General features: G+C 58.3%; 45 protein-coding genes. 35 read left to right on the top strand and 10 right to left on the bottom strand.

The features are described from left to right. Positions 1 to 30 precede the first annotated feature (30 nt). The gene (locus AACR77_RS21950; RefSeq protein ID WP_029313773.1) at positions 31 to 621 is read left to right on the top strand and encodes a tetratricopeptide repeat protein; all 591 of its coding nucleotides are present in this window, start codon (positions 31 to 33) and stop codon (positions 619 to 621) included. A gap of 82 nt (positions 622 to 703) precedes the next feature. Here the strand turns inward: AACR77_RS21950 and hmpA are convergent, their stop codons facing one another. Beyond that, entirely contained in the window at positions 704 to 1,897 is a 1,194-nt protein-coding gene (gene hmpA, locus AACR77_RS21945) for an NO-inducible flavohemoprotein (RefSeq protein ID WP_042878859.1), read from the bottom strand. Between the two features lie 111 nt (positions 1,898 to 2,008). On the opposite strand from hmpA, the gene AACR77_RS21940 reads away from it, so the two are divergent. After that, positions 2,009 to 2,476 carry an Rrf2 family transcriptional regulator gene (locus AACR77_RS21940; RefSeq protein WP_039039978.1) on the top strand — a complete coding sequence of 156 codons (468 nt, stop codon included), beginning with the start codon at positions 2,009 to 2,011 and terminating at the stop codon, positions 2,474 to 2,476. A 30-nt stretch (positions 2,477 to 2,506) separates the two neighbouring features. On the opposite strand, the gene AACR77_RS21935 is transcribed toward AACR77_RS21940, so the two are convergent. Together AACR77_RS21935 and AACR77_RS21930 are read right to left on the bottom strand one after the other, a co-directional pair. Beyond that, positions 2,507 to 3,787, bottom strand: a complete 1,281-nt coding sequence (locus AACR77_RS21935) for an HlyC/CorC family transporter (RefSeq protein WP_010673081.1) — start codon at positions 3,785 to 3,787, stop codon at positions 2,507 to 2,509. Positions 3,788 to 3,826: 39 nt separating this feature from the next. Beyond that, the gene (locus tag AACR77_RS21930; RefSeq protein WP_039040017.1) at positions 3,827 to 4,618 is read right to left on the bottom strand and encodes a cytochrome C assembly family protein; all 792 of its coding nucleotides are present in this window, start codon (positions 4,616 to 4,618) and stop codon (positions 3,827 to 3,829) included. Positions 4,619 to 4,903: 285 nt separating this feature from the next. Here AACR77_RS21930 and ffh point away from each other — a divergent pair, with 285 nt between their 5' ends. From ffh to rplS, 5 genes are all read left to right on the top strand, one after another. Continuing rightward, positions 4,904 to 6,283, top strand: a complete 1,380-nt coding sequence (gene ffh / locus AACR77_RS21925; protein ID WP_010673083.1) for a signal recognition particle protein — start codon at positions 4,904 to 4,906, stop codon at positions 6,281 to 6,283. A 179-nt stretch (positions 6,284 to 6,462) separates the two neighbouring features. After that, positions 6,463 to 6,711: a 30S ribosomal protein S16 gene (gene rpsP / locus AACR77_RS21920; protein ID WP_010673084.1), complete on the top strand. Its 249-nt coding sequence runs from the start codon at positions 6,463 to 6,465 to the stop codon at positions 6,709 to 6,711. A 24-nt stretch (positions 6,712 to 6,735) separates the two neighbouring features. Beyond that, entirely contained in the window at positions 6,736 to 7,257 is a 522-nt protein-coding gene (gene rimM, locus AACR77_RS21915; RefSeq protein WP_039039979.1) for a ribosome maturation factor RimM, read from the top strand. A 34-nt stretch (positions 7,258 to 7,291) separates the two neighbouring features. Further along, positions 7,292 to 8,041 (top strand): tRNA (guanosine(37)-N1)-methyltransferase TrmD, encoded by a 750-nt coding sequence (trmD, locus tag AACR77_RS21910; RefSeq protein WP_010673086.1) that lies wholly within the window; start codon positions 7,292 to 7,294, stop codon positions 8,039 to 8,041. 32 nt (positions 8,042 to 8,073) lie between these two features. Continuing rightward, positions 8,074 to 8,421 (top strand): 50S ribosomal protein L19, encoded by a 348-nt coding sequence (gene rplS, locus AACR77_RS21905; RefSeq protein WP_005313505.1) that lies wholly within the window; start codon positions 8,074 to 8,076, stop codon positions 8,419 to 8,421. 102 nt (positions 8,422 to 8,523) lie between these two features. Here the strand turns inward: rplS and AACR77_RS21900 are convergent, their stop codons facing one another. Then, the gene (locus tag AACR77_RS21900; protein WP_010673087.1) at positions 8,524 to 8,853 is read right to left on the bottom strand and encodes an isoamylase early set domain-containing protein; all 330 of its coding nucleotides are present in this window, start codon (positions 8,851 to 8,853) and stop codon (positions 8,524 to 8,526) included. Between the two features lie 83 nt (positions 8,854 to 8,936). Beyond that, the gene (mutH, locus tag AACR77_RS21895) at positions 8,937 to 9,611 is read right to left on the bottom strand and encodes a DNA mismatch repair endonuclease MutH (RefSeq protein ID WP_042878856.1); all 675 of its coding nucleotides are present in this window, start codon (positions 9,609 to 9,611) and stop codon (positions 8,937 to 8,939) included. A gap of 731 nt (positions 9,612 to 10,342) precedes the next feature. On the opposite strand from mutH, the gene rppH reads away from it, so the two are divergent. The 8 genes from rppH to AACR77_RS21855 all read left to right on the top strand — a co-directional run bounded on the left by rppH (position 10,343) and on the right by AACR77_RS21855 (position 17,987). After that, a complete protein-coding gene (gene rppH, locus AACR77_RS21890) occupies positions 10,343 to 10,870 on the top strand; it encodes an RNA pyrophosphohydrolase (RefSeq protein WP_041210952.1) in 528 nt (175 codons plus the stop codon). A 13-nt stretch (positions 10,871 to 10,883) separates the two neighbouring features. Further along, the gene (gene ptsP, locus AACR77_RS21885; protein ID WP_042878854.1) at positions 10,884 to 13,163 is read left to right on the top strand and encodes a phosphoenolpyruvate--protein phosphotransferase; all 2,280 of its coding nucleotides are present in this window, start codon (positions 10,884 to 10,886) and stop codon (positions 13,161 to 13,163) included. Positions 13,164 to 13,229: 66 nt separating this feature from the next. Beyond that, positions 13,230 to 14,054 (top strand): prolipoprotein diacylglyceryl transferase, encoded by an 825-nt coding sequence (gene lgt, locus AACR77_RS21880; RefSeq protein ID WP_039039982.1) that lies wholly within the window; start codon positions 13,230 to 13,232, stop codon positions 14,052 to 14,054. Then, complete coding sequence (gene thyA / locus AACR77_RS21875; protein WP_042878852.1) at positions 14,054 to 14,848, top strand: thymidylate synthase; 795 nt, start codon at positions 14,054 to 14,056, stop codon at positions 14,846 to 14,848. Before lgt ends, thyA begins: the two co-directional genes overlap by 1 nt. Positions 14,849 to 15,125: 277 nt before the next feature. Then, positions 15,126 to 16,316, top strand: a complete 1,191-nt coding sequence (nhaA, locus tag AACR77_RS21870) for a Na+/H+ antiporter NhaA (RefSeq protein WP_042878850.1) — start codon at positions 15,126 to 15,128, stop codon at positions 16,314 to 16,316. Between the two features lie 20 nt (positions 16,317 to 16,336). After that, positions 16,337 to 16,717 carry a hypothetical protein gene (locus AACR77_RS21865; protein ID WP_193557382.1) on the top strand — a complete coding sequence of 127 codons (381 nt, stop codon included), beginning with the start codon at positions 16,337 to 16,339 and terminating at the stop codon, positions 16,715 to 16,717. Further along, complete coding sequence (gene nhaR, locus AACR77_RS21860; RefSeq protein ID WP_010673095.1) at positions 16,704 to 17,636, top strand: transcriptional activator NhaR; 933 nt, start codon at positions 16,704 to 16,706, stop codon at positions 17,634 to 17,636. The genes AACR77_RS21865 and nhaR overlap by 14 nt, the downstream gene beginning before the upstream one ends. 48 nt (positions 17,637 to 17,684) lie before the next feature. Continuing rightward, entirely contained in the window at positions 17,685 to 17,987 is a 303-nt protein-coding gene (locus AACR77_RS21855) for an ArsR/SmtB family transcription factor (RefSeq protein WP_042878863.1), read from the top strand. Between the two features lie 48 nt (positions 17,988 to 18,035). On the opposite strand, the gene rpsT is transcribed toward AACR77_RS21855, so the two are convergent. After that, positions 18,036 to 18,299 carry a 30S ribosomal protein S20 gene (gene rpsT / locus AACR77_RS21850; protein WP_005308808.1) on the bottom strand — a complete coding sequence of 88 codons (264 nt, stop codon included), beginning with the start codon at positions 18,297 to 18,299 and terminating at the stop codon, positions 18,036 to 18,038. Between the two features lie 191 nt (positions 18,300 to 18,490). On the opposite strand from rpsT, the gene murJ reads away from it, so the two are divergent. The 12 genes from murJ (at position 18,491) to AACR77_RS21790 (ending at position 32,366) form a co-directional block, all read left to right on the top strand. Then, on the top strand, positions 18,491 to 20,053 hold the full coding sequence (murJ, locus tag AACR77_RS21845) for a murein biosynthesis integral membrane protein MurJ (RefSeq protein WP_042878846.1): 1,563 nt from the start codon (positions 18,491 to 18,493) through the stop codon (positions 20,051 to 20,053). Between the two features lie 210 nt (positions 20,054 to 20,263). After that, entirely contained in the window at positions 20,264 to 21,238 is a 975-nt protein-coding gene (ribF, locus tag AACR77_RS21840; protein WP_042878844.1) for a bifunctional riboflavin kinase/FAD synthetase, read from the top strand. Then, positions 21,238 to 24,099 (top strand): isoleucine--tRNA ligase, encoded by a 2,862-nt coding sequence (gene ileS / locus AACR77_RS21835; protein WP_042878842.1) that lies wholly within the window; start codon positions 21,238 to 21,240, stop codon positions 24,097 to 24,099. The genes ribF and ileS overlap by 1 nt, the downstream gene beginning before the upstream one ends. Beyond that, positions 24,099 to 24,602 carry a signal peptidase II gene (gene lspA, locus AACR77_RS21830; protein WP_010673100.1) on the top strand — a complete coding sequence of 168 codons (504 nt, stop codon included), beginning with the start codon at positions 24,099 to 24,101 and terminating at the stop codon, positions 24,600 to 24,602. The genes ileS and lspA overlap by 1 nt, the downstream gene beginning before the upstream one ends. Further along, positions 24,599 to 25,051 (top strand): FKBP-type peptidyl-prolyl cis-trans isomerase, encoded by a 453-nt coding sequence (gene fkpB / locus AACR77_RS21825; RefSeq protein WP_010673101.1) that lies wholly within the window; start codon positions 24,599 to 24,601, stop codon positions 25,049 to 25,051. Before lspA ends, fkpB begins: the two co-directional genes overlap by 4 nt. Beyond that, the gene (ispH, locus tag AACR77_RS21820; protein WP_042878840.1) at positions 25,051 to 25,986 is read left to right on the top strand and encodes a 4-hydroxy-3-methylbut-2-enyl diphosphate reductase; all 936 of its coding nucleotides are present in this window, start codon (positions 25,051 to 25,053) and stop codon (positions 25,984 to 25,986) included. The genes fkpB and ispH overlap by 1 nt, the downstream gene beginning before the upstream one ends. Positions 25,987 to 26,097: 111 nt before the next feature. After that, positions 26,098 to 26,505 (top strand): type IVa pilus pseudopilin TppA, encoded by a 408-nt coding sequence (gene tppA / locus AACR77_RS21815; protein ID WP_039039991.1) that lies wholly within the window; start codon positions 26,098 to 26,100, stop codon positions 26,503 to 26,505. 3 nt (positions 26,506 to 26,508) lie between these two features. Next, positions 26,509 to 27,072: a type IV pilus modification protein PilV gene (pilV, locus tag AACR77_RS21810; RefSeq protein ID WP_042878837.1), complete on the top strand. Its 564-nt coding sequence runs from the start codon at positions 26,509 to 26,511 to the stop codon at positions 27,070 to 27,072. Next, positions 27,069 to 28,061, top strand: coding sequence for a PilW family protein (locus AACR77_RS21805; protein ID WP_081999332.1), 993 nt, complete (start codon positions 27,069 to 27,071; stop codon positions 28,059 to 28,061). The genes pilV and AACR77_RS21805 overlap by 4 nt, the downstream gene beginning before the upstream one ends. Continuing rightward, the gene (gene tppD / locus AACR77_RS21800) at positions 28,058 to 28,501 is read left to right on the top strand and encodes a type IVa pilus pseudopilin TppD (RefSeq protein WP_042878835.1); all 444 of its coding nucleotides are present in this window, start codon (positions 28,058 to 28,060) and stop codon (positions 28,499 to 28,501) included. Before AACR77_RS21805 ends, tppD begins: the two co-directional genes overlap by 4 nt. Before the next feature lie 11 nt (positions 28,502 to 28,512). Beyond that, positions 28,513 to 32,085, top strand: a complete 3,573-nt coding sequence (locus AACR77_RS21795; protein WP_081999331.1) for a pilus assembly protein — start codon at positions 28,513 to 28,515, stop codon at positions 32,083 to 32,085. Then, complete coding sequence (locus AACR77_RS21790) at positions 32,082 to 32,366, top strand: TapY2 family type IVa secretion system protein (RefSeq protein WP_041210962.1); 285 nt, start codon at positions 32,082 to 32,084, stop codon at positions 32,364 to 32,366. The genes AACR77_RS21795 and AACR77_RS21790 overlap by 4 nt, the downstream gene beginning before the upstream one ends. A 13-nt stretch (positions 32,367 to 32,379) precedes the next feature. On the opposite strand, the gene AACR77_RS21785 is transcribed toward AACR77_RS21790, so the two are convergent. Continuing rightward, complete coding sequence (locus AACR77_RS21785; protein ID WP_010673109.1) at positions 32,380 to 32,883, bottom strand: GspH/FimT family pseudopilin; 504 nt, start codon at positions 32,881 to 32,883, stop codon at positions 32,380 to 32,382. 137 nt (positions 32,884 to 33,020) lie between these two features. Between AACR77_RS21785 and AACR77_RS21780 the strand changes: the two genes are divergently transcribed. The 4 genes from AACR77_RS21780 to luxS are packed head-to-tail and all read left to right on the top strand — an operon-like array spanning position 33,021 to position 36,168. Continuing rightward, positions 33,021 to 34,643, top strand: coding sequence for an NAD+ synthase (locus AACR77_RS21780; RefSeq protein ID WP_042878831.1), 1,623 nt, complete (start codon positions 33,021 to 33,023; stop codon positions 34,641 to 34,643). Between the two features lie 9 nt (positions 34,644 to 34,652). Continuing rightward, positions 34,653 to 34,991, top strand: a complete 339-nt coding sequence (gene glnB / locus AACR77_RS21775; RefSeq protein ID WP_005308848.1) for a nitrogen regulatory protein P-II — start codon at positions 34,653 to 34,655, stop codon at positions 34,989 to 34,991. Positions 34,992 to 35,037: 46 nt separating this feature from the next. Then, positions 35,038 to 35,640: a transglycosylase SLT domain-containing protein gene (locus tag AACR77_RS21770; RefSeq protein ID WP_042878830.1), complete on the top strand. Its 603-nt coding sequence runs from the start codon at positions 35,038 to 35,040 to the stop codon at positions 35,638 to 35,640. A gap of 18 nt (positions 35,641 to 35,658) precedes the next feature. Continuing rightward, complete coding sequence (gene luxS, locus AACR77_RS21765; protein ID WP_010673112.1) at positions 35,659 to 36,168, top strand: S-ribosylhomocysteine lyase; 510 nt, start codon at positions 35,659 to 35,661, stop codon at positions 36,166 to 36,168. A gap of 61 nt (positions 36,169 to 36,229) precedes the next feature. Here luxS and AACR77_RS21760 read toward each other — a convergent pair whose 3' ends face one another. Further along, entirely contained in the window at positions 36,230 to 37,252 is a 1,023-nt protein-coding gene (locus AACR77_RS21760) for a GGDEF domain-containing protein (protein ID WP_041214487.1), read from the bottom strand. 133 nt (positions 37,253 to 37,385) lie between these two features. Here AACR77_RS21760 and rnr point away from each other — a divergent pair, with 133 nt between their 5' ends. The 4 genes from rnr to AACR77_RS21740 all read left to right on the top strand — a co-directional run bounded on the left by rnr (position 37,386) and on the right by AACR77_RS21740 (position 41,709). Then, positions 37,386 to 39,779 (top strand): ribonuclease R, encoded by a 2,394-nt coding sequence (rnr, locus tag AACR77_RS21755; protein WP_010673114.1) that lies wholly within the window; start codon positions 37,386 to 37,388, stop codon positions 39,777 to 39,779. Then, a complete protein-coding gene (rlmB, locus tag AACR77_RS21750; protein ID WP_042878828.1) occupies positions 39,776 to 40,525 on the top strand; it encodes a 23S rRNA (guanosine(2251)-2'-O)-methyltransferase RlmB in 750 nt (249 codons plus the stop codon). Before rnr ends, rlmB begins: the two co-directional genes overlap by 4 nt. 7 nt (positions 40,526 to 40,532) lie before the next feature. Continuing rightward, entirely contained in the window at positions 40,533 to 41,102 is a 570-nt protein-coding gene (locus AACR77_RS21745; protein ID WP_042014880.1) for a Crp/Fnr family transcriptional regulator, read from the top strand. A gap of 151 nt (positions 41,103 to 41,253) precedes the next feature. Then, a complete protein-coding gene (locus AACR77_RS21740) occupies positions 41,254 to 41,709 on the top strand; it encodes a GNAT family N-acetyltransferase (protein WP_042878826.1) in 456 nt (151 codons plus the stop codon). A 188-nt stretch (positions 41,710 to 41,897) separates the two neighbouring features. Here the strand turns inward: AACR77_RS21740 and AACR77_RS21735 are convergent, their stop codons facing one another. Both AACR77_RS21735 and AACR77_RS21730 read right to left on the bottom strand, forming a co-directional pair. Further along, entirely contained in the window at positions 41,898 to 42,746 is an 849-nt protein-coding gene (locus tag AACR77_RS21735) for a hypothetical protein (RefSeq protein ID WP_042878824.1), read from the bottom strand. Between the two features lie 100 nt (positions 42,747 to 42,846). Continuing rightward, the coding region (locus AACR77_RS21730) for an Nramp family divalent metal transporter (protein ID WP_042878822.1) at positions 42,847 to 43,313 on the bottom strand (467 nt) is incomplete at its 5' end.

Here is a 43,313-nt window from a genome sequence, read left to right as displayed (position 1 = left end):
CCTGTACCGTCCGCACCGGCAGCTGCGCCGCTGCCCAGGGCGACGACGCAGGCATCCGCTGCTGCGGGAGAGTTGCAGGCCGTGCCGCTCTATCGCCAGGACGAACTGCTCAACTGGATAGAGCAGGGGCGCCATCTGGCCCGGGTGAAGCAGGACAGGTGCCAGCTCACCCAGGATATCGAGGCGCGGGCCTCGGTGATGAAGATCCCTGCCTATCAGTTCCTCTGGGGGGACATGCTGGCGTGGGGGGTTTGCACCAAGCCGGATGCCCAGATCGGAGTGCAGTACATGTGGGAGGCCGCCAACCAGGGGCTGGCGCCGGCGCTGGAACAGCTTGGCCGCTATTACTGGAAGGGGATCCTGGTTCAGAAGGATCTGGTGCGGGCCGAGACCCTGATGCGGGAAGCCGCGAGCCTCGGCTTCTTACGGGCACAGATGGAGTGGGTGGAGATGTTGCTGCAGGGCATGGGGAGTCCACTGGATTACGAGGAGGCGTATCACTGGCTGCACGGCGCCGTCATCGGCGACAAGGCCATGCACCAGAAGGCGGCGAGCCTGCTCAGCCGGCTCGGCAACCGGATGCCCGCCAATGCCATCGCTCGTGCCAAGGCGATGCACTGAGTCCTGATAGTCCGCTTTGATATGACAAGGCCCACGAAGCTGTGCTTGTGGGCCTTGTGCATTCTCCCGGTCAGGGGAGGGATTAGAGGCCCTGATGGGGGCCGAAGACCTCGTAGTGCATCCGCCCTGCAGGCACGCCCACATTCTCCAACTGAGCTTTGACTGCCTTCATGAACGGGACAGGGCCGCAGAAATAGTAGTGGGCGTCGGCCGGAATGAGGTCGGTGACCTGCTCCAGTGCCAGAGTGCCGCTGAAGTCGTAATCCTCTCCTTTGACATCCTGCTCCCCCGGCTCCCGATACCAGATCCGGCTCTCCAGTTTCCCGTGTTGCCTGCTCTTTGCCCGGATCTCGTCCCTGAACGCGTGGTGAGCGCCGTGTTCGCAGGCGTGAAGCCAGCGAATATCCACATCCGGGCCCTCGGCCAGCAAGTGGTTGAGCATGCTCAGCATGGGGGTGAGGCCGACCCCGGCGGAGATCAGCACCACAGGCGTGTTTGTCTCCTCTTGCAGGAAGAAGTCGCCGGCCGGCGGCATGATGTCGACCGTGTCACCGATGTGAAGATGATCATGCAACAGGTTGGAGGCCTGACCCCTGGGTTCGCGCTTGACGCTGATGCGGTAGTCGCGGCCATTGGGGGCGTCCGAGAGGGAATACTGGCGGATCTCCTGATGCTCGAGGGCGGGATGAACCAGCTTGATACTGAGATATTGCCCCGGTTTGAAACGCAACACGGGGTTGCCATCGAGGGGGGCCAGGACGAAAGAGGTGATGAGTTCACTCTCTTGACGCTTCTCCTTGATGATGAAAGGGCGGGTTCCCTGCCAACCACCGTCCTGGCTTGCCTTCTCCCGATAGAGCTCGCTCTCCCGGCCGATAAAGATGTCGGCCAGCACACCGTAAGCCTTGCCCCAGGCGGTAAGGACCTCCTCCGTGACAGCGTTGCCACCCATTTCTTTGAGCGTGGCCAAGAGATGACTACCCACAATGTGATATTGTTCCGGCTGGATCAGGAAACCCGTATGTTTGTGGGCGATGCGTTCAACGGCTCCGGCCAGGGCCCCCAGATTGTCAATGTTCCTGGCATAGGCCGCCACCGCACTGAACAGTGCCAAGGGCTGTCCCCCGCTACGCTGGTGAGCCAGGTTGAAGACATCCTTCAACTCGGGATTGTGGCTGAACATGCGCTGATAAAAGTGCCGTGTGAGGTCAGGGCCCGCCGATTCGAGCAAAGGAATGGTGCTCTTGATGACGGCGATGGTGGCTTGGTCTAACATAGGAGGTCCTTTCTAATTGAACATCTGGAATGTCACTTATTAAGTTGCATCCTAAATGTTTAATTGATCTGGATCAATCATCAATTCTTCGCGCTAGGCGCTACAGGCACTATGAGACTAACGAGCTATACCGATTTTGGATTGAGAGCCCTGCTCTATCTGGCCACCCTGCCGGAGGGGGAACTGTCGAGCGTGGCCAAGGTATCCGCCTTGTACGACGTATCCCGCAACCACATGGTGAAGGTGGTGAACCAGTTGGTAAAACTGGGCTATCTGCAGTCACAACGCGGCAAGAATGGTGGCATCCGCATGGCGCGCTCCCCCGACGAGATCAATATCGGACAAGTGATCCGGGCGTTGGAAGGCAATCTGGACGGGATCGACTGCAGCTCCCCGGTCTGCCATATCGTCTCCGTCTGTCTGCTCAAGAGTGCCTTGAAGGAGGCGATGAACGCCTTCCTCGCGGTGATGGATGGTTATACGCTGCAGGATTTGCTGGCAAACCGTGACGAGTTGCAGCAGGTGTTCGGTGAGCTCATCCCCACTCTGGTGCTGGAGCCGGATGACGAGAGCGAGTGAAACAAAAAGGCTGCCATTGGCAGCCTTTTTTCAATCCTCGTACCCTGAATCGTCCCGGTACAGGTGCGGCATGATCCTCGCCATCTTCACCATGTTGTTCTCCACTTCGAGAATCTCGATAGGGTAGCCCGCCAGCCTGACACTGATGTTGGGTTGGGGGATCTCCTCAAGGTACTCCAGGATGGCGCCATTGAGGGTCCGTGGGCCGTCCATGGGCAGGTGCCAGTCCATCTCCTTGTTCAGCTCGCGGATGCTGGCGGAGCCTTCAACCAGGAAGGAGCCGTCCGGCTGGGGATGGATCTCGTCACTCGGGGTCGGTGTCATGGAGGTGGTGAAGTCACCGACAATCTCTTCCAGGATGTCGTCCAGGGTGATCAGCCCCTGAATATCGCCATATTCGTCGACGATAAGGCCAATTCGCTCCTTGTTGCGCTGGAACTTGGCCAACTGCACGTTGAGGGGGGTCCCCTGGGGGATGAAATAGATGGGGTCGACTTCCCGCAGCAGGCTGGACTTGCTGAACTGATCCCGGGCGACCAGTCTCAGGGCATCCCGTGAGTGCAGGAAGCCGACGACGTCATCGATGTTGTCGCGATAGAGCAGGATCTTGGTGTGGGCGCAGTGGGCCAGCTGGCGCAGTATGATCTTCCAGTCGTCATTGATGTCGATGGCGGAGATCTCGCTGCGCGGGACCATGATGTTCTCCACCGTCATCTTGTCGAGATCCAGGATGCTTATCAGCATCTCCTGGTGGTGCTTGGGAATGAGATTGCCCGCCTCGTTGACGATGGTGCGCAGCTCTTCGGAATTGAGGGAGTCATCCTTGTTGTGCTCTAGACGCAAGAGTTTCAGCAGCAGGTTCGTGATGCTGTTGATGAGCCAGACAAGGGGAGCGAACGGCACCATCAGCCCCTTGAGGATCCAGGAGGCAGGGTAGGCTATCCGCTCGGGGAACATGGCCGCCAGTGTCTTGGGGGTGACTTCCCCGAATACCAGCACCACCAGGGTCAGCCCGAAGGTGGCAATGGCGACGCCGAGATCCCCGAACAGCCGGATGCAGACGATGGTCGCGATGGCGGAGGCCAGGATGTTGACCAGATTGTTGCCGATGAGAATGAGGCCAAGCAGGCGATCCGGCCTGGCCAGCAGCTTCTCGACCCGGCGGGCAGCCTTGTGCTTGGTCTGGGCCAGATGCCGCAGCTTGTAGCGGTTGAGCGACATCAGACCGGTTTCGGAACTGGAGAAGAAGGCTGACAAAAGGATCAAGATAACGAGAACAATCAGCAATGTACTCGTTGAGATACTGTCCAAGAAGGGCTCCTGTAAGGATGGTTGGGGAATGTGCGTGCGTCAGCTAAGCAGCACTTCCTTGACGAAGCGGCTGCCAAAATAGGCCAGTGTCAGGATGAAGCTGCCGATGAGGCTCAGCATGATGACCTTGCGGCCGCGCCAGCCACGGGTATGGTGGCCCCAGAGCAGCAGAGCGTAGACGCACCAGGCCAGGATAGAGAGGATGGCCTTGTGGGACTTGCCCTGGGCAAACATGTCTTCCAGGAAGAACAGGCCGGATGCGATGGAGAGAGTCAGCAGCAGCAGACCTGCGGAAATGAGCTGAAACAGGCGCTTCTCCACCGTCATCAGGGGTGGCATGGCTGGCAAGTGGCTGATTTTTCTGGATTTTAGTTGCCTGTCCAGGCAGGCAAGCTGGAGGGCAAACAAGCAGGCGATCATCAGTACCGAATAGGCCATCAGCGCGAGGCCTATGTGCAGCAGTAACTGGGGGTGCGCTTCCAGATGGGTGATGTAGCGCCCGGGAATGAGCGCGCTGGCTGCCAGCAGCAGGGCTGAAAAACTGTAGACGACGGGCAGCAGGATCCAGCCGTTGAAGCGTCGGGTGACGCAGGTCATGAAGCAACTGATGATAAGGCTGACCAGGGACGCCACGTTCAACATGCTGAGATTCTGGCCGGAATGGGTGGCCAGCACTTCGCTGCCCACCGCCATGCCATGGGCGGTCAGGGCCAGGCCGACACAGGCGAACAGCGATACTTGCCCGACGGGCTTGGCGCTGAGCAGCAGGTGCAGTGAGGCGATGATGGCCAGCAGGTAAAACGCCAGGGCCAGAACAGAGATCACGATCATAACCAGGTCGTTGTCAAACAAGCTTTATGGATAAGAGGGGCAGTATACCTTGCACAAGATATGCTCGCCAGTTGTGCCAGAGGCTAACTGCCCACATATAAGTAGGCGTTGATGGTCACCGTGCGGCGAATAATCGTCCTCCGGCGTTGACTGGGGTATACTGCCCTCCATTTGTTGACCTGCCCGTTCGATGGCAGGCCGCCGCGGCAAGCGGCGAGTAATCGTCCCTAGAGTGCTGACCGGGGTATAATGCCCCCAGTGTCACGCCAAGAACCGGAAAGCGTCATGTTTGAGAATTTGACTGAACGACTCTCGCGCACCCTGCGCAACGTCAGCGGCCGCGGCCGTCTGACCGAAGAGAATATCAAGGATACCCTGCGCGAAGTCCGCATGGCGTTGCTCGAGGCGGACGTCGCCCTGCCGGTGGTGCGCGATTTCGTGGCGCGCGTCAAGGAACGAGCCGTGGGCCAGGAAGTGGCCAAGTCCCTGAGCCCGGGCCAGGCCTTCATCAAGATAGTCCATGGCGAACTGGTCACCGTGATGGGGGAGGCCAACGAACAGCTCAACCTGGCTGCCCAGCCGCCGGCCATCATCCTGATGGCAGGTCTTCAGGGGGCCGGTAAGACCACTACGGTCGGCAAACTGGCCAAACTGCTCAAGGAGCGCAGCAAGAAAAAGGTGCTGGTGGTCAGTGCGGACGTCTACCGTCCGGCGGCGATCAAGCAGCTTGAGACCCTTGCGGGCGACATCGGTGTCGACTTCTTCCCGAGTGATGCCAGCCAGAAACCGATCGCCATTGCCACTGCCGCCATCGATCAGGCGCGCAAGAAGTTCTATGACGTGGTGATCGTCGATACTGCCGGTCGTCTGCACGTCGATGGCGAAATGATGGCGGAGATCCAGGATCTGCACGCCACCATCAAGCCGGTCGAAACCCTGTTCGTGGTGGATGCCATGACAGGCCAGGATGCTGCCAATACCGCCAAGGCCTTCAACGAAGCGCTGCCGCTCACCGGTGTGATCCTTACCAAGGCAGACGGTGATGCCCGCGGTGGTGCCGCACTGTCGGTTCGCCATATCACCGGCAAGCCGGTCAAGTTCATCGGTATGGGCGAGAAGACCGACGCGCTGGAGCCGTTCCATCCGGATCGTCTCGCCTCCCGCATCCTCGGCATGGGGGATGTGCTCTCTCTCATCGAAGAGGTGGAGCGCAACGTCGACAAGGAGAAAGCCGCCAAGCTGGCCAGCAAGGTCAAGAGCGGCAAGGGCTTTGACCTGGAAGACTTCCGTGAGCAGCTGGCCCAGATGCGCAACATGGGTGGCATGATGGGGATGCTCGACAAGCTGCCTGGCATGTCCGGCCTGCCGGACAACATCAAGGATCAGATGGATGACAAGCTCACCGTGCGGATGGAGGCCATTATCAGCTCCATGACGCCGAAAGAGCGTGCTCATCCCGATCTCATCAAGGGCTCCCGCAAGCGCCGCATCGCGGCGGGCTCCGGCATGCAGGTCCAGGATGTGAACAAGCTGCTCAAGCAGTTCACCGAGATGCAGCGCATGATGAAGAAGATGTCCGGCAAGGGCGGCATGCGCAAGATGATGGGCCAGATGAAGAACATGCTGCCCCCCGGATTCGGTGGTGGCGGTCGCGGTCCGTTCTGATTTTCCTGCTGGTCAGGCAGAAAGGTTCACCCTGGTGAGCCTTTTTCATGCCAATCCCTGCGCAAAAAATAGCTGGCTTGGTTGCAATTATTACGAATCCAAGTAGAATTACGCGGCTTATTTTAAGCTAGGGTCTGCGTATTTGCAGGCCTTGTTCATTAGATGTTTATGAGGACGATATGGTAACCATTCGTTTACAACGTGGTGGCGCGAAAAAGCGTCCGTTCTACCAGGTAGTAGTTGCTGACAGCCGTAACGCCCGTGACGGTCGTTTCATCGAGCGCGTCGGTTTCTTCAACCCGGTTGCTGCTGGTAACGCTGAAAAGCTGAACCTGGACCTGGCTCGTATCGAGCATTGGGTTGCTACTGGTGCCGCTGTTTCTGACCGCGTTGCCAAGCTGATCAAAGACGCTGCCAAAGCTGCTTAATCAGCCAAACGGTAGGGAGTTAAGGTGGAAAAACCTGTAGTTCTGGGCACCCTGGGGACCGTTTACGGGATCAAGGGCTGGCTTAAAGTGAACTCCTTCACCGATGTTGCCGAAGCGATTTTCGATTACAACCCCTGGCTGATCAATCAGAACGGGGCGTGGCGTGAAATCCGGGTGTCATCCTGGAAGCGTCACAACAAGGGTCTGATCTGCAAACTCGATGGTATCGATGTGCGTGAGGATGCCCTGGCATTGACCAACGTCGAGATTGGCGTCCCCGCCGATCTGTTGCCTGCGTTGCCCGAAGGGGAGTTCTACTGGCGTGACCTCATTGGTTGCACCGTGGTAACCACCAAGGGATACGACCTGGGCAAGGTGACCGAATTGATGGAAACCGGCTCCAACGATGTGTTGGTGGTTGAGGCCAATGTAAAAGATGCCTTTGGTGCAAAGGAGCGGTTGATACCGTTCCTGGAAGAGCAGGTGATCAAGAATATTGATCTGACTGCTCGAACAATCGAAGTTGATTGGGATCCTGGTTTCTAGTTTCCCGCGCTAACACGGGTGCCGGAGGTTTCTTATGTGGATTGGGGTGATTAGCCTCTTCCCGGAAATGTTCCGAGCCATTACCGAGCACGGGGTAACGGGTCGGGCCGTCAAGAGTGGCCTGCTGCAGATTGAGTGCTGGAACCCTCGGGACTTCACCCACGACAAACACCGTACGGTCGATGATCGTCCTTATGGTGGTGGGCCCGGGATGTTGATGATGGTTCAGCCGCTGCGTGATGCCATTCATGCAGCCAAGCAAGCGGCGGGAGACGGGGCGAAAGTCATCTATCTCTCTCCTCAGGGACGCAAGCTGACTCAAGCGGGCGTGACCGAGTTGGCGACGAATCAGAAACTGATTCTGGTCGCCGGTCGATACGAAGGTATCGATGAGCGCGTGATACAAACCGAAGTCGACGAAGAGTGGTCTATCGGGGATTACGTGTTAAGTGGTGGCGAGTTGCCTGCCATGACCCTGATCGATGCGGTTTCGCGTCTGGTCCCGGGGGTCTTGGGTGATCAGGCCAGTGCCGAGCAGGACTCCTTCACGGATGGGCTGCTGGATCATCCCCACTATACTCGGCCGGAGGTGTTGGATGGGCTGACGGTGCCCGAGGCGCTGACAAGCGGCAATCACGAAGTGATTCGGCGCTGGCGACTCAAGCAATCGCTCGGACGAACCTGGCAGAGAAGGCCGGAACTTATTAACAACCTAGCTCTGACTGACGAGCAAGAATCACTTCTTGCCGAGTATGTCCGCGAAGTGCGTGACAGCGTTAAGTAGAGTTTTCAGTTTATCCTAGGTAAGGAAAGACAATGAGCAAGATTATTCAGCAGCTTGAACAAGAGCAACTGCGTACCGACATCCCGGCTTTTGCCCAGGGCGACACCGTACGTGTTCAAGTTCGTGTTAAAGAAGGTGGTAAAGAGCGTCTGCAGGCTTTCGAAGGCATCGTGATTGCCAAGCGTAACCGCGGTCTGCACTCTGCTTTCACCGTTCGCAAGATCTCCAACGGCGAAGGTGTTGAGCGTGTATTCCAGACTCACTCTCCGCTGATCCACAGTGTAGAACTGAAGCGTCGTGGTGATGTTCGCCGCGCCAAACTGTACTACCTGCGCAACCTGTCCGGCAAAGCTGCTCGTATCAAAGAGAAGCTCAACTAATTCGATTCGAATTGGTGTCGGTATGTCGGCGAAAAGCTCGACAGGTAGTGAAAAGGCTCGCCAATGGCGAGCCTTTTTTGTATCCGTGTGCGGGGTATTGGCTCAACCGGGCTGGCTGACCCGCACCACCGAGTTGTCACGCCCGAAGGGGCCAGGCACATAGTCGTCCGCCTCCCAGTCGTTGTCATAAAGGGTTTCACCATCGGGTTGCACTAGCTGATAGCAATACTCGAAATGGCTGGGGCCATCGGTCGGCAGGTTGAGTGTCGCCTTGAACTCCCCGTTTTTCATCCTCTTTAGTTCAATGGGCTGCCACTGGCTGAATTCACCCAGCAGCAAGACCTGCTCGGCATCACCGGCGGCCTCCTTTTCGACGGCAAAGGTCACCTTGACCTCGGGACGGGATTTGAGGAATTGCTTGTTGATCGGCATATGGACTCCTTGTCACTGGCTGCGAAGAAAGTAGCACTGGTTATTTTTATATCACTTTATGACAAGGATGTTGATAAACAGGATCAAAGGGGGAGGGCAAAATGGCGCTGCAGGAGTTGATGGGTGAACTCGATCTTGAGGTAGAAGCCCCGTGGTAGCGTCATGATGGGTTGGCCATTGCGGCCGATGGCGCGGGTCAGCGCCTTGCTGTTGGCCGCCTTGGGGCGCAGCTGCAATACCTGGCCGTGGCGGGCGCTGATCTGCTCCACTTCCCCCAGCACTATCATGTCCATCAGCTCTTCCCAGTCCTGGCGCAGCAGTATTTCTTCCTCTTCATTCGGGCTCCACAGCAGCGGCATGCCGACGCGACGGTCGCCGACAGGGATGTCGCGGCTGCCTTCCACCGGGATCCAGAGCACCCGAGACAGCTTGTTACGCACGTTCGACTCCTCCCAGCGCTGGCCGCTGACTCCGATGAGGGGGGCCACGCAGACAAAGGTGGTTTCCAGCGGGCGCCCTTGAGGATCGACGGGGATCGTCTTGAGCTCGATACCGAGATCCGGAAAATCCTGCTCGGGACGGCTACCTGCACTGGCCCCCAGCTGCCACTCGATCAACTGCCCTGTCCAACCCTTGTCACGTCTGAGATCCCGCGGTACGAGGATGCCCGCCGTTGCGGCAAGCTGGGCCAGAGTGAAGCCAGCCATGGCGTAGGCTCGACTGAGCAGCTCTTGTTCTGACTGGGGATTGGCGGGCATGAGGGCTCCTCTGGAGATAATAGACATCGCAATACGGATCCTTGCATGGTATCGCTGATTTTGTAACCGATCCTCGCCCGACTATACACAGGGAGACATGGATGGCAAAATTCAACATATCTAAATGATTTTAAAGGGTTTTACTTTATTTATCCAGTATATTGGCCCGCCGGATCCCCGCATAAACGAGTTGTCCAAGGGTTTGTGCGAGCTGTTGCACACAGTTATCCACAGAAATCTTGGATAACTGGCGTAAAGTGGTGAAAGGAAGCGTGGCACCAGAAATAAATGTGAGAGTACGCCGATTTTCAGCGCCATTTCGGTGCAGATAATGCGCCATATCTGTGGATAAATCCGTCTTGGTGGATCTTTGAGCAGTCGAACTTGTTCACAATTGACAGGCTGGATCCTCTTAGGCAAAAGACATGGATCTTGATCCAGCAATTAAACTATAACCTTATGTATTTAAATGTATATTTTGTTTTTAAGTGAATCGGGTATGATATGCTTCCGTGCAATGCCACAGTATAAAACTACTGTATATACCTGCTTGATCACAGGTTTATGCACAGTCTGGGTGGGCAACTTGCCTAGCATGAACCTTCAATTTGTTTATAACTTTGCTTGAAATGCCAAGTTATTCATGAATGGAAGATGACAGTCCCTGTTTGCCGCCACGGGGTGAATGTGGAACAATCTCGTTATAGATTCAGCCTTTATAAGGTGATCACGTGATAGATGGTGACGGATTTCGTCCCAATGTCGGCATCGTGATCTGTAACCGTGACGGACAAGTATTGTGGGCTAAGCGCTATGGGCAGCACTCCTGGCAGTTTCCGCAGGGGGGGGTTGATGATGGTGAATCGCCGGAACAGGCCATGTATCGTGAGCTGTATGAGGAGATAGGCCTCAAGCAGGACGATGTGACCATACTGGCGACCAGTCGCAACTGGCTGAAGTATCGCTTACCCAAACGACTCGTCCGCTGGGACAGTTCACCGGTCTGTATTGGCCAGAAGCAGAAATGGTTTTTGTTGCAGCTCGATCCTGGCAAAGAGGCCAGGATCCAGTTTGGCTGTCATGGTCACCCGGAATTTGATGATTGGCGTTGGGTCAGCTTCTGGTACCCGGTTCGTCAGGTCGTCTCCTTCAAGCGGGAGGTTTACCGCCGGGTGATGAAGGAGTTTGCCCCGCTGGCCATGCCAGTCCCCGTGGTGCAGGCTAACCGAAAAGATGGGCGGCGCAACCGCTCGCGTTAAGGAGCACAACTAGTTGCTGACGGAACTCAGACGCATCGTGGAAAGCATGGCCGAGGCCAACACCCTCGAACAGGCCTTGCAAGCATTGGTGAGCCAGACCCGGCTCGCCATGACGGTGGACTGCTGCTCCGTCTATGTGGCCGAGCCGGACATGCGCCGCTATCGACTGGCTGCGACCGATGGTCTGGCCGAATCGGCCGTGGGCAAGGCCACCCTGCCGTTCGAGCAGGGTATCGTCGGCCTGGTGGGTCAGCGTGAAGAGCTGATCAACCTGGCCGATGCCCCCTCTCACCCCAGTTTCAAGTTCCTGCCCGATGTGGCGGAAGAGGCGTTTCGCTCCTTCCTCGGCGCTCCCATCATGCATCAGCGTCAGGTGGTGGGGATTCTGGTCGTGCAGCAGAAGGAGAGCCGCCTCTTCGATGAGGGGGAGGAGTCCTTCATGGTCACCCTGGCGGCTCAGCTGGCTGCCCGCATCGCCCAGGCCCAGGCCAAGGGGTGGCTGCAGAAGACCGACTGGAGCAAGCCGCTGCGCGGTATTGCCGGGGCGAGTGGCATCGCCATCGCCAAGGCCTGGGTGTGGCGTCCGCGCAAGGCGCTCAATACCATCACGCCGCGCAAGGATGAAGATCATGCCAAGCAGCTTGCCCGTCTCGAGCTGGCGGTGGAGGAAGTGCGCCATGATCTGGAGAGCCTGGCACTGCGCTTTCGCGAGAGCTACAGCCAGGACTCGGTCGCCATCTTCGACATCTATCTGCACCTGCTTAACGATCCCGGCTACATCAAACCCATCCGCAACAAGGTCAGCAAGGAACACTGGACGGCGATCTCGGCGGTCAAACTCATCAGCGATCGGCTGATAGAGCAGTTCAAGGGGATGAAGGATCCCTATCTGCGGGAGCGCTCCACCGATGTGAAAGACATCGCCCAGCGGCTCATCAGCCGGCTGGTGCAGGACGAACCCGAGCAGCTTACCATCGGCGAACCCGTGGTGCTGGTCGCCGATGAAGTGACGGCCACCATCCTTGCGGAGATCCCGAGGGAATTTCTGAGCGGTGTGGTGTCGCTCAAGGGCGGGACCAACTCCCATGCCGCCATCCTGGCCCGTGCCATGGGGGTGGCGGCCATCATGGGGGTGGATCTGCCCCTCGGTGACATCGGCGGTCGCACTCTGGTCATCGATGGCTACAGCGGCGATCTCTTCATCGAACCCAACCAGGTGATCCTGACCGAGTACCGGCAACTGCTGAGTGAGGAGCGGGCACTCGACACCCTGGTGCGTAGCGTCGACAGCCAGCCCTCCGAGACTGCCGACGGCACCAAGGTCTCTCTGCTGCTCAACGCAGGGCTGAGTGCGGATACCGAGATCTCCCTCAATCATCTGGCGGACGGGGTCGGGCTCTATCGCACCGAGATCCCCTTCATGCTGCAGGACAGCTTCCCTTCGGAGTGGGAGCAGACTGCCCGCTATCGCGGGATCCTGGAAACCTATCGGGATCGCCCGGTTTGCATGCGGACTCTGGACGTGGGGGGGGACAAGCAACTGCCCTATTTCCCCATCGTGGAGGAAAATCCCTTCCTTGGTTGGCGGGGGATCCGGCTCACCCTGGATCACCCCGAACTCTTCCTGGTTCAGCTCAAGGCCATGTTGCGGGCCAGCGAAGGGCTGGACAATCTGGCCATCATGCTGCCGATGATCAGCAGCGTCAGTGAAATCAAGGCCTCCCGTCGTCTGCTGGATCAGGCGTGGCGCGAGGTGTCGGAAGAAGCGGCCAGCCGCGATGCGGTGATCCGCTACCCCAGTCTCGGGGTGATGATAGAAGTCCCCTCCGCGCTGTACATCCTGCCGGAGATGGCGCCGCTCATCGACTTCTGGTCGGTGGGCAGCAACGACCTGACCCAGTACCTGCTGGCGGTGGATCGCAACAATGCCCGTGTCGCCAGCATCTACGATGCCTTCCATCCCGCGGTGATCCGCGCTTTGCAACTGTTGGTCGATGCCTCCCGGCGCTATCACAAGCCGGTCTCTGTTTGTGGCGAGCTGGCTGGCGATCCGGTCGGAGTGCTGCTGCTGCTGGCCATGGGCTATCGTCGTTTCAGCATGAATACCCACAACATCTCCCGTATCAAATACGTGCTGCGGCAATCCGACCTTGGCGAGTTGAAGGCGCTGATGGCGGATGGTCTCAAGCATGACAATCCTCACGTGCTGCGGGGCCTGTTTGCCCGATATCTGGAAGAGCACGGTCTGGGCGGATTGCTGCGGGCTGGGCACAAGGTCAGGCTGCCCGATTGATATTCCACCTTGTTACTGCGTAAGAATGATCGGAGAATGCGGCTTTTCTTATGATTGGGGCCGCCTATGCAGCACGACGGATATTGGGTTTTCTCGCAGATTGATCCCGTAGCATTCAGTTTGGGACCATTATCGGTACGCTGGTATGGTCTCATGTACCTGTTCGGTTTTGCCTTCGCCATGTGGCTGGCAGGTCGCCGCGCCGATGCACCCAACAGCGGCTGGACCCGCAACGAGGTATCCGACCTGCTGTTCTACGGCTTCCTTGGGGTGATCCTGGGAGGGCGCATCGGTTACGTGCTGTTCTATAACTTCGATCTCTTCCTCGCAGACCCGACCTATCTGTTCAAGATATGGACCGGTGGCATGTCGTTCCACGGTGGCCTCATCGGGGTGATCACCGCCATGATCTGGTTTGCCCACAAAACCCAGCGCCACTTCTTCACCGTGGCGGATTTCGTGGCGCCGCTGATTCCGTTCGGCCTCGGCGTCGGCCGCATCGGCAACTTCATGAACGGCGAGCTGTGGGGTCGGGTGACCGATGTCCCCTGGGCCATCATCTTCCCCGAGGCGGGCCCCGAGCCGCGTCACCCGTCCCAGCTTTACCAGTTCGCGCTGGAAGGTGTGGTGCTCTTCATCATCCTGAACCTGTTCTGGCGCAAGCACCCACCCCGTGGCGCCATTTCCGGGATGTTCCTGCTGTTCTACGGTCTGTTCCGCTTCCTGGTGGAGTTTGTTCGTCAGCCTGACAGCCAGCTGGGTCTCTACTTCAACGAGATCAGCATGGGCCAGATCCTCTCTACCCCGATGATAGTGGCGGGTGCGCTCATGGTCTGGGCCGCCTACAAGCAGCCCCGTCTGTTCGGCAATGCACCCAAGGAGGCGAAGTAATGCGTGCCTATCTCGACCTGATGCAGAAAATTCTGGATGAAGGGACCGTCAAATCCGATCGCACCGGGACCGGGACCGTCTCCCTGTTCGGTCATCAGATGCGCTTCAACCTGGCCGAGGGATTCCCGCTGGTGACCACCAAGAAGTGCCACCTGCGCTCCATCATTTACGAGCTGCTCTGGTTCCTCAACGGCGATACCAACACCGCCTATCTGAAAGAGCACGGTGTCAGCATCTGGGACGAGTGGGCCGACGAGCACGGTGATCTGGGGCCTGTCTATGGTGCCCAGTGGCGCTCCTGGCCGGCGGCCGATGGGTCTGTCATCGACCAGATCCAGAAGGCGGTGGACGACATCAAGCACAACCCGGATTCCCGTCGCATCATCGTCTCCGCCTGGAACGTGGGCGAGCTGGACAAAATGGCGTTGGCACCCTGCCACGCCTTCTTCCAGTTCTATGTGGCGGATGGCAAGCTCTCCTGCCAGCTCTACCAGCGCAGTTGTGATGTCTTCCTTGGCCTGCCGTTCAACATTGCCAGCTATGCGTTGCTGACCCACATGATGGCGCAGCAGTGCGATCTGGAAGTGGGGGACTTTGTCTGGACCGGTGGCGATGTGCACCTCTATTCCAACCACATGGAGCAGACGGCACTGCAACTCACCCGCGAGCCGCGCCCTTTGCCGCAACTGGTGATCAAGCGCAAACCTGACTCCATCTTCGATTACAGATTCGAGGATTTCGAGATCCAGGGCTATGATCCCCATCCAGGGATCAAGGCGCCTGTCGCCATTTGAGTAGGTTATGAGTACGGGGCGAGCCCCGTCTCTCAGGTGACGATGAATCTACACTCAGCAATTAGAGGCACCTGCGGGTGCCTTTTTGCATTTTTGTGAATTAATATGCAATTTTCGGGCTGGGAGACGGCTCCTGAAAAGGGGAAAAAACCTGCCTATAGCAGGCAATATCCGTTTTGCTTTCGGTTTTTTCGTTGTTATCGGCCGTTAGAAACGATTTTTCATTGAGCTACTCGGGCCCTAGACTGAAAAAATGGAATCTTATGGGTAGTTAGATATGAGCGATGTATTCAAGCGTTTTCTCAAACTGGAGTCCGCTTCCGGGATCATTCTGATCCTGGCCGCCCTGCTTGCCATCGGCCTGGCCAATTCGGTGCTGGCGCAACACTATCAGAGCTTCCTCAATACCGAGGTGCAGGTTCGCATCGCGGCTCTCGACATCAACAAGCCGCTGCTGCTCTGGATCAATGATGGCTTCATGGCGATCTTCTTCCTGCTGGTGGGTCTCGAGGTGAAGCGAGAGATGCTGGAGGGAGCGCTTTCCTCCCGGGTGCAGGCAACCTTCCCGGCCATTGCTGCCGTGGGGGGTATGTTGGCACCGGCCCTCATCTATAGCTTCTTCAACTACGGAGACGAGGCTACCCGTGCTGGCTGGGCGATTCCGGCCGCCACCGACATCGCCTTCGCTCTCGGAGTCATGGCGCTGCTGGGCAAGCGGGTACCGACCAGCCTCAAGGTCTTCTTGCTGGCGCTGGCTATCATGGACGATCTGGGGGTCATCATCATCATTGCCCTCTTCTACACCCAGCAACTGTCGCTGACTGCGCTGGCGATAGGTGTGGTGGCCACCCTGACCTTGCTCTGGATGAATCGCCGTGGTGAGGACAGGATTGGACTCTATATGCTGGTCGGCCTGGTGCTCTGGGTTGCCGTGCTCAAGTCCGGTGTCCATGCGACCCTGGCGGGGGTCATCGTGGGCTTCATGATCCCCCTCAACGGCAAGCGTTACGCATCGCCACTCAAGCATCTGGAGCATGTGCTGCACCCCTGGAGTGCCTTCCTGATCCTGCCGCTGTTCGCTTTCGCCAACGCCGGGGTATCGCTGGAGGGGATCTACTTCTCGGCTCTGCTCAATCCGCTCCCCATGGGGATCATCCTGGGGCTCTTCGTCGGCAAGCCGCTCGGGATTTTCACCATCAGCTGGCTGGCTGTGAAATCAGGCATTGCCCAATTGCCGCAAGGAGTGAACTTCAGACAGATCTTTGCCGTCAGCATCCTGTGTGGCATCGGCTTCACCATGTCGATGTTTATCGCATCGCTGGCATTCGAGCATGGCGGACTGGACTACGGCAGCTACTCGCGCCTCGGGATCTTGGCAGGTTCCACACTCGCGGCCGTGATCGGTTACATCGCCCTGCGGCTATCGCTGCCCAATCGGGAGGCGAATCAAAGTACGGAGGGGTTATGAGAAAACTAGGATGGTTAGTCATGCTGGCGAGCCCTGCACTCTGGGCAGATAGCCTGGTTGATTGTCAGCGGGATGCCTCCTCGGCAAGTTGTTCTGCCTATCTCAACGGGGTGGTCGACAGCGCACTCATGCTGGGGGACTCACAGGTAAAAGCCCGGTTCGGAGAGACCTTCGCCGAACGGGCACTGAGCAGTCGTGCCGGCGAGCGAGTCAAGCTGTCCAACAAGCGCTACTGCACCGAGCGAATGCCGGATGCCGGTCGTCTCAAGGCCCATCTGCAGGCACAGTTCGACGCGAACAAGGTTGACTCGATCAGCGACATGTATGACATTCTGGCGGTTGAACTCAGCTGCTACCGGAGCCCGCCTGGCGCGGGAACCCCATCGGATGTCACACCTTAACTACAACCATCTCTACTATTTTTGGATGACTCAGAAGAAGGGCTCCGTCACGCAGGCGGCGGAAGCCCTCTTTTTGACCCCACAGACCGTGACCGGTCAGATCAAACTGCTTGAGCAGCGTCTTGGCGGCAAGTTGCTGATCAGAAAGGGGCGCTCCCTTGAGGCCACCGAGCTTGGCCAACTGGTGTTTCGCTATGCGGACAAGATGTTCAGCCTCTCCTACGAGATGCTGGATATCGTCAATTACCGCAAGGAGAGCCAGATCCTGTTCGACGTCGGCATCGCCGATGCACTCTCCAAGCGTCTTGCCAGCCGGGTGCTGCTCTCCGTGATCCCCAATGATGGTTCCATTCACCTGCGCTGCTTCGAGTCGACCCATGAACTTCTCCTGGAGCAGTTGAGCGAGCACAAGCTCGACATGATCCTCTCTGATTGCCCGGTGGACTCCAGCCAGCATGCCGGGTTGCTGTCCAAGCGTCTGGGGGGATGCGGCGTCAGTTTCTTCTGCAAGGCGCCTCTGCCCTCCCAGCCTTTCCCTGCCTGTCTGGAAGAGCGCAAGCTGCTCATCCCGGGCCGTCGCACCGCCATGGGCCGTCAACTGACCCAGTGGTTCGAGCAGCAGGGAATTTCCCCCAGCATTCTGGGAGAATTCGACGATGCGGCGCTGATGAAGGCGTTCGGCTTCTTCAACCAGGGCATCTTCATGGCTCCGACCATCTATCGGGAGGAGATCCTGGAGGGGGAGGAGGTGATGCTGCTGGGTGAAACCCAGGATCTGATGGAGGAGTATTACGTCATCTTTGCCGAGCGGATGATCCAACATCCTGCGGTCAAGCGGGTATGCGAAAGTGATTTCTCCTTCCTCTTTGCGGGGCAGGAGGATTTCACGGCCATTCAGCCGGCAAGCCTCTCGTTTTAAATCGAGGGTGACGGCGCTATGATGCCAGTCTTGGAAGAGGAGGGTGAGATGCGATTGGAAGAGATGGAAGCGAATGCCGGGCGTGCCGTCACCCTGCTCAAGGCATTGGCCAATGAGCGACGGCTGTTTATCTTGTGCCAGTTACTAGATAGGGAGCTGTCGGTCGGCGAGCTGAACGAGGTCTTGGGATTGAGCCAGTCAGCCATGTCGCAGCATCTGGCGGTGTTGCGCCGGGATGAGCTGGTGGCGACGAGGAAGGAAGCCCAGACGGTCTATTACTCCCTGCGCAGCCATGAGGTGCGCGAGATGATCGGATTGTTGCACAGACTGTACTGTAGCGACCCCAAATAAAAAACCGGCACTAGGCCGGTTTTTTCAGCTTTCATCAGCAGATGCTGATTAAGCCATGGCTTTGATCTGGGCAGACAGGCGGCTCTTGTGACGAGCAGCTTTGTTCTTGTGGATCAGGCCTTTGGTCGCCATACGATCCATGATCGGCTGAGCAACAGCGAAAGCGGCAGTGGCAGCAGCCTTGTCACCAGAGGCGATGGCAGCGATCACTTTCTTCAGGTAGGTACGGGTCATGGAACGACGGCTGGCGTTGTGCTGACGACGTTTCTCTGACTGAAGAGCACGCTTCTTAGCAGATTTGATGTTAGCCAAGGTAAAACTCCTAAAACTGTCTTAGCGAGTGTATTGAAAAGGCCCGGAAATATGCCTTCCCAACCACATATTGTCAAATGATTTGTGCAAATAAACACCGCCCCCCGGTGGTGTGTCAGATGGGAGACGGTTAAACTGTCGGCCGATTCTAACAGCATTCTTTTCTTTCCGACAGTTCCAGAGGCCTCGTCTTGAGTAAGAAATTGATCAAATCCGGCATGATTGTGTCCGGAATGACGCTGGCATCCCGTGTGATGGGCTTGGTGCGCGATGTGGTCATCGCCAATTTGCTCGGTGCCGGGGTGGCCGCAGACGTCTTCTTCTTCGCCAATCGCATTCCCAACTTCTTGCGCCGGCTCTTTGCCGAAGGGGCATTCAACCAGGCCTTCGTGCCCGTGATGACGGAGTACAAGAAAAACGGTGACGAGCAGGCGGTTCGCGAGTTGCTGGCGGCGGTGGCGGGCACCCTGGGTGGCATCGTCACCGTGGTCACCTTGCTCGGGGTGCTGGGTTCCAGTGTCCTGACGGCCCTCTTTGGCTGGGGCTGGTTCTGGGACTGGCTGCACGGCGGACCGGCGGCGGAGAAGTTCGAGTTGGCCAGTCTGATGCTCAAGATCACCTTCCCCTATCTCTGGTTCATCACCTTCACCGCCATGGCGGGGGCCATTCTCAATACCTTTGGCCGTTTTGCCGTGTCCTCCTTCACGCCGGTGTTCCTCAACATCACCATGATTGCAGCGGCCTGGTGGATAGCGCCCTTGATGGAGCGCCCCGAGATCTCCCTGGCGATCGGTGTCTTCCTCGGCGGTCTGGTCCAGTTTTTGTTCCAGTACCCTTTTCTGCGCCAGCTCAACATGCTGGTCTGGCCCAAGTGGGGTTGGCACCATCCCGGGGTGGTGAAGATCCGTACCCTGATGATCCCGGCCCTGTTCGGTGTGTCGGTCAGCCAGATCAACCTGCTGATCAACACCATGCTGGCCTCGTTTCTGGCTACCGGTGCCATCAGCTATCTCTATTACTCGGACAGGTTGCTGGAGTTTCCCCTTGGCCTCTTTGCGGTGGCCATCAGCACGGTGATCCTGCCTGCCCTGGCCAGAAAACACGTGGATGCGGATCCGGCGGATTTCTCTCGCACCATGGATTGGGGGGTGCGCATGGTGATGCTGCTCGGCTTGCCAGCCATGGTCGGTATCGCCGTGCTGCGCGAGCCCATACTGCGGGTGCTTTTCATGCGCGGTGAGTTCGGTCTGCACGAGGTTAGCATGTCGAGTGCCAGCCTGCTGGCCTCCACTACGGGGCTGCTCTCCTTGATGCTCATCAAGGTGCTGGCCCCCGGTTATTACGCCCGCCAGGATACCAGGACGCCGGTGCGTATCGGCATCATGGCCATGGTTGCCAACATGGTGTGCAACCTCATCTTCATCTATCCGCTCGGCTACGTGGGGCTGGCGCTGGCCACCGCCTGCTCCGGCACCCTGAACGCCGTACTGCTGTTCAAGGGGCTCTATCAGCAGGATGTTTATCGCCCTTCCCGCAACACCGGGCTGTTCTGCCTCAAGCTCTTGGCGGCAACGGTCTTGATGGGGGGGCTTCTGGCCTATCTGTCACCGGATCTCGCCCAATGGGGGGCCTGGAGCATGGGCAAGGCCAGCCTGGAGTTGACCCTGCTGCTCTGCCTGGGCGGAGCGTTGTATGGCATTGTCCTCTTGGCATTGGGGATCCGGCCACGGCACCTGAGAGCCGGTCAGCAATAAGGAGCCAGCTGCAAGGGAGGGGGACAGTACAGGGGAGATAGGGGAGCGGTCTCAGGGGCTGTCGGGTTGGTCCGCCAACGAGGTGCGATGCTCCTGGCCGAGTCCGAGAAGCGAGCGGGATGGCTAAATCGGGCCAACGGCAGGGCTGACCCTGCCTGCTGCCTGATATATAATCCGCCGATTTCCATGGCAGCAACGCACAAGGCACTGATGGAGCTTATTCGCGGCATTCACAATATCAAGCCCCGTCACCGGGGCTGTGTATTGACCATAGGCAACTTCGATGGGGTTCATCAGGGGCACCACGCGGTGTTGGCCCGTTTGCAGGAGAAGGCCGCCCAACTTGGCCTGCCGGCCTGCGTCATGTTGTTCGAACCCCAGCCGCTGGAGCTGTTTGCGGGCAGTGCCGCGCCCGCCCGCCTCAGCCGCTGGCGGGAGAAGTACGAAGCCCTCAAGGGAATGCAGATCGATCGCATGCTCTGCGTGCGTTTCACCCATCGTTTTGCCGAGCAGGCAGCCAGCACCTTCATCGAGCAACTGCTGGTGGAGAAACTCGGCGTGCACTATCTGGTGGTCGGCGACGATTTTCGCTTCGGCAAGGGGCGGGAAGGGGACTTCCACCTGCTGGAGGCGGCGGGCCAGCGCTTCGGGTTCGAGGTGATCAGCACCCAGAGTTTCCAGCTTTCCCGCCAGCGGGTCAGCAGCACCCTGGTGCGCGAGGCCCTGAAAGCGGGCCGCATGGCGGAGGTGGAGCTGATGCTCGGTCGCCCCTATGCCATCAGCGGCCGGGTGGCCCATGGCGACAAGCTGGGGCGCACCATAGGTTTTCCCACCGCGAATCTGGCCCTCAAACGCCAGGTTGTCCCGGTCGGTGGCGTGTTTGCGGTGGAAGTGATATGTTCCGGCAAGACTTTCCCCGGCGTCGCCAATGTGGGTGTACGTCCGACCTTGAGCGGTACACAAGCCAGATTGGAAGTACATCTATTTGATTTTTCTGGTGATCTATATGGTCAGCAGGTCAAGGTGCTGCTTCGCCACAAGCTGCGCGAAGAGCAGAAATTTGACTCTTTCACCGCCTTGAAAGAGCAGATCGAACGAGATGCCCTGGCGGCCCGAGCCTGGTTCGGGCTGCCACATTTTCATTTACCCAGCACTCTTTTAGAAAAGAAGGGAACCCAGGACTGATGAGCGACTATAAACACACCCTGAATCTGCCGGAAACCGAGTTTCCGATGCGTGGCGATCTGGCCAAACGCGAACCCAACATGCTGAAACGTTGGTACGATCAGGATCTTTACGGCGCCATTCGCCGCGCCAAAGCGGGCAAGCCTTCTTTCATTCTGCACGATGGCCCCCCCTATGCGAACGGCAGCATTCACATCGGTCACTCGGTCAACAAGATCCTCAAAGACATCATCATCAAGTCCAAAGGCCTTTCTGGCTTCGATTCCCCCTATGTACCGGGCTGGGATTGCCACGGTCTGCCTATCGAGCTGAAAGTGGAAGGCATGGTCGGCAAGCCGGGCGAGAAGGTTTCCGCCGCCGAGTTCCGCGCCGAGTGCCGCAAATACGCCAAAACCCAGATCGAAGCGCAGAAGACCGACTTCATCCGTCTGGGCGTGCTGGGTGACTGGGAACACCCCTACCTGACGATGGATTTTGGCACCGAAGCCAACATCATCCGCTCCATGGCCAAGATCGTTGAAAACGGCCACCTGCACAAAGGCTCCAAGCCGGTGCACTGGTGTACCGACTGCGGCTCCGCGCTGGCTGAGGCCGAAGTGGAGTACTACGACAAGAACTCCCCCTCCATCGACGTGCGCTTCAAGGCCGTCGACGAGGCTGCCGTCGCCGCCAAGTTTGATTGCGCCGAAGGCCACACCGGCAAGGGCGTGATCTCTGCCGTGATCTGGACCACCACCCCCTGGACCCTGCCGGCCAACCGCGCCATCGCCATGCACGCCGATCTGGACTACGCCCTGGTGCAGGTGGAGGGCGAGCATCCCGAGCGTCTGATCCTGGCCGCTGAGCTGGTGAAGGATGTGATGGATCGCGCAGGCATCGAGCACTTCCACAACCTGGGTTACGCCAAGGGTGCCGCACTCGAGCTGCTGCGCTTCAACCACCCCTTCTACAGCTTCGACGTGCCTGTGGTGCTGGGTGATCACGTCACCCTGGACGCCGGTACCGGCGCGGTGCACACCGCCCCTGGCCACGGTCAGGAAGACTTCGTAGTCGGTCAGAAGTACGGTCTGGAAGTGGCCAACCCGGTTGGCAGCAACGGCGTCTATCTGCCGGATACCGAACTGTTTGCCGGCCAGCACGTGTTCAAGGCCAACGCAGCGGTTGTCGAGGTGCTGACGGAGCGCGGCGCCCTGCTGCACCACAAGGTGTTCAACCACTCCTATCCGCACTGCTGGCGTCACAAGACCCCGATCATCTTCCGTGCCACCCCCCAGTGGTTCATCAGCATGGAGCAGAAGGGTCTGCGCAAGCGTGCTCTGGAAGAGATCGAGCGTATCGAGAAAGAGGGCATTGCCCAGCACGGTCAGAGCGGCTGGGTGCCGGCCTGGGGCAAGAACCGCATCCAGGCGATGGTCGAGAACCGTCCGGACTGGTGTATCTCCCGTCAGCGTACCTGGGGTGTGCCCATCTCCCTGTTCGTTCACAAGGATACCCAGGCGCTGCACCCGGATTCCGTGCGCCTGATGGAAGAGGTAGCCAAGCGGGTCGAGCAGTCCGGCATCCAGGCCTGGTGGGATCTGGACAAGGCCGAGCTGCTGGGCGCCGATGCCGACAACTACGAGAAGGTGCCCGACACCTTGGACGTCTGGTTTGACTCCGGTTCTACCCACGCCTCCGTGGTGGACGCCCGTCCCGAGTTCAACGGCAAGCCGGCCGACATGTATCTGGAAGGCTCTGACCAGCACCGTGGCTGGTTCATGTCCTCCTTGATGATCGGCGTCGCCATGAAAGACAAGGCCCCCTACAACCAGGTGCTGACTCACGGCTTCACCGTGGATGGTCAGGGCCGCAAGATGTCCAAGTCCATCGGCAACGTGGTCAGCCCGCAGGACGTGATGAACAAGCTGGGGGCCGACATCCTGCGTCTGTGGGTCGCCAGCACCGACTACACCGGCGAGATGACCGTCTCCGACGAGATCCTCAAGCGCTCGGCCGACGCCTATCGTCGTATTCGCAACACCGCCCGCTTCCTGCTGGCCAACCTGAACGGCTTCAATCCAGCGACCGACATGGTGGCACCTGCCGACATGGTGGTGGTGGATCGCTGGGCCGTGGGCCGTGCCAAGGCGGTACAGGCCGAGATCGTGGCAGCGTTCGACGAGTACAACTTCCACGGCGTGACCCAGAAGCTGATGCAGTTCTGCTCCATCGAGATGGGTTCCTTCTATCTGGACGTCATCAAGGACCGTCAGTACACCGCCAAGGCTGACAGCCTGGCCCGTCGCTCCTGCCAGACTGCCCTCTATCATATCGCCGAGGCCATGGTGCGCTGGATGGCGCCCATCATGAGCTTCACCGCCGACGAGATCTGGGCTCTGCTGCCAGGTGAGCGTGGCGAATTCGTTTTCACCGAGGAGTGGTACGACGGCCTGTTCGGGCTGGAAGCGGGCGAAGTGCTGAACGACGAGTTCTGGGCCGAGATCCTCGCCGTGCGCGGTGAAGTGAACAAGGCGCTGGAAGTGGCTCGTGGCGAGAAGCGCATCGGCGGTTCTCTGCAGGCCGAGCTGACTCTGTTCGCCAAGCCTGAGCTGGCCGCGCGTCTGAATGCCCTGGCCGATGAGCTGCGCTTCGTGCTGCTCACCTCCAAGGCCAGGGTGGTCAGCGTCGATGCCGCACCGGCAGACGCGGTGGCGACCGAGCGCGATGACCTGTGGCTCTGCGTGGCCCAGTCTGCCGCCGCCAAGTGCGACCGCTGCTGGCACCATGTGGAAGACGTGGGCACCATTGCGGGTCACGAAGAGATCTGTGGCCGCTGCGTCACCAACGTCGAGGGTGACGGCGAAACGCGTCAATTTGCCTGATGAACATGACTCAACATAAAAGCGGCCTGCGTTGGCTGTGGCTGGCAGTGCTGGCCTTCGTACTGGACCAGGCGAGCAAGCTCGCCGTGGTCAAACTGCTGCCGTTTGGCTACCCGGGGGTGGAGATCACCCCCTTCTTCAACCTGGTCCATGTCTACAACAAGGGCGCTGCTTTCAGCTTCCTGGCGGATCAGGGGGGCTGGCAGCGCTGGTTCTTCGCCGTGCTGGCGTTCGCCATCTGCGGCCTGCTGATCCACTGGCTGCGCAAGCAGTCGGTCACCCAGCGCTGGAGCGGTATCGCCTACAGCCTGATCATCGGCGGGGCGCTCGGCAACGTGTTTGACCGGCTGGTGCTGGGTCATGTGGTCGACTTCCTCGACTTCTATTGGCAGCGCGCCCATTGGCCGGCGTTCAACCTGGCTGACAGCTTCATCTTCATCGGTGCCGCCATGATCGTGCTGGACGGCTTCCGTGGCGAGAAAAAACAGGACGCGACCTCATGAGCCAGCTAATTGTTGCGGACAGCAGCGTGCTGTTCCATTTCTCTATCAAACTGGAAGATGGCTCGGTGGCCGACAGCACGGCGCTGCACGGCAAGCCTGCCCGTCTGCGGATGGGAGACGGCAGCCTGACGCCGAGCTTCGAGCAATGCCTGCTGGGGCTGCGCGAAGGGGAGAGCAAGAGCTTTACCCTGGCGCCGGAAGAGGCGTTCGGCCTTTCCAATCCCGACAACATCTACCATCTCGATCGCGCCAAATTCGGTAACGAAGTTGAGCCCAAGGTGGGTACCATCATTCTGTTTGACCAGCCCAACGGCAGCGAACTGCCCGGGATCATCCGGGCGGTGGAAGGGATGTCGGTTACGGTCGATTTCAACCACCCCCTGGCCGGTCACACCGTCACCTTCGAGGTGGAGATCCTGGGAGTTGATGACGAGGAGAAGGTGCACTGATGGATATTCTGCTGGCTAACCCCCGTGGCTTCTGTGCCGGTGTCGACCGGGCCATCAGCATCGTCGAGAGCGCGCTGGAGAAGTTCGGTGCCCCCATCTATGTCCGCCATGAGGTGGTGCACAACCGCTACGTGGTGAACAAGCTCAAGGAGGCGGGCGCCGTCTTCGTGGAGGAGCTGGATGAGGTGCCGGATGACAGCATCGTCATCTTCTCTGCCCACGGTGTCGCCAAGGTCGTGCGCGAGATGGCCAAATCCCGCGCCCTCAAGGTGTTCGATGCCACCTGTCCGCTGGTGACCAAGGTGCACATGGAGGTCCATCGCGCCAGTCGCAAGGGCTCCGAAGCCGTGCTCATCGGCCATGCCGGCCACCCCGAGGTGATCGGCACCATGGGACAGTACGAGAACAGTGAGGGGGGCATGTATCTGGTGGAGACGCCGGAAGATGTGGCCAAACTCAAAGTGAAGAACCCGGACGATCTCTGTTTCGTCACCCAGACCACCCTGAGCGTGGACGAGACCTCGGATGTCATCGATGCGTTGCGTGCGCACTTCCCCAAGATCCAGGGGCCGCGCAAGGATGACATCTGCTATGCCACCCAGAACCGCCAGGATGCGGTGCGGGAGATGGCCGGGCTGGTGGACGCCATGCTGGTGGTGGGGTCGCGCAACTCTTCCAACTCCAACCGTCTGCGGGAGCTGGCCGAGAAGGTGGGCGCCAAGGCCTACCTCATCGACGATGCCTCCATGATTGAGCCGCAATGGCTGGACGGGGTTGTCCGTATCGGGGTCACGGCGGGTGCGTCAGCCCCCGATGTGCTGGTTCAGAATGTCATTGCTCGTCTGCGCGAGCTGGGAGGCAAGATAGTGACCGAGCATCCTGGCCGAGAAGAGAATGTGGTGTTTGAAGTGCCGCCCGAGCTTAGAATTATTTGAATGTGGCCAGGATGGCCTGAGAATAAAGAGTTATGTTCCTGATGCCGGATTTGTCGTTGCGACCAATCCGGCATTAGACTGTCAGGACTACCAGTCACCTAAGGATGGGACATGATTGGGTTCTATCGAGGCTTTTCCCTCATCGAATTGATGATAGTCGTCGCAATCGTGGCGATTCTTGGCACTATTGCCTATCCCTCCTATCAGCGTTACCTGCTGTCCAGCCACCGAATTGATGCCAAAAAAATGCTGTTGGACGCCGCCAACAGACAAGAAACCTATTTTATGGATTTCAATCGGTATACCTCATCCGCAGCCGACTTGAATATCTCGGAGAACTCCGAATCCGGCTTCTATCACCTGGTCATCTCGGCCGGGGTCAATACATACATCCTGTTTGCCACGGCCTCTGGTGCACAGGGGTCAGACAGCGACTGCATCATTTTCTCCATCGACCAGGATGGCACCCGGAGTGCCACCCGGCTCGGGGATACCGTCAACAATGCTTGCTGGGACTAGGCGATGAAACCACTGCGCCATCGACACATAAGGGGATTCAGCCTGCTGGAGGTGCTGATTGCGGCCGTGGTGCTCTCCTTCGGCTTGCTGGGATTGGTTGCCATGCAGGTTACCGCCAAGTTTTCCAGCTACGAAGCGCGTCAGCGCACCATCGCCAACTGGCTGGCCAATGATCTGGTGGAACGCGCCAGGATCAACAAAGACAGCTGGGCTGGTCAGGGAACGACAGTGGTATCCGGCAACGCGATCCTGGATATGCCGAGCTGTGCCAACAACAATGGCACCATGTCGGATTGCAGCAGGACAGAGCGGCAGGCACTGGACCTCTTCTACTGGCAGCAGTCCCTGCTGGGAACCGCAGTATCCGGTGCCGCGTCACCTCTGCAATCTCCGGTCGGCTGCGTGATTCGTGGCGCCAACAACAGTTTGACCATAGGGATCTTCTGGCAGGGGCGGGAGTCTTTGTCCGATGGTGCCGTTGCAGTGGCCGCGGTGCGCAACAGTTGTGGGTTGGGCAATGCGGCAGACAGACAGAGGCGTCAGTTCGTACTGACGACCACACTATGAATGCCCGCGGTTTCACCCTGATTGAATGGTTGATTGCCATGTTGATCGGCGTATTTCTGGTCGGTGGCGGCTTGAGCATCTTCGTGGCTTCCCGCGCCACCACCGAAGATGCTTTTGATCAGAGTGAGTTGCAGGAAAATGGCCGTATCGCCATGCGTCTGCTCACCCAGGATCTGAAATGGGCCGGCTTCTGGGGGGATTATACGGGGTCTCCAATGACTAAAGACTTGGGGATAACCTTAAGTAGCGGGACTACTGTAGCAAAAGATTGTTTAGATGACTTAGATCGTGGCAGTTTTCCAACTAGTACAGGTTCACTACGTTCATTCTGGGTTGCGCATATAGATGGAAATAGAACCGTGATAGGAGGGGGGCTCGACTGCATTGATGTCGGTGACCGTATAGCCAATTCAGACGTTGTGAGTATCAAGCGATTAGTTGGAAACTCTTTGGAATCTAAAGATCTAGTGACTACACGCTTTTATCTTGCAACTACAACACAGTCAGCCTACCTATTCAAAAAGGGGGAGGCCATCCCCGGCACCATGATAAACCCGCAGTTGTGGGAATATCAGCATTTTATTTACTACCTATCTCCTAATTCAAAAAATGGCAACCCTGAGCTGCGTAAGCGATATTTAACGCCTGGGGGTGGTTCTTTATTAATTGGTGGAGCAATGGCCGAAGGAATTGAACAGATGAGAATATTGCTTGGTGTTGATGACAGCTTAGTCCCTGATGGCGAAATTGATCGCTATGTCGCTACCAACAATGTCACAGGGCAGGAGTGGAGTGAGGGGCGAGTCATCGCCGCTAGAGTCTTTGTGCTCGTGCGTTCGTTACAAGTTTCCAGTCGCTATGTCAATAACAACACCTATCAGGTTGGCGATATTCAGGTCCCGGGTAACGGCGATGGTTATCGTCGTTTGCTATTGGAGTCGAGCGTCTCATTACGTAATCCAGCGGTGATTGCAGGAGGAGGGAAATGAAATCCCAGAGCGGTGTGGCTCTGATCATAGCCCTGATCATTCTGGTGCCCCTGACCCTGATTGCCGTGGTGGTGATGCAATCTTCGGGGCAAGACCTCAAGATGGCAGGCTCGTCTGCCAGCTTCCGCCAGGCAGAGCACCGACTCGAAGGCATTATCGAAGCCGCTATACAGAGCAACAACATATCGACGGTGATTGCCGGCATGAGCGACACTCCGGGGGCCAGTGCGGCAATCAGCATCAATAGCAGCAATGCTTCGGCCGCGGTCGCTCTTGCTAATCGCACCGAAACCGTGTGCAAGAGAAAGATTGACGCCAGCAGCAGCAATGTGATTCCTAAGTGCAAGTATGTCGAGCTGCAGGCCAATGTGAATTATGGAAAATATGTTCGCCCGTTGATTTGGATTGCGGGTGTAGAACAACCACTGCTCACCGAATAGGAGCGAAGGATATGTGGTTACGACGACTTGGAGTGATTTTATGCTGGTGTAGCCTTGTGTTTGGCATTACATCGACGAGAGCCGATGACACCGAACTGTTTATATATGACTTTAACAAGGCCGGGGATTTTCGCCCCAAGGTGCTGCTGATATTTGATACATCCGGCAGTATGAAAGAAACAATGCAGGTGAGTGAAGCCTATGATCCCGCAACAATATATCCAGCATTACCTAATGACCCCGACACAAACAATAGCAAAAAGTACATATATTTCTCTTCAAATAGCAGTGTGCCTAGTATTACCAGTTCTGCCCGCTTCCCTGACAGCGTAAATGCATGCGCGACGTCAAAGCCCCCCTTGTCCAATGTAGGGCAGTTTGTTTCAGCTGTTTGGGTTTATAAGGAAACCAATTTTCTTTTTTGGCGATATTGGTCATGGGATTCCATCAGAGGTGAGCAAGAAAAAGATATAAAATTGGTAGATTGTCAACAGGATGTTACGGTAAGGAATACAGCCAATCCCTATAGTGGAACTTTGACAGTAGGGGCTGGTTACCCCATCAGGGGGAACTCTACCGCAACGGCAGCGTATACTGCAGATGTTACCAATGTCTATAATAACAATACAGGCATTACACTGTATTCTTCCAATTATATACGTTGGTATCACGGGCCAGGTAAACCAGTCAGCCAATCAAGGCTGAGTATTGCCAAAAATGCGGTGGCTGAGTTAATTTCATCAACACCTGGTGTGGATTTTGGTTTGGCAGTTTTTAATGAGAATAGCAGTAGAAACACAAATACCAATGGTGGTCGTATTGTCCGTAATATATTAGGAAGTGAAACAATCCTGGGTAATAGTAAGACAGGTGAGCAGGACTTGCTTGATAAAGTCAATGCATTGAATGCGGATGGCAACACGCCGTTGTGCGAGACCTTACAGGAGGCCTATCAATTCTTTGGAGGGATGAGTGTTGTCTACGGTACTCAGGGGGGTAGTTTATCGCCTGCCAGAGATACATCAGCTGAAAAGTCTGATGGTACTTATAAGGCTCCTTATGACAATTGTTCGAACAATGGTTATGTTATTTACATCACCGATGGTGAGCCGACTAGTGATGGTTCCTCTGATAATACTGTGATAGGTCTTATCAACACATTATCTGATAATGACAAGCGGGCTTATGGTACAGCAGTGTCATATGGTTCAGGTAGTAGTCGTGGGTCTAGTTATTTGGCTGCACTGGCTGGCTATATGAAGCACAATGATATTAACAGTACGATGGGTGATAAGCAGACGGTAACTACCTTCACTGTTGGGTTTGGTGATGAAGCCATTACCGGAGCGGGTAATTTGCTGGCCGAAACGGCACGGCGGGGTGGAGGGAAATATTATCCGGCAACCGATGCATCTGCCTTAAGTGATGCGCTGAAAGCATCACTATTGGCAATATTGCGTATCAATGCATCACTGGTGTCACCCGCCATCGCCAGCAATAACTTTGATAGAACACGTAGTAATAACAATATTTATTACGCGATGTTTGAACCAGACGCCGGCCCTAAGTGGAAAGGCAATCTAAAAAAATTAATGCTCTCTTCTGATGGTTATGTGGTGGATGCGAGAGGATTACCGGCAATTAAACCTGATGGTGCTATTATCGATAACGCTCAAACCTTCTGGTCATCGGGCCGCGATGGCAACAAGGTGGCTGAAGGGGGAGCCCAAGAGATGCTGGCGGGGAAAAGCAATCGCAGTCTCTATGTCATCAACAATGCCCAGAACCGCCTCGATCAGCTGACCAAGGCCAATCTGGTGACGCAGGCTGGCAGTGAGGCGGCGCTCATGACCTGGATGCAGGCCAGCAGCACGACCGATTTGGATGCACTGATTAACTGGACCAAGGGGCTGGATGTCGACAACGAAGACTTTGATACCTCAACCCTGAACCGCCGCCATATCATGGGGGATCCCCTGCACTCCCGTCCGTTGGTGCTGAACTATGGCCCACAATCCGGCAGCCCGACGGATGCACCCGACTTGCGGATAGTGTTTGGAACCAATGCCGGTTTCCTTCACATGTTCAAGGACATGGGTAAAACCGTAGACGAGAGCTGGGCCGCCATTCCCTATGAATTTCTGGCGAATCAGCAGGTGCTGCGTGCCAATGCCGAATCCGCTGACCACATTTATGGCGTCGACTCATCTCCCATCGCCCTTATCAAGGATGCCAACCGTAATGGTGTATTGAAAGCCTCGGAAAGCGACTTTGTCTGGGTGTTCACCGGGCTGAGGAGTGGGGGCAAGGCTTATTACGCCTTCGACGTCTCCAGCCCGGATGCGCCGTCACTGAAGTGGAGTCTGAATAGTCAGTCGACCGGTTTTGGCGAATTGGGGCTGACCTGGTCGGTGCCTGAAGTCGCGCTTGTACCGGGAATCAGTGATCCCGTGCTTATTTTTGCTGGCGGTTATGACGTGAACAAGAGCTTGCTGGGATTGGGAGCCAGTGACAGCATGGGCAGAGGGATTTACATCGTCAATGCCAAAACGGGGGCGTTGGTATTCAGTGCAACCCCTTCTGATACTAGCAATCTCCAGGTCACAGAGATAACTGACAGTATGCCTGGGTCGGTTGCAACACTCGACAGTGATGGTGATGGCAAGACCGACCGCATCTATGTTGGAGATACAGGAGGCAATCTTTGGCGCATGGATCTCCCCAGTACCAACAAGTCGGACTGGAGTGTATTCAAATTTGCCAGTCTGGGGTCGGACTCAACGCTGGCAGATGACCGCCGCTTCTTTACACAACCCATAGTAGTGCGCACCATCAACAAGGAAGTGACTCGTTCCGTGGTGGGGGGCAATACGGTCTATTCCTATCAGGATCGCCCCTTCGATGCTGTGCTGATCGGCAGCGGCGATCGCAACCGCCCTTCGTCTGAATCGACCGTCCGCAATGGCTATTTCATGTTGCGTGACTATGATGTCATGCCGCGTGCCACGAATGCGACGGCCAGAGACCCTATCCTGGTATCAGACCTCTACGATGTGACCAATGATCCTTTGTCGGTCCAGACGACAGTCGAAGGCACGCTGGCAATCAAGGCGGGTATTACCAGTGCCAAGGGTTGGGTCAACTGGTTGAACGCGAGGGGAGAGAAGTCTCTGGGGGCCGGGGTGGTCTTGCAGGGCAAGCTCTATTTCACCTCCTTCCTGCCTCAGGTGCAATCGTTCCAGCAATGCACCATTCAGTCTATAGGCGCGGCGCGTCAGTATATGGTGGACATGCACTATGGCAGCTCCTTCCGCTATGTGGTCGATCTCGATGGCAATGAAACTCCAGAACGCTACGTTGAAGTGCAAAACAAGGTGGCAGACGATCTGGTGGTACATGCCGGGGATGATGCCAAAATCCGCATCCTGGGGGGCGGCACCGGGGAAGAGGTCATCCTAAAAGACGAAGGCAATGGTGAGCCTGAGCGGTGTACCAGTGGCGGTGAGTGCGCCCAGGGGGCGGAAGAGGCTGAAATGGACATGTCGCCCAAGAAAATTTACCTCTACGAAGGAGAGGCACAATGAAAACACGCAGCGGGGTGTTGGGTTTGTGCCTCTTGTTATCCGGGTCCGTCTTGGCAGATGACATAAAATGTTATGTCGAGCTGGTTAACGGCCAGAAGGTTGTCCTGCACGGTACTGTGGCAGACAACACGCCAAAGGCGGTGCAGGATAAATTCAAACAAAGAGGATACGAGGTGGATGGTGCGGTACAGCCTGTGAAGAAAATCCTGGAATGCCGCACTGCGGAGGAAAATTTCCAGTCAAAAGAGGGTCAGCAACAGGATGCCCGTCAACTGCGATAGCGAAGGACTTCATTCAGAGGCAGATATTTGCCTGGGTAGATTGGGTGGTGCGGCCGGAGGGAGAGATGACCAGATTTATCTGGGCATTTCCTGAACGACACAGCGTGATGGTGGCATTGGTACCCAGGCTGGTGCCATCAGGGCTGAAGGTAGTGGAAGTTCGATTGTTTGCAGCAGTCAGCGAGTCAGATAGCTGAGGGCTTCTTGCCAGAATCTGCTCACCGTTATTGAAAATGTCATTGCCATTACCGTCGACGAACACGAGGAATTGGGTCGGATTGGCGGTGACACAATTGTCACTGGCATTGGCAAGGCACACAGTGACAGATTGCTGGTTGTCGATGGCTTGGCTACGAGCAAAACGCAGATATTTCAAGAGTGTGCGAGATTCAAATTTCAAGGCATTCTCATTGAGCAGGCTCGACATGGCCGGTGCACCAATACCAAGCAAGATGACCCCCAGACTGACGGCGATCATCAGTTCCAGCAGGGTGAATCCTTTCTCGTCCTTGATCATGGCAATATCTCCCTCGATTAGTTACATCTTATCTCCAGACAGCCAGAACACCAGCGCAAAGCCCAAGTGTTGAGCTGGCACAGCCAGCGCCTTTTCTTTATCATTCCCCATCATTTTCGAATTCAAGATGCATCGCCATGGCAAAAGCCCTCTCTCTGATGCTTGCCCAGTTAAATCTGACGGTAGGCGCCATCGAAGATAACTGTGACAAGGTACTGGCGGCAGCAGCCCTGGCCGAGCAGCAAGGGGCCGATCTGCTGGTTTGCTCCGAGCTGGCCCTAACAGGATACCCGCCTGAGGATCTGCTGTTGCGCGCCGACCTGATGATCCGGGTCGAGGCCGCTCTGTCCCGCATCGCGGCATGGCAGGGACAATGTGCCATTCTGGTGGGCCATCCCTGGCGCGAAGAGGGGGCGCTTTACAATACGGCGTCTCTCTATGAGCGCGGTCAACTGCGGGCACGTTATTTCAAACAGGACTTGCCCAACTACGGGGTGTTCGACGAGAAGCGCTACTTCACTGCGGCGGCCGATACCTGTGTGGTGCCGTTCCGTGGCCATCAGCTGGGTTTGCTCATCTGCGAAGATCTCTGGCAGCCGGGTCCGGCGCTGGCCGCCAAGGCGGCGGGGGCCGAGCTGCTGCTCACCATCAATGCCTCTCCTTATGATCAGGAAAAACCCTGGATCCGCCGCGAGCTGATGGCGGAACGCAGCGATCAGACCGGCCTGCCGCTCATCTACCTCAACCAGGTATGCGGCCAGGACGAGCTGATCTTCGACGGCTGCTCCAAAGTGTTCAACAGCCAGGGCGAGCTGACCCACAAGCTTGCTCCATTTGCCGAAGAGCTGGCGCTGGTGCGCTTTGCCGATGGTCAGCCGGTGAAGGAGCGGGAACCCGCCGCACCGCTGGAGCCGTTGGCCGAGACCTATCAGGCCCTGGTGCTGGCGGTGCGCGACTATGTCACCAAGAACGGTTTTCAGGGCGCCGTGCTGGGCCTCTCCGGTGGTATCGACTCGGCGCTGACCCTGGCCATTGCGGCCGACGCCATCGGGGCGGACAAGGTGCAGGCGGTGATGATGCCGTTCCGCTACACCGCCCAGATGAGCGTGGAGGATGCCAAGGAGCAGGCCGAGCGGATGGGGGTGGAGTTCAACATCATCTCCATCGAACCCATGTTCGAAGGCTTCATGACGCAGCTGGCACCTCTGTTTGAAGGGACCGCCCGCGACACCACCGAAGAGAACCTGCAGGCCCGCTGCCGCGGTGTACTCTTGATGGCGCTGTCCAACAAGCGCCGCCGTATCGTGCTGACCACTGGCAACAAGAGCGAGATGGCCGTGGGATACGCCACGCTGTATGGCGACATGGCGGGTGGCTTTGATGTGCTCAAGGACGTCCCCAAGACCCTGGTCTTCAAGCTGTGCGAATATCGCAACAGCGTGGAGTACGTGATCCCGCAGCGGGTCATCGATCGTCCCCCGTCGGCCGAACTGGCACCGGATCAGGTGGACCAGGACAGCCTGCCCCCCTATGACATTCTGGATGCCATCCTCAAGCGCTACGTGGAAGAGGATGCGTCTGTCGCCGACATGGTGGCGGAAGGTTTCGAAGAGGCGGTGGTACGCAAGGTGATCCGCCTGGTGGATCTCAACGAATACAAGCGCCGTCAGGCCGCCGTCGGCCCCCGCATCACGGCTCGCAACTTTGGTAAGGACCGCCGCTATCCCATCACGTCCGGGTTCGGCAAACAGAACTGGTAAGGAGTCACCATGAAGAAGATTGAAGCCATCATCAAACCGTTCAAGCTGGACGATGTACGCGAGGCCCTGGCCGAGATCGGCATCAACGGCATGACAGTGTCCGAGGTCAAGGGGTTCGGCCGCCAGAAGGGCCATACCGAGCTCTATCGCGGTGCCGAGTACATGGTCGACTTCCTGCCCAAGGTCAAGGTGGAGCTGGTGGTGCAGGACGAGGATCTCGATGCCTGCCTGGAAGCCATCCAGAACACAGCGCGTACCGGCAAGATCGGTGATGGCAAGATCTTCGTCTGCGAGGTGGAGCGCGTCATTCGTATTCGTACTGGTGAAGAGAACGAAGACGCGATCTGATGTGGTGGATGTGCCCTGTGATGAACAGCAAGAGTCTGTCGTTCTGATGTCGTTGTACCGTATCGGGGTCGTGGCGGTGTGCCTGATGGCGCTCACCGCGTGCAGTACCCGGCCGCCGGCCCAGCCGGAAAACCTGTGCCAGATCTTTCGGGAGAAACCCGAGTGGCACGAGGCGGCGCTCAAGATGAACGAGAAGTGGGGGACACCTGTCCAGGTAGTGATGGCCATGATGTACCAGGAGTCCTCCTTCGTGCATGATGCCCAGCCGCCGATGCAGTATTTCCTCTTCATCCCCACCGGGCGGGCCAGTTCAGCCTACGGCTATGCCCAGGTGAAAGACGAAACCTGGGCCGACTATCAGCGGGAAACCGGCAACGGCTGGAGCGATCGCGACGACTTTGCCGACGCCATCGATTTCATGGGCTGGTACACTCACAAGGCACAGCGGCTCAACGGCACGTCCAAGTGGGATGCCTATGGCCAGTATCTCAATTATCACGAAGGCTGGGGGGGCTACCGACGTGGCAGCTACCGCAGCAAGGGATGGCTGATGAAGGTCTCCCGCAAGGTGGAGGCCCGTGCCCAGCGCTACGGTGCCCAGTATCGACAATGCAAGGATCAGCTCTCCAGCGGGGGCTGGTTCTGGTAACCAAATCAGGAGTCAGAAATGCCGTTATTGGACAGTTTTACCGTCGACCATACCCGCATGGCCGCCCCGGCAGTGCGGGTGGCTAAGACCATGCAGACCCCGAACAAGGACACCATCACCGTGTTCGACCTGCGTTTCTGCGTGCCGAACGAGGAGATCCTCTCCGAGCGTGGCATCCATACTCTGGAGCATCTGTTTGCCGGCTTCATGCGTGATCATCTCAATGGGAATGGGGTGGAGATCATCGACATCTCTCCCATGGGTTGCCGCACCGGCTTCTACATGAGCCTGATCGGTGCGCCGGATGAAGCCCGTGTTGGCGCTGCCTGGCAGGCCGCCATGAGCGACGTGCTGACCGTGCAGGATCAGGGCAAGATCCCCGAGCTGAACGAATACCAGTGCGGTACTTACAGCATGCATTCGCTGGAAGAGGCCCATGCCATCGCCCGCCATGTGCTGGAGCGCGGTATCGGTGTCAACCACAATGACGAGCTGGCCCTGCCGGAAGAGAAGCTGAAAAGCCTCTGATCCCGAGAAGGGAAGCATGAAAAAGGCCGGTCAATGACCGGCCTTTTTGCATCTGGTGGGATCAGGAGGGCAGTGGCATCACCCGATTGCGTCCCAGTTCCTTGGCCTTGTAGAGCAGCTTGTCGGTACGCTCGATCAGGGTGTCTGCCGTCTCCTGGGGGATGTATTCCCCCACACCGAACGAGGCGGTGATGTGATCGATGCGTCGCCCGGATTTGCGATCCAGAATCGACATCCGCTCGATGACGCGACGCAGGCTCTCGGCCATCTGGCGGGTCAGTGCCAGGGCGCGGTTTGGCACCAAGAGGGCAAACTCCTCACCCCCCAGGCGATAGGCGGTTATGCCCTCCTTGCTGGCCTCTCGCAGCCGCTTGCCGACGATGCGCAGCACCTGGTCCCCCAGCAGATGTCCATATTCGTCGTTGAAGTTCTTGAAGCGATCGATATCGGTCAGGATCAGGGAGAAGGGCTGCTTGCTGCGGATGAGGCTGTCCATCTCGAGATCGAAGGCGCGTCGATTGAGCAGAGACGTGAGCGGGTCCTCGGTGGCCAGCTTCCTCGTCTCGTTCAGGGCCTGTTTCAGCTCCTTTATCTCTTTCTCGGCGCTGCTGAGCTGGTTGCGAAAGTGGAGGGTGGACATGCGTACGTCACGCGACTCGCGCACGAGATCCCGCAGTATCCCCATGGTGTCTTCCAGGCTGAGCCCCTCGTCGTCTATCTTGCTCAGCTTGTCGAAACTCTTGTCGAGCATCTCCTGAAACAGCCCGGTATCGGAGATGGCATCCTGCATCGAGTGACTCAGCTCGCTGGCCATGGCGGCCAGATTGAGTTTCATCGCCTCCATCTGCTGCTCGTCCTGGGCCGCAAGGTGCTGGTGGTAGAGCCGCTCGCAGGTGGTCAGGGAGAAGGTCCCCTGCTGTTTTATCGCCTGATCGACGGCATGGTTGAGTTCGGGCATGTCGCCGGAGACATAGCTGTACCAAAGGTGATAGTTGTTCGGCGTGGTGGGAATTTGATACTTGATCATCAGGGGAACCGCCTGTTTCAAATAGGCGGCAGATTGGGCGAACGAGTCCTTGCTCATGAGTTCCGAGTCTCACATACCTGCAAACTGTGTCCAGTATGACAGAGAGAATGGCCAAAAGGCAGTCGATGGATGCCATTAGCTCCCCCCTCCGATATAATGTCTGCGTTATTACCTACCCTAAGGCCTGCTTATGTCTCAAAAAGATCCTTTCCTCCAACGCGAGGCCGAAAAATACGAAAACCCCATCGCCAGTCGCGAGATGCTGCTGGAGCTCATCAAGGGCCATGAGAAACCCATGTCCCGGGAAGAGCTGGCCAAGGTCCTCAAGCTGACCGATGAAGAGCCGTTGGAAGCCTTGCGACGTCGTCTGCGCGCCATGGAGCGCGACGGGCAGCTCGTGTTCACCCGCAACCAATGTTACGCCCTGCCGGATCGCCTGAATCTGGTCAAAGGCTATGTGCTTGGCCACAAAGATGGATTCGGTTTTCTGCGCCCCGAGGGTGGTGGAGCGGATCTCTTCCTGAACAACCGCGAGATGCAGCGCCTGATGCATGGCGACTATGCCCTGGTGCAGCCGACCGAGATCGATCGCAAGGGTCGTCAGGAAGCGCGTCTGGTGCGCCTGCTCAAATCCCGCGAGGCGGACATCGTCGGTCGTTACTTCGTCGAGAACGGCGTCGGTTTTGTGGTACCCGATGACAGCCGCATCGGCCAGGACATCATCATCCCGGAAGGGGAGAACAAGGGGGCTCGCCAGAGCCAGGTCGTGGTCGTGCGCATCAACCAGCGCGCCACTGCCCGCTTCAATGCGGTCGGTACCGTCTTGGAAGTCCTGGGTGAGAACATGGCTCCCGGTATGGAGATCGAGATCGCCCTGCGTACCCACGGCATTCCGCACACCTGGCCGGAAGAGGTGACCAAAGAGGTCGCCGGTCTCGGCGAGCAGGTGCCGGAGAAGGCCAAAGAGGGTCGCATCGACCTGCGCGCCCTGCCGCTGGTGACCATCGACGGGGAAGATGCCCGTGACTTCGATGACGCCGTCTTCTGTGAAGCCAAGCGCGGAGGCGGCTGGCGCCTGTGGGTCGCTATTGCCGACGTTTCTGCCTATGTGAAACCGGGCACGGCCCTCGACACCGAAGCCTATCAGCGCGGCAACTCGGTCTATTTCCCCGAGTTCGTGGTGCCCATGCTGCCGGAGGTGCTCTCCAACGGTCTGTGTTCCCTGAACCCGCAGGTCGACCGGCTCTGCATGGTGTGCGAGATGACCATCTCCGCCGCCGGTCGCATGTCCGGCTACAAGTTCTACGAAGCGGTAATGAACTCCCACGCTCGCCTGACCTACACCAAGGTAGCGGCGATCCTGGACGGGGATCCCAAGCTGCGTCAGCAGTATGATCCGCTGGTGGGCCACATCGAGGAGCTGAGCAACCTCTACAAGGCGCTCAAGCATGCTCGCCATCAACGCGGTGCGGTGGAGTTCGAAAGCGAGGAGACCCGCTTTATCTTCAACGCCCAGCGCAAGATCGACCGTATCGTACCGCTGGTGCGCAATGACGCCCACAAGATCATCGAAGAGTGCATGATCCAGGCGAACGTGGCGGCCGCCCGCTACATCGAGAAGAACGAGGCCGCCGCCCTGTTCCGGGTGCACGACCGCCCGGGCGAGGAGCGTCTCACCGGCTTCCGTGACTTCCTGGCCGAACTGGGTCTGGAGCTCAAGGGGGGCCTGGAGCCCGAGCCGAAGGACTTTGCCGACCTGGCCGCCAAATTCGAAGGGCGCCCGGATGCGGAACTGCTCTCCACCATGCTGCTGCGCTCCATGCGTCAGGCCATCTATCAGGCCGACAACATCGGTCACTTCGGCTTGGCCCTGAAGTCCTACGCTCACTTCACCTCGCCGATCCGTCGCTACCCGGATCTCATCCTGCACCGGGCGATCAAGTATCAGACCGCCAAGGAGCAGCAGGGCAACCTGCGCCACAAGTGGACCCCGAGCGGTGGCTACCACTACCAGCTGGAAGAAGTGGACCCGATGGGCGAGCACTGCTCCATGACGGAGCGCCGTGCCGATGATGCCACCCGCGACGTGGCAGACTGGCTCAAGTGCGAGTACATGCTGGATCACGTGGGTGACGAGTTTGACGGCGTCATCGCCAGCGTCACCGGTTTTGGCTTCTTCGTGCGTCTGGCGGAGATCCACATCGACGGTCTGGTGCACGTCAGCACCCTCACCAACGACTACTACCAGTTCGACCCGCTGCACCAGCAGCTGATCGGCGAGAACTTCCGCCGTCGCTATCGTCTGGGTGACAAGGTGCGGGTCAAGGTGATGGGCGTGAATCTGGACGATCGCAAGATCGACTTCGTGATGGTGGAAGAGCCCCTCAAGGCCACCGGCAAGAATGCCAAGGAGATGGCGCGCAAGCAGGCCGAGATCAAGAAAGAGAAGGCCAAGAGCGCCCAGCGCCACGAGAAACGCAAAGAGGGCAAGGAGAGCGGCAAATCCGACAAGGGTGGCCGTGCCAAGCCCAGCAACAGACGACCGAGCAAAAAGGCTCGCGACAAGGCCAAGAGCACTAAATGAGTACTGAACTGATCTACGGCATTCACGCCGTCTCCGCGCTGCTCGAGCGCACCCCCGAGCGCTTCATCGAGGTATGGGCTCTCAAGGGCCGCGATGACGAGCGGCTGCATCCCCTGCTGGCCGAGCTGGAGTCCCTCGGTATCAGGGTGCAGAGCGTGAACCGCAAGACGCTGGATGACAAGGCGGAAGGCAACAATCACCAGGGCATCATGGCCAAGGTGATTGAAGCGCCCAAGCTGGCCGAGCACGATCTGGCCAGCCTGCTGGACGGTCTGGCGGCGAAAGAGACAGCGCCCTTCCTGCTGGTACTGGACGGGGTGACCGATCCGCACAATCTCGGCGCCTGTCTGCGCAGTGCCGATGCGGCCGGGGTGCATGCGGTGATCGTGCCGCGGGACAAGGCCACAGGCCTCACATCCGTGGTGCGCAAGGTCGCCTGTGGCGCCGCCGAAGTGGTGCCGCTCATCCAGGTCACCAACCTGGCCCGCAGCCTGCGCGAGCTGCAGGAGCGCGGCGTCTGGATCGTGGGTACCGCCGGCGAGGCGGATCACGATCTTTATCAGGCCAAACTCACCGGCCCCATGGCGCTGGTGATGGGGGCCGAAGGCAAGGGGATGCGCCGCCTGACCCGCGAGCACTGCGACGAGCTGGTGAGCATCCCGATGGCGGGGGCAGTATCCAGCCTCAACGTCTCGGTGGCGAGCGGTGTCTGCCTGTTCGAAGCCGTGCGCCAGCGCCGCGTCTGACAAGACGATGACCGACAGACCCCCCTTTGTCTGGGAACGGGTTGCAGATGAGCAGGAGGCCGAGCGCCTCCTCTCTTTTGTCCGCTCCCTGACCTTGCCCCCTCGCACCTGCCTCTGGCATGCCGGCGACAGTCCGGCGCTGCTGGTCAGGGTGGAGGAGGGGTTGCTGCGGGCTAGGGTGGTGCTGGCGGATGGCCGCGAGTACATCAAGGAGTTCTATTGGGAGGGGGACGAGTTTATCGACTTCCACCACCTGCTCAGTGGTGAGCCCGCCCGCTACAGCGTGGAGGCGCTGGAGCCTTGCCGGCTGCAGCTTCTTCCGCTGGCGGATCTGCGCCGACTCCCTTGCTGGCCCGCCTGGTATCACCATCTCCTTGAAGTACAACTGCGCATCAAGGAGGAGAAAGAGCTGTTGCTGCTGACCGGGGGCCCAGAGGCGCGCTATCAGCATTTTCTGCGAAGCTTCCCCGCGCTGGATGCCAGGGTCCCGGATCACCAGATTGCCGCCTATCTGGGGATCACCCCCATCAGCCTGAGCCGCATCCGCAGGCGGCTGAAAACGCGCGATCAGGGTTGAGCCAGAAGGGATTGCCGATGAACCAGGGCAGAGATCGGCTCTTTGCCGGCCATGTCCGCATTGGATGAGAAGGGGGGCAACTTAACCAAGGTTAATGCCCCTCGTCGGGAGCAAGATTATGCTGTCAGACCCCATTAAACAGGAGTCATTCATGAACTGGAGTATGAAATCCTGGTCCGAGCTGACCACGGATGAATTGTATGAGCTGCTTGCCCTGCGCGCCGAGGTGTTCGTGGTGGAGCAGACCTGTCCCTTCCAGGATCTGGACGGGCTGGATCGCCGTGACGGCGTGTTGCATCTGCTCGGTCGTGAGGGGGATCACCTGGCGGCCTATGCCCGCATCATGGCGCCCGGCATTGGTGATGGCAGCGGCGCTGCCATCGGCCGCGTGGTCACCTCTCCCACGTCGCGGGGGGGCGGACTGGGTCACCGCCTGCTGGCGCAAGCGGTCAGAGAGTGCGAGGCACGCTGGCCTGCACACAGCATCTGGCTCGGTGCACAGGCCCACCTGCAAGGTTTTTACGGCCAGCATGGTTTCGTGGCCGAAGGGGAAGGGTATCTGGAAGATGACATCCCTCACATGGGGATGCGAAGGGAGCCTGCCTGACATCGTCAGGCGCCAGGAAAGGGGCAAGTGGCCCCTCATCCGTGGTGCATCTCATGGTTTTTTGCTACCCCGTGGTCATGTGGTCGTCAGTCCGGGGTGAGATACCGCCGCGCTGATCTGCCTGCGGGCCTCTCTGTCGGGGCACCGCCCCGGTCAGGGCGGTGCGGCATCAGGAGGGCTGGGGTGGTTCAGGGAGTGACCCGGGTGGTGAGGGTAAATCCCTCTTCACTGGAGGCCAGCGTCACCTGAACCTGGCCCAACTCGGTCAGAGTGCCCACATGGGTGCCGCCACAGGGAATGGTGATCTCCCGACCGTCCAGCATGCCATGCCAGTAGCGGGAATCGATGACGGCATCACCGGCCCGGCTACGGCGGATCTCGCCTCCCTCTTTGAGCCAGCGCATCAGCTGCTCGTTGACCTGGAGCGCTATCCTGTCGAGGTCGGTCAGCAGTGCCTCGCTGTTGATTCCCTTTTTCCGAAGGCTCTTGCCGATCCGGTACTGCTCCTTTGATCCTCTGGGCTCGACCCGGGAGTGCTGGATGGCGAGGCGGTCGAAATCCGGCTGCCCGAGAGCGTCAAGCTCGCTCGTCTCCTTTCGCCAATAGGGCGTGAGCGCCCGATTGAGGGCCAGTGCCACCAGGTGGCAGGCGCTGTGGCCCAGGCTCAGGGCATGGCGTGCCTCGGCATCCACTGTCAGTTCCACAGGCGAGCCAATGGCAAGGTGATGGGAACCGGCGAGGGGATGCACCACCACGAAAGCCCACCCATCTGCCCCCCGCTTGACCGGAATCTCCGTATCCACGAACAGCTCGCCCTCGGGACTGATGGCGCCCATGCGGCAGGGGCCCACGGCCGCTTCCCCCCCTTCCCAGCGCACTGTGCCCACGTCACCGGGTTGATCGGGCCAGAGGTGGCTCTGGGGATGAAAGGGGGTGAGGTCGGTGACCAGCAGGGTCGGATCCCCCTGTTTGCAACAGACGACGCTGGCCTGTTCCTGATGGTGGCCCAGTACGAAGCTGGCTCGGGTATGTTCCATGGCAGGGCTCCCGCAACGAGATGATGAGAAGGGAAAGGAGCAGCATACGCGAAAGTGCGAAGAGGCTCATCAACCCGGGTCAATGAGCCTCAAGATGGCGTTAGAGGGTGGTGACCAGCAGATAGGCATTGAGGCCGATCACCAGGGCGACGATGAGGCGCCCCACGGCCTGGGTGACGGGGTGATTGCGATGTGTCCCCATCAGGGCGCGATCACCGGTCAGGATCAGCAGCGGAATAAGGGCGAGGGCGATGCCGAAGCTCAGCACTACCTGGCTCAACACCAGGATTTCAGTGGTGTTGAGGCCCATGGCGATCACCACGAAGGCGGGGGCCATGGTGATGGCTCGGCGCAGCCAGAGCGGGATGGTGAAGCGCACGAAGCCCTGCATCACCACTTGCCCCGCCAGCGTTCCCACCACGGTGGAGGAGATGCCGGAGGCGACCAGGGAGAGGCCGAACAGGGTGGCGGCTGCCGGTCCCAGCAGGGGCGTGAGGGTCTGGTAGGCCGATTCCAGCTCGGCCACCTGCTGGTTGCCGGAGCTGTGGAAGGCGGCAGCCGCCATGG

This window comes from Aeromonas sp. ZOR0002 (genome assembly GCF_963866995.1).
In the GTDB taxonomy this organism is placed as follows: domain Bacteria; phylum Pseudomonadota; class Gammaproteobacteria; order Enterobacterales; family Aeromonadaceae; genus Aeromonas; species Aeromonas caviae.
Note: the sequence above shows the minus strand (reverse complement) of the source record. Positions and strands in the feature narration are given on the sequence as shown.

Excerpts from the sequence above, each read along its gene's own strand:
- hmpA (WP_042878859.1), bottom strand. The coding sequence starts at position 1,897 with ATGTTAGACCAAGCCACCATCGCCGTCATCAAGAGCACCATTCCTTTG.
- AACR77_RS21940 (WP_039039978.1), top strand. The coding sequence starts at position 2,009 with ATGAGACTAACGAGCTATACCGATTTTGGATTGAGAGCCCTGCTCTAT.
- AACR77_RS21930 (WP_039040017.1), bottom strand. The coding sequence starts at position 4,618 with ATGATCGTGATCTCTGTTCTGGCCCTGGCGTTTTACCTGCTGGCCATC.
- ffh (WP_010673083.1), top strand. The coding sequence starts at position 4,904 with ATGTTTGAGAATTTGACTGAACGACTCTCGCGCACCCTGCGCAACGTC.
- rpsP (WP_010673084.1), top strand. The coding sequence starts at position 6,463 with ATGGTAACCATTCGTTTACAACGTGGTGGCGCGAAAAAGCGTCCGTTC.
- trmD (WP_010673086.1), top strand. The coding sequence starts at position 7,292 with ATGTGGATTGGGGTGATTAGCCTCTTCCCGGAAATGTTCCGAGCCATT.
- rplS (WP_005313505.1), top strand. The coding sequence starts at position 8,074 with ATGAGCAAGATTATTCAGCAGCTTGAACAAGAGCAACTGCGTACCGAC.
- AACR77_RS21900 (WP_010673087.1), bottom strand. The coding sequence starts at position 8,853 with ATGCCGATCAACAAGCAATTCCTCAAATCCCGTCCCGAGGTCAAGGTG.
- mutH (WP_042878856.1), bottom strand. The coding sequence starts at position 9,611 with ATGCCCGCCAATCCCCAGTCAGAACAAGAGCTGCTCAGTCGAGCCTAC.
- lgt (WP_039039982.1), top strand. The coding sequence starts at position 13,230 with ATGCAGCACGACGGATATTGGGTTTTCTCGCAGATTGATCCCGTAGCA.
- thyA (WP_042878852.1), top strand. The coding sequence starts at position 14,054 with ATGCGTGCCTATCTCGACCTGATGCAGAAAATTCTGGATGAAGGGACC.
- nhaA (WP_042878850.1), top strand. The coding sequence starts at position 15,126 with ATGAGCGATGTATTCAAGCGTTTTCTCAAACTGGAGTCCGCTTCCGGG.
- AACR77_RS21865 (WP_193557382.1), top strand. The coding sequence starts at position 16,337 with ATGCTGGCGAGCCCTGCACTCTGGGCAGATAGCCTGGTTGATTGTCAG.
- nhaR (WP_010673095.1), top strand. The coding sequence starts at position 16,704 with ATGTCACACCTTAACTACAACCATCTCTACTATTTTTGGATGACTCAG.
- AACR77_RS21855 (WP_042878863.1), top strand. The coding sequence starts at position 17,685 with ATGCGATTGGAAGAGATGGAAGCGAATGCCGGGCGTGCCGTCACCCTG.
- ribF (WP_042878844.1), top strand. The coding sequence starts at position 20,264 with ATGGAGCTTATTCGCGGCATTCACAATATCAAGCCCCGTCACCGGGGC.
- ileS (WP_042878842.1), top strand. The coding sequence starts at position 21,238 with ATGAGCGACTATAAACACACCCTGAATCTGCCGGAAACCGAGTTTCCG.
- lspA (WP_010673100.1), top strand. The coding sequence starts at position 24,099 with ATGAACATGACTCAACATAAAAGCGGCCTGCGTTGGCTGTGGCTGGCA.
- fkpB (WP_010673101.1), top strand. The coding sequence starts at position 24,599 with ATGAGCCAGCTAATTGTTGCGGACAGCAGCGTGCTGTTCCATTTCTCT.
- ispH (WP_042878840.1), top strand. The coding sequence starts at position 25,051 with ATGGATATTCTGCTGGCTAACCCCCGTGGCTTCTGTGCCGGTGTCGAC.
- tppA (WP_039039991.1), top strand. The coding sequence starts at position 26,098 with ATGATTGGGTTCTATCGAGGCTTTTCCCTCATCGAATTGATGATAGTC.
- pilV (WP_042878837.1), top strand. The coding sequence starts at position 26,509 with ATGAAACCACTGCGCCATCGACACATAAGGGGATTCAGCCTGCTGGAG.
- AACR77_RS21805 (WP_081999332.1), top strand. The coding sequence starts at position 27,069 with ATGAATGCCCGCGGTTTCACCCTGATTGAATGGTTGATTGCCATGTTG.
- tppD (WP_042878835.1), top strand. The coding sequence starts at position 28,058 with ATGAAATCCCAGAGCGGTGTGGCTCTGATCATAGCCCTGATCATTCTG.
- AACR77_RS21795 (WP_081999331.1), top strand. The coding sequence starts at position 28,513 with ATGTGGTTACGACGACTTGGAGTGATTTTATGCTGGTGTAGCCTTGTG.
- AACR77_RS21790 (WP_041210962.1), top strand. The coding sequence starts at position 32,082 with ATGAAAACACGCAGCGGGGTGTTGGGTTTGTGCCTCTTGTTATCCGGG.
- AACR77_RS21785 (WP_010673109.1), bottom strand. The coding sequence starts at position 32,883 with ATGATCAAGGACGAGAAAGGATTCACCCTGCTGGAACTGATGATCGCC.
- AACR77_RS21780 (WP_042878831.1), top strand. The coding sequence starts at position 33,021 with ATGGCAAAAGCCCTCTCTCTGATGCTTGCCCAGTTAAATCTGACGGTA.
- glnB (WP_005308848.1), top strand. The coding sequence starts at position 34,653 with ATGAAGAAGATTGAAGCCATCATCAAACCGTTCAAGCTGGACGATGTA.
- AACR77_RS21770 (WP_042878830.1), top strand. The coding sequence starts at position 35,038 with ATGTCGTTGTACCGTATCGGGGTCGTGGCGGTGTGCCTGATGGCGCTC.
- luxS (WP_010673112.1), top strand. The coding sequence starts at position 35,659 with ATGCCGTTATTGGACAGTTTTACCGTCGACCATACCCGCATGGCCGCC.
- AACR77_RS21760 (WP_041214487.1), bottom strand. The coding sequence starts at position 37,252 with ATGAGCAAGGACTCGTTCGCCCAATCTGCCGCCTATTTGAAACAGGCG.
- rnr (WP_010673114.1), top strand. The coding sequence starts at position 37,386 with ATGTCTCAAAAAGATCCTTTCCTCCAACGCGAGGCCGAAAAATACGAA.
- rlmB (WP_042878828.1), top strand. The coding sequence starts at position 39,776 with ATGAGTACTGAACTGATCTACGGCATTCACGCCGTCTCCGCGCTGCTC.
- AACR77_RS21745 (WP_042014880.1), top strand. The coding sequence starts at position 40,533 with ATGACCGACAGACCCCCCTTTGTCTGGGAACGGGTTGCAGATGAGCAG.
- AACR77_RS21740 (WP_042878826.1), top strand. The coding sequence starts at position 41,254 with ATGAACTGGAGTATGAAATCCTGGTCCGAGCTGACCACGGATGAATTG.
- AACR77_RS21735 (WP_042878824.1), bottom strand. The coding sequence starts at position 42,746 with ATGGAACATACCCGAGCCAGCTTCGTACTGGGCCACCATCAGGAACAG.